Source organism: Haloferula sp., from assembly GCF_049672945.1.
GTDB lineage: Bacteria > Verrucomicrobiota > Verrucomicrobiia > Verrucomicrobiales > Akkermansiaceae > Haloferula.
Genome location: NZ_JBATWY010000177.1, coordinates 1 through 57671, shown reverse-complemented (window position 1 = coordinate 57671; position 57671 = coordinate 1). Strand labels below are relative to the sequence as shown.

Genomic DNA, 57671 nt, shown 5'->3' with positions numbered 1-57671 from the left:
GTGCAGACTTCCGTGGTGATCGTGAAGCCGGCGGGAACGGGTAGACCGATGAGGGTCATTTCGGCGAGGTTCGCGCCCTTGCCTCCCAGGAGTTCCTTCATTTTTCCGTGGCCGTCGGCTTTGCCGTTGCCCCAGGTGTAGACGTACTTCGGAGCCTTCGAGGAGGCCGCTTTTTTTGCCGCTTTCTTAGCGGTCTTCTTTCGGGTTGCCATCTGAATCAGTGGATATGGTTTGCTTTTCGAAAAGCGTCCGATTTCCGGGATTCAAATAGGGTGGCCCCGGCGCGGACGCGCGGAGACTAGGGGGAGGGAACGCAGTGTCAATGAACGAGTTCCGCGGGTCTCGGCAGGGCGGTCAGGCCAGGCAGGATCCGGATCAGGATGGAGAGGATGATTCGAATTACTTTTATGCAATTCGCCAGAGGTCAGGCCGGACGTCGTGACGGGGTAATGAACTCGACTTGGACTGAGGGCAGCGTTTCCAGGATCCCACCCATTCGCGCGATCATGGTCCCAAGTTGCCCTGAAGGAATCGATTCTTTCAGGTCCGATCGCTCCGTAGGCTGTTGGTGGTGGATCTCCGCTCTCCGCGGCTATTCCTTTCCGGGCGATGAGGGGAACCAACGGTCTTTCGGGATGACCATGGGCTGGGGAGGGTCCTTCTGGTAGTGTGGGGACATGATCTGGATGCCGGCCTCGTTGAAGGCGTCCTGGATGTGGCCGTTGAGCTCGGAGAGAATCGCACCCCGCCCCTGCGGCTCCGCAGCGTAGATGGTCAGGGTGTATTCGGCATACCAGTCGGAAAGGGCCTTCTGGAGCACCCTGGGTTCCGGGCTTGCGACGATGCCTTGAGTCTCGTTCGCGGCGGCAATCAGGAGTTCGTGGACCTGCCGCCAGGGGGCATCGTAGCCGATGGTGACGACCGAGCTGATTGGGACGCCGGTGTCCTTCTTGAGGCGGGAGTAGTTGGTGGTCGGGTTGGTGATCATCACCGCATTCGGGATGATCAGAAACTCTCCGGGCGGGGTGAGAACCTTGCAGGCGAGGATGCCCATTTCGGTGATGGTGCCCTCGATTTCGCCGACCTTGATGTATTCACCGGTGCGAACGGAGCCGGAGTAGAGCAGTACGAAGCCGCTCATCACCTGATTGATCATCCCGGAAGAGCCGAGTGAGACCATCAGGCCAAGGAGGACACTGATCCCTTTGAAGGCATCGCTTCCCGAACCGGGGAGGTAGGGATAGGCGAGGACGACGCCGATGATCCAGACGCAGGCAACGGAGATCCGGCGGGTGGCTTTCGCCGCATCGTTCGCGAGAACTCCAGAGTCACTGTCATCGCCCATGCTGCGGACGACGCGATCGATGAGGTTGGCCAGCCAGCGGGTGACGAAGAGGATCAGCGCAGCTGTCGCGAGTCCGGGAATGGCGGCCACCATGGTCTTCAAGATGCCTGTTGCAAAGGACTTCAGGTGTTCGGTAAAGGCGGCGCCGAGAGGTTCAGTGAGTGGGAACTGGTTGAAGGCGAAGGCGACCCAGATGCAGAAGAGGTAGAAGCCGAACAGGAAGAACAACACCCGGATGAACTGCTTGCCGAGAAGTCCGAAGTGAGGCCTGAGGTCAGTGCGGGCGAGTCTGAGACGCTTCCAGCTTCTGATCCGTCTTTCGACGAAAAGTGCGAGTCTGCCGCTGACCATTCGCAAGACGAACAGGGCTGCAATGAAGATGACGGTGGCGACAACCGCTTTGGTGACCCCTTTGGCGATGGCTTCCGCCGAACCCTGCTCGAGGCGAGCCTGGCGGATCTCCTCCATTCTGGAAGCGATCTGTTGGCTTTCCTCCTTTAGCGACTGACCGGCAAGTTCGTCGAGGTCGGATGCGAGTAGGGAGAAGAGGTATTCGTCGCCGACGAGAAAGCGGGTAGTCTCTTCACCATCGACCTCTGCAGTTTCGGTCGTGATCGGCGACTCGAGAAGCTGATCGGAGAACTGATCGAACTTTTCCTTGGCGTCCACCGTGCGTGCCTCGGGGCTGAGCTGGGCGGTGGTGGAGCGGAAGGTGGTGATCTCACGATTCCACCAGACGAGAGGGCTGGCCGGAGTCACTGCTGCGGGTGAAACCTCGGGCTCGGGAGGCGATGCGGCTTCGGGTGTGGCTCCCAGGGGCGCTGTCTTTTCGGGCGGAGCTGCAATCTGACTCTGTGCCATTGCCGGATGAGCCAAGGCAATGATCGCAACAAGCAGGAAGGGTAAGGCACTGGAGACTCGCATGGCAGAGGCAACCAAAAAAGAGGGGCTGGCATCAAGAATTCGCTCGATTTAGTAGCGGCCAAGCGGGCTGGAGTCGGAGCCGGCTTCAGGGCAAATCCCGATGATATTTCAACAATTCTTGCACCTCCCGTTCTCCTCTCTAGGCTTTGCCGATCATTTAACTCGTTTCCTTCCTCATCATGTTCCGCCGTCGTTTTCTCTCATCATTCGTTGCCCTCGGTTTGCTGCCTGCCTCTCTTGCCTCCGCCTATATTCCGGACAACTGGGAGGCAGAGTATGAATGGGATCCTGAAAAATCAACGAGCGGGCCGGTATTGATCGTGGTCGATTTGGATGATCAGCAAGCGCTCGTCTTCCGCAATGGCGTGGAGATCGGAAAAACGCCGGTCAGCACGGGCAAGCCGGGACATCGGACACCGACCGGGATTTTTCAAATCCTCAACAAGGATGCGGACCATCACTCGAGCACCTACAACAATGCATCCATGCCGTTTTCGGAACGTCTGACCTGGTCTGGAATTGCGCTTCATGCCGGTGGGCTTCCCGGTTATCCCTCGTCCCACGGGTGCGTGCACCTGCCCTATAGTTTTGCGAAGAAGCTCTTCGAGGTGACTCATAAGGGCACCACCGTAGTGATCACTCAGAAGGGCCATCCTCCCCATCAGGGAACCGAGCCGGCAGCCGCCCTTCTGGGCTTGGAAGAGAAGGCGATCGAGGATGGGGAGCTTGATGAGTTGGACGACTCGGTGATGTGGAAGCCCGAATTGAGTCGATTGGGGAGTGTCACGATGTTCATCAGTGGCAAACACGAAAAGGTGGAGATCTTCCGCGGTGGTGTGCTGATCGGAAGCGCGCCACTCAAGTTGAATGATCCTTCGATCGAACTTCCGACTGCTGTCATGCTTATGCTTGAGGACAAGGTGGAGAGCGCCCCCGAGAAGGACGGAAAGAAAACCGCTTCTTCGGCAGTCCTCGTCAATCCGGAACCGCCAGCCACCCACTGGGCGACACTCAGCACCTCGGGGAAGAAAGACGCCTCCAATCTAGCGGCGAAGATTAAAGCGAATCTGGTGATGCCGCTTGGTTTCGCCCAACGGATCCATCAACTCGCCGGGCCAGGGATGCTGGTCGTGACGACACCCGAAGAGATGACGGTCGACACCCGGATCGACGAGGATTTCCACGTGGTCAGTGCGGGTAAACCCAAAGCTCCGGATGCTTCGAAGCAGTAGGGAGCCAGGTCTTTCAAGGGCGACCACCGCCTGTTCGGATTGGATGGCGATCACTGACCCATGCCGGCGGCCCAGAGGGGCTGATCGTCGGTGATCTCATAGGCCATCACCTTGCCCTCCTGACGACCGGTCTTGCTGTCAAAGAGTTGGACGGTCGCCGGGCCGTGATTGCCGCGGGATTTCACCACGATCTGATCCTGTTCGTTGATGAATTTGGTTTCCTCCACGTTCGGTTGCATCCGCCGGTGAATCGATCCTGCTAGAGGATTCGAGTCACCACCCAGACGATCAGGAAGACAATGAACAGGATCTTGGCGATGCTGGCCGCCTGGCCGGCGATGCCGGAGAATCCGAGGACGGCGGCGATGATGGCAATTACGAGAAAGATTAGGGTCCAGTCGAGCATGGGATCTATAGGGTTGGGGATTGAGTCCCAATGGTTGGCGATCTCCATTCGGGCATTTGCGATTAAACAAAAACCCGGAATGAATTCAAGAACCATCCAAAGGGGTCGATGGGACGGGGGACTCTCCCGCTTTCGTGACCGCCTGAGCTACATCTACCCGGAGTCGGATCAATCCGGCTTCTTCAGGGGTAGTCAGGCCGCTTGCAATCGTGGGATCGAACCTCGAGTCATTCTGAAGGGTCTTCTCATGGGAGATGACGGGAGCTTGGAGGCAAGGCTTGGGTCGAAATCTGGATTGAGGCTTGTCGAACTGATCGATGATTCCCATCTAGAGGTCGTTTGAAGAAAAGATCCATCGCTTGGATGGCTGCCATCATGGTCCTCTTGCTGGTGGCGCTGCTGGTCTCGCGCCAGGCCGCAACCGACGATGACCGGCAGCTTGGAGTCACTGAAGGGATGCAGGATCGGGACGGAACAAAAGAGGTCGAGGGCTTGTTGAATGCGGCGCTGGTCGGGCTATCGGGAGCGGAGAATCCGGGAGAGTCAGCGGCGATCCTTTCCGAGTTGAAGGAAGCTTTGTTCTCGATGCCCAGAGAGGACGCGGTCGAGGTGATCGCGGACTTTCTTTCCGATTCGAGCGGGAACGCGGCGACCGGCATGTCGTTTGCGATTGGTGAAGGCGGGAAGCTCGACCAGCCGACGAGTCTGCGGGTTGCCTTGATCGATTGGTTGGGTCAACTCGACAAACAGCGTGCGGGCGAGGTGGCCGAGCAGATCCTGTCCGAGCCGACCCACCCGGACGAGTGGGCGCTGTGCCTGCGGAACTATGCGTGGGCCCATCCGGATCTGGAGGAATCGTCGGACTATCTGATCGGGAAATGGGAGCAGATGATTGGGGTGGAATCGTGGATGAAGGAGCCGAGCGTGGGATTTCTGGAAGCCTTCGATGTGGTCGTGCATGCGAGGGCGGTCGAATTGACTCCTCGCTTGGCGGAAATGCTGGCGGATCCTTCAGGCAATGCGGGGGCTGTCCGGCATGCCGCTTTTCTGACGATGGACCGCCTCGTCGTGGCGTCTCCCGCGGAGATGATCGCGGCCTTGGATGAGTCGGCCGAACTCCTTGATGGGAGCGATGCGATGCATGCCCAGATGGTGGCGCGAGCCGACTTGTCGGAACCGGAGCAACGGCAGCAGGTGGAGGAATTTTTGCTGGATCCGGAGCGCAGTGTCGAACAGCTGGATGTCTTCGCGCAGATCTTTCCCAATGCGAACTACATGGTCTCTAGTAATTTGCTCACCACGACGATCATTCCGGACGGAGCCGAACGAAGAAGACGGGATCAAGCCGCCTTGTCGCAGGTCGAGCGGTGGCTCGCGGACGATCGCTTCGTCACGCGGCTTGACTGGCTGCGCTTGATGCGTGACAGGCTGCAAGGCTTCGTGAGTCAGCCGGCGGTTCCTGAGTGATCTGCATTCAGGGGTTTAGTTCGTTGAAGACGCTCACCACGAAGATCAGAACCGTCAGGAGCATGCCGAAGAGGAAGATGTTGTAGCTCGTCCGCACCTGCTTGTATTTGACGCCGAGAGCCTTTCCCAGAAAGTAGAGGTCACGAACCATGTTGAGAGACAGGTGATCGTCGTCCTTGAATACCTGCTGGACCGACCACTGGAAGTCCTCGAGGGACATCTTGTGGAAATTGCCGAAGTAGAGGAGGTTTGCTTCACGATTCCGGACCATGTCCCGGCTGGTGAGGCCGGTCCCGATCTGGGGTCGGATGGCCAGCACGCTGTAGCTCAGCGATACGAAGCATGTGATCAGCATCAGCATGGCGGGGATCGTCAGCTCGGGATGCTCCGAAAGCCGCGGCAGGAGGATGGTTGTCAGGGCGCCGATGATCATCGAATTCACGTAGATCATCACGTAGGCCTTGTGGTCGGAGATGAAGGTGAAGTTGACGTGGGTGTGGACGACGCTGAGGAAAACCACGTCCGTCACCGATTCCGCTCGTGGGTTGATCTTGAATGCCTTGGGGTCTGCGGAGCTTTCTTCGGCTGGATCGGGGTGCTGGAGCATGGGAATTCTATGACTGGTCTGCTTTCTGCTGCGAATGCCTGCTTGGCGTGGCGCGGGTTCGGCGATGCATGCTAGCAGTCAAGATGCCTGACAATGAACGATTTGGATGAATTACGGCTCAAGATGGACACAATTTTTTGAAGGTCTTGTAGGGGAGCTTGGAAATGTTTGGGAATTCCGCAGGGCATGCGGGCGATGGCTGTTGTTCGGATTGCTTGGTATTTTCGTGGATGCCGGGCTTGCCCAGGGGGAGGAAGGGGGAAAGTTCGTGGTGGTCGAGAATCAGGTCGATCGGTCGCCGGCGAAGACGGCGTGGGTCTCCGCGAAAACCGGGGATCAACTGAAGTGGTCGGAGCAGATCCGGACCGGGGAGCTCAGCCAGGCGACGCTGGAATTGTCGACGGGCGGATTGCTCAGGGTCAGCGAGTACACCAGTTTGCGGCTTCAGCCACCGCCGAAGGATCGCCCTGAGGGAAAGAGCCGGATCGATTTCGCAAGTGGGGTCGCCTATTTTTTCAGTCGCAGCGAGCAGGAGGCGAACATCGAGACCCCGACTGCGAGTCTGAATATTCGCGGGACGGAATTCGTTGTCGAAGTCGGGCGTAACGGCGAAACGACGGTGTCGCTGTTTGATGGCGCGGTTGAACTCCGCAACGCGCTGGGTGCGATTGACCTGGTCAGCGGCGAGCAGGGGATCGTCTCGCCTGGCCGCGCACCACGCAAGACGGCGATGCTCGATGCGTCCGATCGGATCCAGTGGTTTCTTTATTACCCGGGCATCGTCGACGCCAGTCAGTTTTCAGGGCTTGGAGGGGCATGGAAGCGATCGGTGGCGGCCTACGCCCAAGGTGATCTTCTTGAAGCGCTTGAGTTGCTTCCCGGCAATCCCTCGGCGGCGGAGCAGTTCCGGTTTTCGGCAGTGGTCAAGCTTGCCAGTGGACGGATCGATGCGGTTGAGGCGGATCTTGCCCGGGGAGGTCAGGGTGAGATCTCGAAGGCTCTGCGGGGTTTGATTGATGTGGTGAAGACTCCTGCTGCAGAGCTTGGTGAAATGGATTTGCCTGCCACGCCTGCAGGGCTTCTCGCGAGGTCCTATGCCTTGCAATCGCAGACGGATCTGGAGGGAGCGCTTGAGGCGGCGCGCGAGGCAACCGCGATCGCGCCGGAGTTTGGATTCGCTTGGGCTCGGGTCGCGGATCTGGAATTCAGTTTCGGGCGGAATGAGCAGGCGATCGAGGCCATCAACCGGGCTTTGGAGCTGACCCCGAAGAATGCCCAGGCGATTTCCCTCAAGGGTTATCTCGAGATGTCGCTCAATCGGATTGCGGAGGCGCAGCAGTATTTTTCCGCGGCGATCGAGATCGATCCGGCATTGGCGAACGCCTGGCTGGGGCGGGGACTGGCATTCTATCAATCCGATGACCCCCGGCAGGCATTGCGAGCCATCACCATCGCCGCGGCGCTGGAACCCAATCGGAGTTTTCTCAGGAGCTATCTTGGCAAGGCGTTTGCCGAGGCTCATCTGAATGAGCGCGCCGCGAATGAGTTCCGGCTGGCGAGGAGTCTCGATCCCGGCGATCCGACCGCGCCCTTCTATCAGGCCCTCTTCGATCAGAGGACCTATCGTTACAATGCCGCCGTCGAGAATCTGGAGGAAGCTATCGAACTGAATGGCAACCGCGCGGTCTACCGGTCGGATTTCCTGCTCGATAAGGACCGCTCGGTTCGCGAGGCGAATCTGGCGTCGCTTTACGAGAACGTGGGCATGATTGAAACGAGTCTCGAAGAGGCGCGTCGTTCGGTGGTCAGCGACTATCTCAATCCCTCCGCGCACCTCTTCCTCTCCAACAGCATCAACAGCGTCCGCGATCCCCGACGTGTCTCGCTGCGCAACGAGACCCCATGGTTCAACGAGCTTCTCATTGCCAACCTGCTTTCTCCGGCAGGCACCGATCTGCTGCCGCAGAACATCTCGCAGCAGGAATACACCGCGCTCTTTCCGGTCAGACCCTATCGCATCACCAATCGCACGCTCTACCGCGGTGATGGCGAGTTGCTGACCTCGGGGACCCTTCAGGCCAGCTTCGGGCAGACAAGTGTCGCCCTCGATTACGATACCTTCAATGCCGACGGCTTCCGCCCCAATCAGGATGTCGAGCGCTACACCGGATACCTTCAGCTCAAGCATGCGCTCACGGAGCGCGACAGTCTCTATTTCAACTTCAAGTTCCAGAAGTCGAGCAGTGGCGACCTACGGCAACTCTACGACCAAACGACCTACGACCCTGATTTCCGCGTGGAGCAGAAGCAGGCGCCGGTTGCCATCGTCGGCTACCAACACGAATGGTCGCCCGGCAGCCGTACGCTGGCGCTCGGCGGGGTGTTGACAGACCGTCTGGAGATCAGCAATCGCGACGTCACTTCGATTGCGCGTTTCACGAACCCACTGGGTCCGCCCACGGCGTTTACCAATGACCTGAGTCAAGTGCGGGAAACCGAAGTCTACTTCGGTGAGCTTCAGCACATTTGGAATGATGAGAACGACACGCTGATTGTCGGTGCTCGTTTCGATGGAGGGCAATTCCCGACCACCAATATCTTCAGTAATCCGCAGTTTGGCTTCATCTATCCGGGCGATCCTTATGTTGTCACGGCATCGCCCGGCTACCAGCGATTTGTCGCCTACACCTACTACACCCGTGAAATCATTCCCCGGCTCTGGGTCACGGCGGGCCTCGCCTTCGATCATCAGGAGTTTCCGCTGAACACGAGCCTCGCGCCGGTCTCCGACATCAGCGAAAGCCAGACCGAAATCCTGCCAAAGTCGGGGATCGTCTGGAGCCCGGTCGATGCATTCACGATGCGGCTCGGCTACACCCGATCGCTGGGCGGCGTGACCTTTGACGAAAGTGTGCGCCTCGAGCCGACGCAGGTGGCTGGTTTCACGCAATCCTTCCGGACGCTGATCAATGAATCGGAGGTCGGAGGCTTGCCGGCGCCGCTCTTTGACACCGCCGGCATCAGTTTCGATTGGGAGCTTCCCTGCCGAACCTACCTCGGTCTGGAGGGCTTCCAGAGAACGGCGGAAGCAGAGCGGGCGATCGGTGTTTTTCCGATTCCGAATGCCGAGATCATCTCGATTCGGGAAAATCTGGACTACAGCGAATGGGGGATGACGGCGCATGTGAACCAGCTGATCGGCGATCAATGGGCCGTTGGTGCCCGCTACACCTTCACTCATGCCGAGTTGGAAAGCGATCTAGTTGGCTTCTCCCCGACGGGAGAAACCGACCTCCATGATCTCGAGGCCTATCTGATCTGGAATCACCCGAACGGTTGGTTCGGGCAGCTGAGCGGGCGAATGCTGTCGCAGGACAACGTCGGATACACCGTCGCCCAGCCCGGAGACTGCTGGACCCAGTTCGATGTCTCGCTTGGCCGCCGTTTCTTCAACAACCGGGGGTCACTTGAAGTGGGCATTCTGAATTTCACGGACCAAGACTACCAATTCAACCCATTGATCACACAGGCTGAGCAGCCACGGGAGCGGACGTTCTTTGTGGAAGCGAGGCTGGACTTTTAGTTTGCGGATGCAGAACAGGAGAAGCTTTTCCAGAATGAGTTGTTTCGGGTTGGGTTCCAGCCCATTACGCCCGATCCGTTCTTTTGCCATGTCCTCCGTGACGCCTTAGGCCATGATGTCCTCAACTTGTCATTCGAATTCTCCAATGAAAACCCCGGACAATATCCGTCATGGCAAGGATCATTTCCTAGAGCAGTTTTTCCTGATTGCCGGGTTGATCCTCGCTCTCATCGCGACCTCCAGCGCCCAGATTCTCCTGATCAGCGATCAGCAGGGCTTTCGCCAGCTGGCGGCCGAGCTTCGTGAGGAAGGCTATGATGTGACCCTTCGCGAGGAGGAATACGACAATGCCTATGCCAATCTGCTCGATGCGACCTTCCTCAGCAGCTTCGACGTCGTGGTTTACTCGGAAACGGGTTTTCAGTCCGCCGGCTCGGTTATTCCGGCGAATGTGGCCACGAGTCTCGAAAACTACGTCAATGGCGGCGGACACCTGCTGGTGACCGGCAATGATGTGACCGCTCACCCGGCCGATGGCGCGATGGCGTCGCTCGTTGGTTCGTCGTCGACGGCGGACTACTTTGTAAGCGTCGATACCTGGGTGATTCCCGAGGTGGATCATCCCATCATCAATGGTCCTTATGGCGATTTCCGGGGTCAGACCTTTACCGGGATCAACTTCCGTGACTTTTCCGGCGGCTACGATGTCGCTGAGCCAAACACTTCGGCAGGCACCGTCGAGCTGGCCTCACTGGGTGATCCCCGGGGCACCGGCAAGATCCTCTTCACCGACTTCGCCGCACCGGGAGGTTCCGTCGCTTTTTGGAACGGAGGCACGGCGGACCCCAACGTGGACCCGCAGGACGAATTGCTTGGGGGGACGGAAACCGGCAGCATCTTCCGCAACTATCTCGCCTCGACGGACGGGCTTCCCTCGACGCCAGGCGGGAAAGTCGTCATCACGGAGTTCATGATGGCTCCCGATGGATCGGGAAATTCCATCGGGCAATATATCGAGATTTTCAATGCCGGACCCGGAAGTGTGGATCTCAACGGCTGGAGCATCCGCAAGACCACCTCAACCCAAGCCCACACCATTGGGTCTTCAGTGGTCGTCGCGCCGGGAACCTACGCCCTCCTCGGTCAGACGGCGGATCTCGGAGGTACGCTCGTCTCCGGCACAAGCGCGGACTACGATTACGATGACTACGACTTTACTTTCGGAGGGAGCGGACTGCAGCTCGTTGATGAAAAGGGGGTTGAGGTGGATTTCGTTAATTTCGTCTTCAGCACCTTCTTCCCTGACTCCAGCTACAACGGGGTGGCGCTCGTGTTCAATGGCGGCATCGATGACGACAATTCCGAGTTCCCGGCGTGGTCAAAGGCCACTTCAACGGAACTCGGCTATGATCCAACCAACATCGATTTCGGTTCACCCGGGACGGAAGGTCCCGACCAGACGGCGATCACGGTGTCCCCGCCGCAGTACTACGTCTATTTCGATCTGGGTGAGCTCGGGACCCTGACGGGTGGCGACGTCATTCAGAGGGTCAACGCAGGGACTGCAGCGGTGGCTCCTACCTTTGATGTCGAACCGGCTTGGCTCTTCGCTGGCTGGAATCTCGATTTTTCGAATGTCTTCGGGCCGATGGCGGTGACGGCTCAGTATGTCGTCGAGACTTTCACCGTGACCTTCGACGAAGGTCTTCACGGAACCCGCACGGGAGGGGGAGGGTTGAGCCAGATTGTCAGCGCTCTCAATCCTGTCGTCGCTCCGGTCATCACCTCCGATCCCGGTTGGCGTTTTACGGGTTGGGATACCGATTTTTCGAACGTCTCCAGTGACCTCACGATCACGGCGCTCTACGAGCTTGGTCCTTCGGCCGTTGTCGGGACTGATATCGAAATCGCGGACAACGATGGCGACGAGGTGGTGCTGGTGCGCTTGGATGGCAGCGGTTCGCAGCCGGCCACGGGTGAAATCCTTTCGTGGGAGTGGACTTGGAACGGAGGAAGCGCCAGCGGGGAGATCGTCGACGTACTTTTCCCGGCGAACGACACGCCGGAAACAGTCCTCCTGACGGTTAGCGACGGGGCGAACGATATGGCGACCGATACGCTGAACGTGACGGTCCTCCGCAAGGAAACCGCACTCTTTGAAGACCTTGACGGAATTGCGGATACCGTTGAAGAAGCCTTACTGGCCGGTGATACGCTGCTGGTCACCAACTCGACACCGAGTGAGGAAAAGGTCTATCGCCTGTCCGGTGGAATTTGGAGCGACACCTCATTCGTTCCTGCCGGACCCGATTACGCGCTGGTCGATGCGGACACGATCGTCAGTGGAGATTTTACGAATTTAACCGGCTTCAAGATCCACCGTTGGAACGGCAGTCAATGGGTGGCGTCGAACGTGGTGATCTCCGGGAACTTGCCAACGGTGGACGGCCTGGCGAAGTCGATCGCGTTCACGCCGGACACGGTGGTCATGGGTGACGGCAATAGCGACGTGAACGGAACGGATGCGGGACAAGTGTACGTTTTTGACTGGAGTGGAGACACGTGGACAAATGCCGGTGAGTTGCAGCCGACGGGCGGGCTGGCGGCGAACAGCCGCTACGGCAGCCACCTTGCGATCGATGGCGACCTGATCGTCGTCAACCGGCGGATCGAATTGTTTGGTTCCGAACGAGGAGAGCTGGATGTCTTTCGTCGGAACGGAGGAATCTGGGGATTTGAGACGACGATCCTCATCGATCCCAACGCACCGACCTCTTTGTCCGGCTTCCAGTTCAAGCCGGTCGATGTGGAGAATGGAGTCGTTCTCGCCTTGTCCACGGCCCCGCTCGCTTATGTCCTCATTGAGGAGACCGTCTCGTCGTGGGATCAAACCGAGATTCCGTTCGTCTTTGCTGATTTCAGGTTCGGCATCGGATATCATCTCGACAGCGACGGTGACTCGATCGTTGCCTATGACGATGATGGAACCTTCGCGTTCTTCACCCGCGAACCGGCGAAGGCTTGGGCGGAATCGACGATTCTGAGAAGGCGCCCGCCAGTGGATGACTTGACCCTGAACCTGAACACCAAGGCGACCGATTATGATTCGAACCGGATCGCGATCATCGACAAGATTCAAGACAAGGTCCGTGTGGTGATGGAGCCCAACACCCGGTATCTGCGGGTCGCCATCGAAGCGGAAGCCGACGCCGGTCCGGATATCTCGACCACCAGTTTCAACGGCCTGCCGGTCAGGGTTTTCCTAAACGGAGGTGCGTCTGTGCATCCCGACGGCGCCGAGAATCTCAACGCCGTATGGACCTGGGAAGTCGGATCAGAAACCAGAGTGGCAACCGGGCTGCGAACTTTCGTGAATCTCGATCCATCGGTGACATCGGTCCAGCTTGTCCTGACCGACGGGCGAGGCGGGGTTTCAAAAGATAATATTACGGTGGACATCGTACAGCCACCGATCATCAGTGGTGGCGAGCCGGTGGTTGCGGTGGACAGCGACGATGATGGGCTGATCCGGTTGAGGGTGAACGGCTCGGTGATTTCGTCCGATGCGCCGGTCGTTTCGTGGACGTGGCGCTGGCCGGGCGGTGTCTTCAGCGGTCAGAACGGAATCATCACCCTTACCGAGGCCGCGCGCGGTCAGCCGATCACGCTGGAAGCGGTGGATCAGAACGGGCTTTCCCGGCAGATCGAGATTCCTTTTGAGATGCTGTTGGAGAATCCTGCTCCGGACATCGTCCCTCCGTCCGATGGCGCGAATGGCGATCTGTTCGGAGCCGCCGTCTCCATTGACGATCGCGTTGCTTTCATCGGAGCGCCCGGAAAGGAGATCAATGGTGAGGAGGCCGGGGCCGCCTATCTCGCGGAGAACGTCAACGATGTCTGGCAGCAGACGCGTCTTCCTCAGGAACTCCGGCAGGGCGCCTCGGTGATCGTTGATGGGGAATGGGCCTTTGTCGGCGCTCCCTCGACCACGAGCGATGTCACGCCCGGCAGCGGCAAGGTCGTGGTCTTCCGGCGGATTGGTGATAGCTGGTCGGCGGTTGACACCTTGATTCCAGTCGATCTCACCACGGGATTTCCACGGACGAGTCTCAACTCCGACGGGGATTTCGGTATCTCGATGGCGCTCGACGGCGACACGCTGCTGGTTGGTGCGCCTGAGCCATCAAACAGCAATCCGGGCCGTGCCTTCGTGTTTACCCTGACCAACGGCGAGTGGATCCAGACGGCGGAGATCGAAGTTCCGTCGAGCGACCCATCTTCAGTCGACGGCTTCGGGACGACGGTCGCGATCGCTGGGGATCACCTGGTGGTCACCAGCAATCGATATGAAGGCAGTTTGAACTCCGGAGTGGCCCACGTGTATCAGAAGACGGCCACAGGATGGGATTTCGTGGCGAAGCTGGAAGGCGACAACTCCGGGTCGCCTTCAAATACCGACCGCTACGGCTATTCCAGCGGGATGAACGACACGGAAATCATGATTGGTGCCTGGGGTGCGGACTTGGTGTATCACTATTCCCTGACGAGTGAACCCGGAGTCGTGCCGAGTGTGTGGCAGGAAACGTCGAGAATCGAGCCGACGATCTCTACCTTCGGGTCGAGCATTTCGGTCTTAGGAAACACGATGGCTGTGGGTGCTTGGGGTGATTTGACTTCCGGCTTTGAAGGCCGGAATGGAAGTGTTTCGACCTATCTCTTCGATGGTGCCGCTTGGCAGCCATCCGGCTATCTGGAGATGAACCGCTTGATTGATCCCGATCTCGGAAGCCGTCCGGAACTGGGTTACATCGATGGCTCTCTGGATCACGACGGGCAGGATTTGATCGTCGGCGGTCAGAAGGCATTCAACGCGGCTGGCCTGGAAAGCGGCAAGGTTTATATCTATCGTAATCTCGCAGGGCTCAACCCGAATGCCAACTTCGAGCCGCTGGCCGACGCGGGCGAGGATCAGGCGGTCGACGACACCCTTGTTCGCGACGGCGTCACCGACGAAGTCACCGAGCCTTTCGGTTCGCAACCGGTCACGCTTGATGCTGTTGGTTCGTCCGACCGGGAAGGCCCCATCGTGTCGTATGAATGGTCATGGCCGGGAGGCAGTGCCAACGGAAGCAATGTCACTGCGCGCTTCCCCGTCGGGTTGACGACCGTAACCCTGACCGTCACGGACAGTGCCGGGATTGTGAATTACGATACCGTGGACATCACCGTCACCTTGCCGCAGGTGGTGCCTGCCGCACTTCCGTCGACGGTTGGCAATACCTTTACCGTCAACCTTCCCGTGCCGAGTGCCAAATGGCGGCTTTCGTCGGAGTTCCTCTGGCACAGTAGCGGCGAAACGATCACGGGCATCGTCGCGGGTGAGACCTACCAGGTTGAAGTCATTGGCTATCCCGGTTCGACCGAGGTGATCACCACTCTGGCCGCTCCATTGGCGGGTGACAGTGTGGCGGACTTCAGCCTGATCCTGCCGATTCCCGCCAGCAAGACCGGCACGCTGACCTTTCCCGAAACCGAAGCCGGCTTCAGTTGGCGGCTCAGAGGGGAGAATGTCTGGCGGAATGTGGCGGACAACGGAGATGAGTTCGAGGATGTGATTCAAACCACCCTTCCGATTGGCGACCACCTTGTCGAGTTTCGTCCTCTTCCGGGCTATGTCACCCCGGCATCGAGGGTGATCACGATTCGTGAGAACGTCACTCTGGGACTCAACTGGTCCGACTACGGCTTGGTTAGTAATTACGACAGCAACAAGACCTTCGAGAAAGTGGTCGGACCTGATCTTGAGGACGATCCTTATCAGTATGTCGGCATGATCCGCACACCGCTTGGTCGCGGAACCGGCACGGTGGTGGCGGATGCGGTGGTGCTTTCCGCCGCGCACCTGTTCTTCGACCCGCAAGGCCTCAATTGGGCGAATGCGCAATGGTTCTCGAGGCAGCAGCAGGGCGAGAAGCAGGCGCCGCCGGTTTCCCCGCGTGGTATTCTTTATCGTACCAGTTACGCGAAGCTGATCGCGCCGGATTCGGTTCCCGGGACGGTCGAAAACCTTCCGGAGAACATTCAGGAATCGGATTTCGCGGTGCTCTACTTTGACGCGGCCACCTGGACCGGTGGTTCGGCGAACTTCCTGCAGAGCACCCCGGAGAAGAACTGGCTGACCGGAACCGAGAACAAGCACGCGGTCGGCTATCCACAACGCAGCCAGATCTACCCGGAAAGGGGCATGCTGTTTGAAAAGACTTTCAGCGCGCCGCTCCAGGCTTTGGATTCCACGGGTAGACTTTACGATACCACCGAGCTCTTCGGGGATGCCGGAGCGAGCGGCAGTGCCCTTTTCGTCGAGCCCGCCGGCACCGGCAAACGCTACCCGGCCGCGATCCTGCTCGCCGGTCAGCAGCGGGCCGTCTACCGGGCGATCGATCTGGACGTCACGCGCATGATCAAGGATGCCGCTGACACCGCCGCAGGCTTTGGCGATATCCTCGACAGCAGTTCGTCGCTGGTCACCTTCGAGGCGCTCGGTGGTTTCACCACGCTGTCGGTTTCGATCAGTCCCAGTGCGGTGCAGTCGGCGGCACGGTATTCGATCACGCCGAATTACGGCGCAGGCTTTGGCAACATCGCCTCCGACCAGGTGGTTCCCTTCAACCCGGCGTGGGATAGCTTCACCATCACCTTCAATGCGGTGTCCGGCTATGCCACACCGGAGCCCATCGAGGTTTCCAGTTCCCTGATCACTCCGGCTGGGAACAATGGTTTCTCGATCACTTATGAACCGCTGTCGGAATACGATTTCTGGAAGCAGGCCAACGGCATATCCAGCGACACCGACGACCGGGACTTCGATGGTTTGGTGGCCTTGGTCGAGTATGCCGTGGATGGTGATCTCGATGCCGGCGGGGACAACCCGCCGATTCGCCGGCCCGCGGTCTTCTCGCAGAATGTCTATCCGGAATTCGAAGTCTATGTGAGATCGGATGCCTCGGCAATTCGCTATGTGGTGAAGGGATCGGACAATCTTGTGCGATCGAGCGGGAGGACGATCATCGAGCTGACGAGTGCGGACGTCAGTTCGTCTGGCTACGTTCTAGTGACTGACACCGAGCCGTTTTCTGCGGATGGCAACCGCTTTGTCTGGCTTGAGCTCATCCACGATCGCGGCCTTTCCAGCGGGCCTTAGAGTATATTGTTAGAGAAAGAGCCTTTAGACACTCATGAAACCACCTATGCCTCCCATCCAGCGAATTGTCGAGTCGCTCCACGCAAAGTTGAAAGAGAACCACGACGGGGAAGTGGCGACCTACATCCCCGAATTGGGAAAGGCGGATCCGGCATGGTTCGGCATCTGTCTGGTTACGGCGGACGGCCAGATCTATCAGGTCGGCGATTGCGATCAGGACTTCACGATTCAGTCGATCTCGAAACCCTTCGTCTACGGAATCGCCCTCGAGGACAAAGGCAAGGACGCGGTTCTTGAGAAGATCTGGATGGAGCCTTCGGGTGAGGCGTTCAATGCGATCAGTCTTCGACCGGGAACCGGGAAGCCGGAGAATCCGATGATCAATGCGGGGGCCATCACTGCGACCTCGTTGGTGAACGGTGAGGATACCGAGCAGAAGATCGCCCGGATCGTCGAGGTGCTCGGGAAGCATGCCGGACGCGCTTTGGAAATCGAGGACTCGGTCTATCGCTCGGAGAGCAGCACCGGACATCGCAACCGCGCGATCGGATACATGCTGAGGAATTTCGAAATCCTCGAAGAGGATCCGCATGCCACGCTCGAAGCCTACTTCATGCAGTGCTCGATCTCCGTGACCTGCAGAGACCTCGGCATCATGGCGGCGACCCTGGCGAATGGCGGCGTGAATCCCTGCACGGGTGAGCAGGCGGTCAGTCGGAAATATGTCGAGAATGTCCTCAGTGTGATGGGTTCCTGCGGCATGTATGACGCTGCGGGTGAATGGATTTACAACGTCGGTATGCCCGCGAAGAGCGGCGTGTCCGGAGGGATTCTGGCGGTGCTGCCCGGGCAGCTCGGGATTGGCGTGTTCTCGCCGCGGCTCGATCCCTGTGGCAACAGTGTGCGTGGAATCGAGACCTGCCGCGAAATCACGCGGCAGTTCGGGCTGCACATGTTCCAGGTGCCGCGGCTGACCACTTCGGTCATCCGGCGTGTCGGCAGTCGTGCGCATAGTCGCTCGAGCCGTCTGCGGTCGCCGGAGGAAATGGACGCGCTGCGCGAGTCAGGGGAAGCCATCCGGGTGATGGAGTTGCAGGGCGATCTGCTTTTCGGGACCGCCGAGTTCGCCTCGCGCGAGTTCACCGTGACCGACGAGGACGTCAGGGAGATGGTCATGGATTTCTCGCGGGTCACCGGCATGAATGAAAGTGCCGCCAACGTTCTCGCCATGGCCTTTTCGACCTGGCTGGAGTCCGGGCGCCGGATCTCGATCTGTCGATGTGAACGCCTTCCCCTGCTCAAGGAAGTGCTTCATAAGTGTCTTCCCGAAGACTGGCAGAAGGTCTCATTCTACGACGATATGCCGGCGGCTCTCGAAGAGGCCGAGAACGTGTTGCTCGACGAGCTGAATCTGCGTCGACACAGTGCGGAAGCCGTCGGTCTTGGACAGTGTCAGCTGATGAAAGGTGTTGATGTTGAAAGTCTGAAGGTCATCGAGGAACTCTCCGAGCGGATGACCTTCTCGGATGGTGACTCCCTGATGAAGGTCGGTGATCCGCCGGATGGGATGCACTTTCTTCTCCGTGGTAAGGCGAGTGCCTGGATCGAGACGGAAACCGGAAACGAACGCCGGGTCGCAACCTTCTCACCCGGGATGACTTTTGGTGAGATGGGGTTGATCAATGACAGTCCACGTTCGGCTGAAATCAGGGCGGACAGCGATGTCGAGACCCTGATGCTTTCGATGAAGTCCTTCGATCATCTTCAGTTATCCGGTCCCGAGCTTCTCAACACGATCCTCGGCAATCTCTCCCAGATCCTCTCCGACCGGCTGCGCGAGGCAAACGATGAACTTGCCCTGATCAATGCTTAGACCACGGGAAACCGCCTGGCCTGCTTGTAAGCCTGAACCTTTCCTTCCATCCTGGTGGGCATGAAGCTGAAGAGGCGGGGCAAACGCCTGATCTCCACCCTTGTGGTGGCCGTTCTTGGCATCTGCTGGGGTGGATTGCTTCTCGAAACAGGAATCGGGACCAAGCTCCGCCATTTGAGCTATGACCTGCCGTTTCTCTTCACCGAGCATGCGGTCCCCGAGGACATCGTCATCGTTTACCTCGATGAGTATTCCCACGAGCAACTCGGCCAGCCCCTCGGCCGGGCGTGGGACCGACGACTGCATGCGAAGCTGGTGGGCCGGCTGCACGAAGAAAGGGCGCGGATGGTCGTCTTTGATATCCTGTTTCACGACGAGGATCCTCAAGCCGACGCGCTGTTCGCCGAGGCCATCGCAAATCACGGCGAGGTCATCCTGTGCGGTGAATGGCACCGCGAGATGACCGATCTGGGTCCGCGGGAAAGGCTGTTGCTGGCGACGCCCGAGTTGCGACGTGCGGCCGCCGGCTGGGGCTTGACCGATGCCAGCATCGATTCGGACGGAACGATCCGCCGCATCCGGCACGCGGTGCCGACAAGTGACTTCGGTCCGAAGCCCACCATGAGCGCCATGATCGACAAGCTGTCCGGTGGCTCGGGATGGAAGGAATTTGACGAAGGTCAAAGCACACTTCTCAACTACTACGGTCCCTCTGGTAGTTTCAGGTGGTTTAGTTACTCGACGGCGTTGAGCGGTGTCGGATTGCCCGAGGGTGCGTTTCAGGACAAGATCGTTCTTGTTGGTGCCCGTCAGAAGGCGGGCCTTGCCGATGCCGGCAAAGACACCTTTCCGACTCCCCACACGATCCGCGACCGGGTCCTGATGCCGGGTGTGGAGATCAATGCCACTGCCGCGGCAAACCTGATGGATGGATTGTGGCTGGAAGAAATGTCGCCAGTGACCAACTGGATGCTTCTGATCGGGAGCGCATGCGTCTTGTCCATGCTGGCCTGCCTACTGCCACCGATCCGCGGATTGTTTCTGTGTCTACTTGCAGCGCTCGGAATGACGGTTGCCGGAATCCTTTTCCACCACTCGCAGGCGACTTTGTTCGCGTGGACGATTCCCGCCTTCGGGCAGGCCCCGCTGATCGCCGGGCTGGCCCTGGGTGGCCACTACCTGATCGAATATTCGGCCCGCTGGAAGCTGCGACGGGCTTTCAAATCCTACATGTCCGACGAACAGGCGAGGCAGATCGATGAGGATGACGTGAGCCTCGAACTTGGAGGAAAGGAAGTGGAGGCAACGATTCTCTTCAGTGACCTCGCCGGCTTCACCTCGATGTCGGAAGGCCTGCCACCGCAGTCGGTCTCCAAGGCCCTCATCACTTACTTCGAATCGGCGACAGAAGGCATTCTCGACAACCAGGGAACCATCATCAAGTACGTCGGTGATGCGGTGATGGCGACCTGGGGAGCCCCCTTGAAAGTGGATCGGGAAGCGGACCGGGCGATCGATGCGGCAATCCAGATGCAGCTCGCCGGGAAAACACCGATCTCCCTCGAGACCGGGGACGGCATCATCGAGGAGATCCTTGAAACCCGGATCGGTATCAATACCGGACTCGGTCTTGCCGGTAATCTCGGCAGCCGCCGGCGATTCGACTATTCGGTGATCGGCGACACCACCAATACCGCGGCACGTTTGGAAGGACTGAACAAGATGCTTGGAACCTCGATTCTCGTCTCAAGCGCGGTCCTCGCCAAGTGCGTGGAACCGGAACGTTATCTGATCCGGAAAATGGGCACTTATGTTCTCAAAGGGAAAGCCAATGGAGTGGAGGTATTCGAAGTGTATGGAGAACACGCCGGACCAGAGAAAGTCATCCGTCTACGATGCCCGGAGTACCTCGCGGAATACCAAACGGGGCTGGATGCCTTTGCCGCAGGTCGTCTCGACGATGCCCGAAGCCACCTTGAGCGGTCTCTGAAGCTGCATGATCGTGCCGACGAGGACCCGGCATCGCGCCTCATTCTTGACACCATCGAAAACCTCGATCGGGAGGCCATCGACCCAGCCACGTGGCGTGGGGAGATCAAATTGCAATCAAAGTAGGCTCGGCGGAACCGGGCTACCCGTCCGCCCTTCAAGCAAGTTGGAAGCGTTTGAGGAGGTCGAGTTTGGGGGCCTTTACCAGATTGAGCGCAAGGTCGCGACGAATGCGTTTGCGGACCTTCGGGCTCAAAGCCTCGATGAGTTGACGCATCATGGTTTGTGGGGCTGCGAGGTAGATCGCCTGGTCCCCGTCTCCCGCGACACGTTCGATGTTGCCGATGATGGAATGGAGTTGCTGGTCCTCGGCTTCCCGTTCTTCGTGGTGACGCTCGCCAACGGCAATGCTGCCGGAGCCGTAGCTGAAGCGGCCCGCCTTGTCGGTGACGCGATCGGAGACCTTGCTGTGAAGGTTTTCGAGGTTGACGTCGGCAAGTTCATCAAAGGCCGGTGAGGTTCCCGGTTGGAGTTCATCCTGAGTGATGCGGTAAGCCGTCATCCGCCCGAGGTCTGCAACAATGATGATTGATTCCATAGCAGTCTATCGTCGCAGCAGGTCGGAGAGGATGCAAGGAATCGCTTTTAAATCCCTGGGGGCGGGTAGGTTGTGGGGGACCCGCCGTTCCCAAATGACCGGACCGTTCCTCGAAGGGTCGTGCCACCGTGGTCGCTCTGCGATCGAGTCAGGGCATCGCCTCACCTCAATTCGGGCGGCAAAAATGTGGACAACGACCAGCGGTTTGGTGGAGGGTTTGGGTATGAAATGGAAAGGGCGTCAGAAAAGTGAGAATGTTCAGGATGTCCGCGGTCAGCGGAGTTCTTCCGGAGGTGGTAGTGGCGGCGGGCTTTTTGGTTTGATTTCGGTCATCGGCAGGATGTTTGGATTCAAGGGCATCATCGTCATGGTCATCCTTGGCCTGATTGGATGGAAACTGGGCATCATTAGTCCGAACATGCTGGTCGGCGGTGAGGCGCCCGTGAGTTCGGGGCCCGTCCAGCAAAGCCCGGAGGAGCAGGAGCGCTTTGAGTTCGTGACGGTGGTGCTGAAAGACACCGAGGACGTCTGGACCAAGGAGTTTGCCAGAATCGGTATGCGTTATGAGAAACCCGTGATGAAGGTTTATCGCGGCCAGGTGCGGACCGCCTGTGGTCCGGGAAAAGCCGAGATGGGTCCCTTCTATTGTCCGGCGGATCAGGATGTCTACATCGATCTGAGCTTTTATGACGAGTTGGCGAAGACCTTCAATGCACCCGGTGATTTCGCCCAGGCGTATGTTATTGCTCATGAGGTCGGCCACCATGTGCAGAATCTGTTAGGCACCTCCGCCAAGGTGGCCGCGAAGCGTGGTCAACCGGACTACAATGAGTATTCGGTGCGCCTTGAGCTACAGGCCGACTTTCTCGCCGGTGTCTGGGCGAATCATTCACGCGAGTATTTGGAAGCGGGTGACATCGAGGAGGCGATGCGCGCCGCCAATGCGATCGGTGACGACGCGATTCAGAAGAAGATGCAGGGCCGGGTGATACCCCACTCCTTTACCCATGGCACTTCCGAGCAGCGGATGCGTTGGTTCATGAAAGGCTTGAGGAGTGGGCGCATCGAGGATGGCGATACCTTCTCGATGGCCTATAGCGATCTTTGAATAAGGGTTTTGCTTCCGAGAGGAAAAGGCAGTTTTTACAGAAGCTCGCGAAGGGAATGAAGGAGAGTAGGGAGAGCGGGCAATCCTGCCCGCGACTCCGAGGGACTGGTTTTCTGACGGAAAGGGTGACCCGCCCTCCTCAGACCCGCGACGGGATTTTGTAAGGTCCGTTTTGTGCCCCGGTTTTGTTTGCCTATGATGGCATTGTCAGAAGCAACGCTCTGCACCTGCGATGCCTTGGTTTACAGGACAAGGCTGGACAATCGCCCTCTCCGAGTGGGGCCGCAAAAAGGGGAAGCTCCCTTTCGGAAGCTTCCCCTTGGGGAAACATCGTTGCCTGATAGATGGTTGGACCTCAGCGCCTGCGCCGCCGGAAAAACAGCGGGGCACCCGCGGTGAGCAACAGAAGCGAGCCCGGCTCGGGAGCCGCCGTGGCACTTATCTCAAAAAGTGTCGGTGCTGGCGAGGCCCCTGGAGGAAGGACCAAGGGTGTCCAGGTTCCAGAGGGAAAACCGGCACGGGCCGTGTCACCGATCTGCCAACCGGACAGGCCGGTCTGGGACACGTCTTCGGTGAAATTCCACTGATACTCATCGTCAACGTCTGCCGAGGTTACCAACCAGTAGCTCGTGCCCTCAGCAAGGATCGTCGGGACGAGTGGACTCAGTGTCAGAGGCTCCTGCGGATTCGTTGGGGTAACCGGGTCGAAGGTTACCAGTGAAGCGCCGGGTACACCGCCATTGTCGGCGGCGAGATAGACGTCAATGGCGCCAGCCGCGGAACCACTGGCACCCTCGAAGCGTCCGAGGTTGAGAGTCACCGAGTCCAGATTCCAGCCGGGACCTGATCCGGTGGTGAAACGATTGGCGACAGGCGAATCCGTGAGGTCTGCATCCTGACTGCCGATGGTCCATGCTTCCAGATCACTTGCATTGCTTAGATTGGAAACCACCACGATGGCCGAAGATGGCAGCGTCGTCGACAGGATGGCGACGAGTGGTGCGAGTTTGGCGAATCTCATAATTGGAAGAGCGGATCTGGATTACTCCGCCATGGAGGCGGCCCAGGCGGGTTGGCCGTTCTTGATGTCGTAGGCCATGACGCGGCCCTTTTCAGCGCCGGTGCGGCTGTCGAAGAGCTGAACGGTCGCGGGGCCGTGATTGCCACGGGATTTCACGGCGATCTGCTCCTGCTCGCTGTACCAGCGGGTCTGTTCGACGTTCGGTGAGGCGGTGCTGAAGGTGCTCAAGACATTGCCACCCTCTCGGACGGTGACGGTGCCCTGTCCAGTGGAGGCGCTCAGTGGTTGAGAGAAGCCGGCCTGTCCTGCAGGGACTTGGGTGGCGGCGCCGGTTCCTTCGATGTTGCCGTTTTCGTCAACGACAATGCATTGGCTGAGGCAAAGGGTGATCGGAAGGATGAGGAGTGTGTTGGTGTAGTTCTTCATGTTCTGTTCTAAGTGGAGACTGGTTGAGAGTGTTAGAAGTCGGCTTGGCGATCCAAGGTCAGCTGTTTCATGGCTTCGCCGTCTTTGAGTTTGAACTGGAACTGGCGGGTCTTGGTTTCCTCTCCCGTCACAGGGAAACGGCGAATGAAGCTGCCTTCGACGAACTGGAATTCGTCACCGCCGCGGTAGCCATTGAGTCGTTTCTCGTCGGTGACATCGCGGAAATTCACCATCCCGAACGACTTGCGGTTGTAGCTGGAAAAAACCTGGGCGCTTCGACGCTTGTTTTCGCCCGCTTCGAAAATCACAGCGATTTCGGGCGAGTTGTCGCCATCGATGTCATCACACATGACGTCTATGAGCTTGCCGGTGACATCGAAGGTCTCGGGTTCGTTGACTTCGCTGAGTCCCGTGGGGGTGATGGTGAACTTGTTGCCCTCGGCACTCTGCGGAGAGGTCACGGTGAAGCTAATGCCGTCGTAGGAAACCGACTTGGTGAAGGCCGCAGCGGCGGGAGCTTCGGTTTCGGGGGCGTCGGCGGTGACTTTGAAGGTGATCTTGAAGTCCGCCGACTTTCCATCGCGGGCCGCGCCACGGTTGAGGAAAACAGCGATCCGGTGGTCGCCGGACTTGTAGAGCTGACCGAGGTAATTCCGCCCTCCGAGGTCGGAGGTAAAAAGTGCCTCGTCGCCGAAGCCACGACCCGGAATGTAGATGTTGAAGTTCGCGTAGGGGCTTTCGCTCTCCAGATTCACGGTCAGGAACTGGCTGTCGCGTGCGTTGAGTTGGAACATCACTGCATCGCGCCCGGAAACCTCACCTTCGAGCGTGGCACTGTCCGCTCCCTTCGCGAACTGGACTCGCTCAGTCCGGACCTCGTCGGCAATTCCGTGAACGGCGAGAGCGAGGAAAATGGGGAAAACCGCTGGGTTGGAGGTAGAAAAAATCATTGGAGACAAGGATTTCATTCATTGTTGGGGGTCGGGCGCGGTCAAGCGGAATTTTGAGCTCAACAGCACTTCTGAAACGGCGGGTTTGAGTCGGAAAGTGTCGAGGAAACCGTCGACAGGCTGTCAGGAAGGATGAGGTTCTCACTCCGGAGCGGGCGCGCCGTAGCGTTCGTGCAGGTGCTGACGAACTTCCAGAGGGAGTCGCAGGCCGTGGGCGAGTTCGGAGAGATAGGCGGACTCCCTTTTCGTATCGAGGTCAATCGCAGCGAGAGAGATGGCGTAGACCTTGTATTCCATTCCCATCGGAACGGACCACGCGAAGTCGCGCACGTTTGTCGGCTTGTTGAGCTCGTCCTGGAAGAAGCGGGTGGCTTCCGTCGATTGGCCACCGAGCTTCTTGAAGACGGCGCTTTGTTCCTCGCGGGAAAGGCGACCGTCGGCTTTGGCGGCATGGATCATGGCGCGGATCAGGACGATGGACTCGGTGTCGCGACGCTCTTCAGGGGCGGGTTTGTCTGGCTGCCTTCTCGGAAGGGGTGGCGGAGTGCTCGCTTCCACTTTGGGCTTCCATCGATCGGAACGAGGCGAGGGTCGCTGGGAGCCGCCGGTGATGCCGAAGTCCTCTTCGAGTTCGTGGATCTGACGTTGGTAGTCTTCGAGTGAGGTTGATGAGGACGATGGGCCTGAGGAAGGCGCGGAGCGCGGTTCCGGGCGGCCTTTTGAACCGCCTGTAAGGATGTCTTTCAGAATGCCACCGCTTCCCCCGCCCTTGAGGATCTCGCCAAGAATGTCGGCTGGGTTCATGAGCTAGGATTTCTGCTTTTTGATGAAGCGGTAGGCGAGCAGGACGACGATCGCTCCAGCGGTGGCGATGAAGATGCCACCGAGATCAAAGGACTCGACTTTGCCGAGGCCGATGAAGCTGCCAAGAAAGCCGCCGACGACGGCACCGATGATGCCGAGGATGATGGTGATGAAGAAACCGCCCGGATCCTTGCCGGGCATGATGAACTTGGCGAGTGCGCCAGCGACGAGGCCGAGGAAGATCCAGGAAATGATGCCCATGAGTTTGTTAGGTTAAGTTAACGGTCGACGAGTTTGTCGAACGAAGCATCTTCCAGCCTATTCGGTAGGGCTTTTGGATCAAGTTGAAAGGGGTATCTTTTGTGCCAGGGCAGAGACTCAGAAGCGGTTGTCCGCGATGTCGGCGAGGCGCAGGAGGGTGAGTTCGGCGGGGGAAAGGGCGGCGCGTTCGGTGATCACTTCACCGAGGAGCTTGGGGTCGTCGGTGATGATCTGATCGACGCCAAGGCCGATCATCTTGTTCATCTGCTGGACGCTGTTGACCGTCCAGACATGCACTTCGAGATCGGCAAGGCGGGCGCGGTCGATGAGGTCGCGGGTGACGGAGTTGGCACTGACGCTGATGAGTTCGCCGCCGAGCTTGGTGACATCGCCGATGGCGGAGGTGACGATAAGGCCGGTGCGGAGTTCGGGTCCTGCGTCGCGGGCACGTTGCAGGCCGGCGAAGTCGAGGGAGGTGAGGATGCAGTCATTTTCGAAGCCGTTTTCTCTAACAATCCGGACGACTTCCTTGGCGAGTTGCTTCTGGTGGCCGTTGAACTTGAGTTCGATGTTGAGCTTGGCCTTGCCCTTTGCCGCCTTGATTACCTGGTCGAGGGTCGCGAGCCTTTGGTCGCTGAAATTCGGCGAGAACCAGCCGCCACTATCGAGATCCTTGAGTTCGTCGAAGCTGACTTCCCAGATGCCTTTCTTAATGTTGAAGACGCGGAGAAGATCCTTGTCGTGAACGAGGACGACAGTGCCGTCACGCGTTTCCTGGACATCGATTTCGACATAGTCGGAGCCTTCCTCGACCGCGAGCATGATCGCGGCCATGGTGTTTTCCGGAGCGGTGATCGAGCTGCCGCGGTGGGCGGTGATGCCGACTTGTTCGTTGATCGGCTTGGCATTGACGATGCGGTAGGCGGCAAACGCGGAGAGGGCGGCGACAATGAGGGCGACGACCCAGCCGAGGCGCAACAGCTTGGTGATCGTATCAATGATCACGGCGCGGCCTTCGGAAAGATAAGCGGGGACTTGCATCGGTGGTCCCCACTGAGTGTAGCGGCGGGCGATCATGCAGGCGAGTGAGGCCGAGGCGATGATGCCGACGAGCCCGGCGGCGAGGAACTGCACCACGGCGAGAACGGCGGTCATGGAAAGGACGAGGCCGACGTGTTTGCTGGCAAGGCCGAGCAAAGCCCATTTTAGCAGCGCCATGATCAGTCCGAGGAAAAGAAACAGCACGGCAAGGATGACAAGCCAGCGAAGGATCATTTTCAGCAATTCCTTGCGGTGCTGTCTCGTGAGCCGGGAGCTTTCGGCGAGGGCTTCGGCAGGAGAGGCGGAGGTGAAGAGTACGAGGGGGATCGAGAAGATCCAATCGATGAAGCGTCGGCCGGCGAAGAAGAGGAAGACGAACCCGCAAAGACCGGCGATAGCGGCGGTGATCCAGAAAGCGGGCGGCTTGGCGATCAGGTAGTAGTTGATGTCGCTTTCCGTGAGGTGGAGCTTGTAGGCGATCCCAGTAATGGCGAGGCAGGGAATGGCGATGAGAAGGTAGGTCAGGAATTGCCGGATCGAGAGCCTCCAAAGGCGGGGGAGTGAGGCGGCGAGGAAGCGGAATAATTGGGGAAGATGAATGTCGATGCCACGGTGAATCGCGAGGGCGAGTGCGAGCAGTCCGCCGAACTCGAAGAATGTCAGGGTGAAGGCGAGGCTGACAACGACGGCGAGGAAGAGTTGGCCTTTGACGGACAGGAGGTAAGCCGCAATATCGTAGTTGCTGATCGCGCCGCTGCCGGAGAGTTCGATCAGTCGGGTGGTCAGCCAGGCGACCATCGGGGTGAAGAAAATCGCACCGACCAGACGGAATAGCAGTTCGAAGCCGATGAACTGCGGTAGCCCGGCGCGGAGGGTCTTTTGGGCCGAAAAATGATTGCTTGGAGGCCCGTCATTCATTGGGGGACTTTGGGAAGTTTTGAAGGAGGGGTAAACTCGGGAATCGTCTGGCGTCGCGTGGTCTGGCAACCAAGGAGGGGGATGACAGGTAATCACGCTTGCACGATAGGCGATCCGGGACGAGGGACATCTCATGAGTAAACCAACTTTGCTGGAGCCGCTTGAACTTCGTGATTTGAAACTGAGGAACCGAGTCGCGCTGGCACCGATGACCCGGGCGCGGGCGGGGGAGGATCGGATCCCGAATGCGTTGATGGCGGAATACTATGCCCAACGCTCATCCGCGGGTCTGGTGATCACCGAGGCGACGACCATTTCCGAGCAGGCCAATGGCTGGGTGAATTCACCGGGGATCTACACGGACGGGATGGTTGAGGGGTGGAAGAAGGTGGTCGAAGCGATCCACACAAAGGGCGGAACGGCTTTCCTTCAGCTCTGGCACACCGGTCGGGCCTCCCATTCCGATTTCCATGGGGGTGAGCCGATGGTGGCACCTTCGGCGATCAAGATCGAAGGGGGTGGGGTGCACACGCCGAAAGGGAAAAAGGATCACGAGGTGCCGCGTGCGCTGGAGACGGAGGAGATCCCCAAGATCGTGGAGGATTACCGGAAGGCGGCGGAGCGAGCGAAGGCGGCGGGTTTCGATGGCATCGAGGTGCATGCGGCCAATGGCTATCTGTTAGACACCTTCCTCCAATCGAAGACGAATCACCGGACGGACGAATACGGGGGAAGCATCGAGAAGCGCTACCGGATTCTTGATGAAGTGCTGAAAGCGGTGACCTCGGTTTTTCCTGCGAATCGTGTCGGGGTGCGTCTGGCGCCGAACGGAGCCTTCAACGACATGGGCTCGAAGGACTATCGTGAGCAGTTTACCTATGTGGCGAAGGAGTTGAACGGATTCGGTCTGGCCTACCTGCATGTGATGGACGGACTGGCCTTTGGTTTCCACGAGCTTGGTGAGCCGATGAAATTGCCGGAGTTCAAGGCGGTGTTCGATGGGCCACTGATCGGAAATTGCGGGTATGTTAGGGAGACGGCGGAAGCGGCGGTGGCGGAAGGCGCGGCGGACATGATCGCGATTGGACGTCCCTACATCAGCAATCCCGACTTGGTGGAACGCTGGGCCGCCAATGCCGAGCTGAATCCTGAAGCCGACCAGAGCGACTGGTATGCCGGGGGCGGTGCGAGGGGTTACACGGACTTTCCCACGATGGATGAGTCAGCGACCGTTTCCTAGTCGAGGGAAAGTTGCTTTTTGACATTCGCCAGCGTTGTCAAGGGTGGTGATTGCATTGGGCACGCTCGGTCCGCTAGCATTTGAAGCATGCGAATCCAGCGGACCAGCCAGATCATTACCGCTTCGGTGATCGTGCTTTCGGCCTTGACCATTGGCTGTGCTTTCTGGTCGCTGAAGCTCCGGCAGCTGGAAGAGGAGTCTTACGAGACACGACGCGAGTCACTTGAATTGCTCGATCAACTGGCGGCCGGAAGCGACCGCCTGACCGACGCCGTGCGCGGCTATGCGGCCACCGGTGACCGCCGCTACCTCGACGCCTTCCAGCAAGAGCTCACGGTCGATCGTTCCCGGGATAAGGCCCAGGAAGAACTTGGGAACATGCGCCTGACCGAAATTGAACGGGCTCTCGTCCTCCGTGCCAAGGATAGCTCCGACCAGCTGGTTGCACTGGAAAACCGCTCAATCGAAGCCGTTTCCCGAGGCGACAACGCGGAGGCGATCGCTCTGGTGTTCGGTGACGACTATAAGGAGGCAAAGAGCGCCATCATGCAGCCGATCACGGACTGCCGCCGTCTGGTCGTCGCCCGCATTTCCAAAGAGGCGAAGGAACTTGCAGACCGCGCGACCTCCACCGGGTATCTCGGGATTTTCCTGCTGGCCATCAATGCCACGGCAGTCGTGGTGGCCCTGTTGTTTTTCTATCGCAAGCGTGTGATCAACCCGATCTCGACGCTGAATCAAAATCTCCACGACCTCGCGGCGCGCAAGGAGGGTGCCGCCGTCGGCTATCAGAAAGACAGCTCGGAAGTCGGCGAATTGGCGCGGTCCATCGAAAACTATCACGCCACGGTGGAAGTGGCCGAGCGCCAGCGCTGGGTCAAAGCCAGCATCGCCACCATCGCCGACAGCCTGCAAGGCGCGGAGCAGGCGGATGAATTCGGCAGACGTCTGCTCTCGCAGCTGGTGCCGATGGTCGGCGGCGGATGCGGCGCGTTCCACCTGCTCGACGAGACCGACGGGCGATATTACTTTACCGTCGGCTACGGCTGTGAGGCGCAGGTGGAATCCCGTAGCTTCGCCACCGGTGAAGGGATCGCCGGCCAGGCGGCGGCGGAGCGGAAAAGCATCACCCTAACAGAACTTCCGAAGGACTTCCTGCGCATCGCATCCAGTCTGGGCGACGCACCGCCCCGCGTGCTCGCCGCGATTCCGATCCTTTCGCGTGAACAGGTCATTGCCGTGGTGGAAATCGCCTCGTTCACAGCGTTTTCCGATCAACAACAATCGCTGCTTGGCGAGGTGTCCGGAATGATCGCGCTCCAGCTTGAAATTCTTCAGAGGAACCAACGCACCCGTGAGCTGTTGGAGCAGGTCCGGAGCACTGAAACCCGCACCCGCCTCATTCTCGAATCCACCGCTGAGGGCATCTTCGGCGTGGATACCCACGGCTGCATCACCTTCGTCAATCCCACCGCCTGCCGCCTGCTCGGCTATAACGCAGAGGATCTTATCGGCAAGGCATCCCACGACGTCATTCATCACCACCGTCCCGACGGCAGCGAATACCCAAAAGAGGAGTGCCCGATGTTCGCCGCCTACACGCATGGCAAGGCCAGCAGGATTGACGACGAGTTCCTTTGGAAAAAGGACGGCTCCGGACTGCCAGTGGAATACGGAGCCACCCCGATGCTTAAGGACGGATCAGTCATCGGTGCGGTGGTGAGTTTTTCCGACATCAGCGAGCGCAAGGCGGCGGAAACCGCGCTTCGTCAGGCCAGCATGCTTTCCGACATGGCGCTGGAGCTGACGAATTGCGGCTACTGGCACGTCGATTACAGCGACCCGGACTATTATTACCAGTCCGAGCGCGCCGCACGGATTGCCGGCGAGGAGATCAAGCCGGACGGACGCTATCACCTTCAGGACGAGTGGTTCACCCGGCTTCTCGAGGCCGACCCGGAACTCGCGGAGATGACCGCGGAGAGATACCAGGGCGCGCTCGACGGGAAATACGAAAGTTACGATGCGACCTATCCCTACAAGCGCCCTTGCGACGGCGAGATCGTGTGGCTCCACGCCGCCGGTTCCATTGTCCGTGACGACGATGGCAACCCACGCTTCATGTATGGCGTCTATCAGGACATCACCGAACTCAAGCGCCTGGAAACCGACCTGATCGCCTCCAAGGAGAAGGCTGAAGAAGCCACTCAGATGAAGTCCTTGTTCCTCGCGAACATGAGCCACGAGATCCGCACGCCAATGAATGCCATCATCGGCCTTTCCCACCTCGCGCTCAAGACGAAGCTCGACGCGAAGCAACGCGACTACGTCGCCAAGGTCCACAACGCCGGCACCTCGCTGCTGGCGATCATCAATGACATCCTCGATTTCTCGAAGATCGAGGCCGGCAAGCTCGACATCGAGGAAACCAGTTTCACGATCGACGAGGTCCTCGATTCCGTCACCACCCTGACCGCCCAGAAGGCGCACGAGAAGGGCCTCGAGTTCCTGGCCGACATCTCCTCGGAAATTCCGCTCAATCTAACAGGTGATCCCCTGCGACTCGGCCAGATCCTTACCAATCTCGTCAACAACGCGGTCAAGTTCACCGAGCAGGGCGAGATCCGCCTCAGGGCCGAGCTACTCGAAAAAACCGGCGACAAGGTCCAACTCCAGTTTTCCGTCCGTGACACCGGCATCGGCATGACTCCGGAGCAATCGGGGAAACTGTTCCAAGCCTTCACCCAGGCCGACATGTCCACCACCCGCAAGCACGGCGGCACCGGGCTGGGTCTCACCATTTCGCTCAAGCTGGTGGAAATGATGGGTGGGCGGATCTGGATTGAAAGCGAGGCCGGTGTCGGCAGCACCTTCCTGTTCACCGTTTGGCTGGGCTTCGGCACCGGCGCGGGTCCTGCCAGAATTTTGCCTGCGCAGTTGCCGAAACTCCGTGCCCTGGTCGTGGATGATAACTCCGCGGCGCGCGAAATCCTCGCCGATCTGTTGGGCAGTGTCACCGCAAACGTGGACGTGGTGAGCTCTGGCGCGGAAGCGATCGCCGCGGTGAAAGAGCGTGATGCGGACAACCCCTACGATCTCGTTTTCATGGACTGGCGGATGCCCGGCATGGACGGACTGGAAGCAATCCGTAGAATCAAAAACGATGGCTCGCTGGCCAAGCAACCCATGAACGTCATGGTCACTGCTTTCGGTCGCGAGGAACTACGAGAGGAGTCGGAAAAAGTCGGAGTCGATGCCTTTCTGGTCAAGCCAGTCAATCGCTCGATGATCATCGACTCGCTGGTGACCTTGTTCGCTCCCGGTTCCGAGGAAATGTCCCACGCCTCTTCAGAAGACCGACACGCCGGCCGCTTGCAGGGCGCGCGCATCCTGCTGGCCGAGGACAACGAGATCAACCAGCAGATCGCCGTCGAGCTGCTCGAAGGCATCGGAGCGAAACTGACCGTCGCCAACAACGGCCGCGAAGCGCTTGATAGGCTGGCCGCGGATCCGACCGGCTACGACCTCGTCCTGATGGACCTGCAAATGCCGGTGATGGGCGGCTACGAAGCGACGCAGGTAATCCGCTCCAACACATCCCTCGCTGGACTGCCGGTCATCGCCATGACCGCGCACGCCACGCTTGAGGAAAAACAAAAGTGCCTGGATGCCGGCATGAATGATCACATCTCCAAGCCGATCGATCCCGGTGCGCTTTTCGAAACCGTCGGTCGCTTCTATCAACTACCTGCTAGCGCCACCGTGGAGGAAACGACAGCCTCGGCACCGAGTTCCGAGGATGAGGATTTCCCGGTGATCAACGGCCTCGACCGCGAGGATGGCCTGGCACGCGTCGCGGGAAATCGGAAACTCTATCAGAAACTCCTGCGCCAGTTTGTCGAACAGCAGGGACCGGCTGTCACGGAAATCAGAGACGCTCTTGCCGCTTCCAACACCGAACTCGCCGAGCGCCTCGCCCACACACTCAAGGGCGTTGCTGGAAACATCGGAGCCATGACCGTCCAGCGCGCCGCCGGAGCCCTTGAAAAACTCATCCGCGATGAGGCGAATACGACCGAGATCGAGACGGCGCTTCAAGATGTTGGTGGCGAACTCAACCCGTTGATCACCGCTTTACACGCTACCCTGCCAACTGCTGCCGAGACAACAGCAAGTGAGACCGACACGCCGCCGGCCGATGCCGCGATGACCCGCGAGGCTGCGGATCAATTGGCGCTACTGTTGGAGGATTTTGACCCGGGCGCGGTCGAATTTGTTGCGACGAACCGCCCGGCGTTGAGGCCGCTCTTTCCCGCGGACGCCTGGTCCGCTTTCGAAAAGCTTGTTGAGGGCTACGCTTTTGACGAAGCTCACGAGCGAATGAAACAAGCTCTGGAAACCCTTCCCACTCCATGAAAGACCTCTCCGAATGCCGCGTCCTGCTGGTGGACGATGCGAAGGCGAATCTCGACATCCTCGTCGAGGGACTGAAGGGCGACCACAAGCTCAGCCTCGCCCTCAATGGTGAGATGGCGCTGCAAGCCGCAGTGCGTACACCGCCCGATCTCGTCTTGCTCGACATCATGATGCCCGGCATCGACGGCTACGAAGTTTGTCGGCGGATGCGCCAAATGCCGGAGACTGCCGAAGTGCCGATCATGTTTCTGTCCTCGCTTGAGGAAGTACAGAACAAGACGCTCGGGTTCGAAGCTGGAGCGAACGATTACCTAACAAAGCCCTTCGAGATGCTCGAAGTGAAAGCCCGCGTTCGTTCGCTCCTCAAAGCGAAAGCCTACAGCGATGCGGTGAAGGAGCAGATCGCCAGCGAACTGCGTATCTCGCGCGACATCCAGATGGGGATGCTGCCCCACGATTTCAGTGAGGTGGAAAATACCTACGGCGTCGAGATCGGTGCCGTGCTTGATCCCGCGCGCGAAGTCGGAGGTGATCTCTACGGCGTTTGTGCCGCGACTCCGGAGCGCTTGGTCGTGTTCCTTGGCGATGTTTCCGGCAAGGGGATCCCCGCCTCGATGTTCATGGTGCGGGCAATCAGTCTGGCTCGCCTGTTGGCTCGCGACATCGCCGAGCCAGAGCGAATCCTCGCCCGTCTGAACGACGAACTCTCGGTCGACAACCCGTCATTCATGTTCGTGACCTTCATGTGCGCCGTGTTTGATCCCACGACCGGCAAGCTGGTCATGGCCAATGCCGGCCACTGCCGACCGGTGCTGCTGCGCAAGGGCGAAGCTCCGGCATGGGCAGTGAAAAACCTCGGCACCGCGCTGGGTTTCGAACCCGGGCTCGAATTCGAACGCACCGAGCTGACGATGAATTCGGGCGATGCGATTGTTTTCTATACCGATGGCGTGAGCGAAGCCTTCAACCTCGATGAAGAATGCTATGGTGACGACCAACTGCTCGCCGATTCGGCTGCCCTGGCTGATCGTTCGCCGGTCGATTTCACGGCAGGCCTGTTAGACAAGGTTCGCAAGCACGCTGGAACCGCGCCGCAGTCTGACGACATTGCGATCCTCACCATGAGTGTCGCCGACAGAAAGGAGGTCGCGCCATGACGCTCGAACTCCAGGCGACGCCCGAGGAAGTCATGCGCGGCGTGGAAGCGCTGCAGGCCTACGGTGAGGAACGTGAGATTGACATGAAGACTCTCTTCGGTCTCACCTTGGCGCTGGAGGAATGCGCCAGCAATATCGTCAACCACGCGCTCCAGCGCGATGCTTCGCGCTCGTTCCAAGTCAGCTTCAACGATGCCGATGGCGGCATGGTCATTGAGCTCCGCGACTCCGGGCCGGAATTCGATCCCACCGCAACACCCGATCGTGAACCCTCGCCGGAGGACGACGATGAGCCACCCGGCGGCTGGGGAATTCAATTGGTCCGCCGCTATATCGATGAAATTCTCTACTCGCGGAGCTTCGGCGAAAACGTGCTGCGTCTGATCAAAAATTCCGTAAGCTCGTAGTCATCCACTCCGTTTCCTTCAATCCAAAACACAAACACATCCCCATACCATGCCACTCGAAATCCACATTCAAAAGTCCCCCGGCAACAAGCAACCCGGAGTCGTCACCGTGAGCCTGACCGGCAGCCTCGACACCGCGACTGCCCCTGAACTGGAGCGCCAGCTCACACCCGTCCTCAACAGTGCCGTCAAAGACCTCGTCTTCGACCTCGCCGAACTCAAGTTCATCAGTAGTGCCGGACTGCGGATCTTTTCAATCGCCCGCAAGAAGCTCAAGGAGCACGGAGGCCAGGCCGCCTTCATCAACATGCAACCGCAGATCAACGAAGTCTTCGAAATCATGAAATCCCTTCCGGGCGTTTCCGTGTTTGAGAGTGTCGCCGAAATGGACGATTATTTGGCGGCGCGCCAACGGTCGTACGATGAGAACGCCTGACAACTTCGGGAACCGAACGCCTCGCCTCGAACGCAGCCCCCATGAGGCAGGCGCAGGGGTCAGTGAACTCAACGACGGACTGTCCGAATTTATTCCTCGCTGAGGCGTTTGGGGAGAACCGGTTCCTTGGGTTGGGCAACGAAGTTTGGCGACATGATCTGAACTCCGCTCTCGGCGAAAGCATCTTGAATTCGTTCGTGGAGGTCCGAAAGGACGGCTCCCTTGCGCGTGATGTCGGCGGGGACGAAACGCAGCTCGTAAGCGACGTAAAAGTCCGAAAGTGCCGTTTGGACAACGCGGGGTTCGGGCTTGTCACGGATGCCCGGGGTACGATCGACGGCAAGAAGCAGGAGTTCGTGGACCTGACGCCAGGGAGTGTCGTAGCCGATGGTCACTGAAGTCGAGAGCTCGGTACGATTCTCGGTCATGCGCGAGTAGTTGAGCGTTTCCTTTGCAATAAGCACCGCATTGGGAACCGTGACGTATTCGTTTTTCGGTGTGAGGACTTTGGTCGAAAGCAGGCCGATGTCGGCGATCGTGCCTTCGACGTCGCCGACACGGGCGTATTCGCCAGTGCGAATCGCCCCGGAATAGAGCACTACGAATCCACTCATCAGTTGATTAACGAGGCCGGTGGATCCAAGGGAGATCATCAGGCCGAGGAGCACGCCGACTCCCTTGAAGGCATCGGAATCGGAGCCGGGAATGTAGGGATAGGCGATGACCAGACCGAAAATCCAGATCAAGACCGAGGCGATCCTGCGGGTGGCGCGGGCGGTGTCTTTGGCAAACACATGTTCGCTTTCGTTTTCTCCTTCGAAGCTGCGCAGGATCTGATCAGTGATGCGCGAGGTTCCCCGGGTAAGGAAGAAGATGGCCACCACGATCAAGACGTTCGGGATGGAGGAGAGGGCGCTTCCCAGGAAGTGGTGGCCAAGCTTGGCGACGTGGTCTCCCAGGACCGTTGCCCATGGTGCCGTGTAGGGAAATTGCCCAAGGACGACGGTAAACCAAATGTAGATGACACCCAATCCGATGCTTGAGAAAAGCAGACCGGTCAGCCGCCGTGACAGTTGAAGGAAAGCCGGACGAAGATCCAGATCTCGTTGCTTCAACTTTGAGAGCTTTGAGGTGGTTCGGACGAAAAAGCGGCGAACGGTCCGACTCAGTTTTCGAAGGCCTCCAAGCAGGGCCGCAAGAATCAGCGTTGCGGCAAGGGAGACACCAATTCCTTTCAGATTAATGGACCAATTACGCTGATCGAGACGGGCAAGGCGGAGTTCCTCAAGGTTTTTTCGGACACTCTCTCCGAGGATTTCGAGCGTTTCACCAGATGCGGCGTCGACGTCGGCTTCGATCAGGGTGAAGAGGAGACGATCACCGCAAAGGAACGAGACGCCCTTCAGGTCACCGACTTCGATCATCTGGGACTTCACTTCATCATAAAGTGCGATATCGGGGAGTTCCTGAAGTCGGCGAAGCGCGGTATCGCGCCGAACCGTCGGGCTGAGCGTGGCAATGGGCCCTCGAAAGACCGCGATCTCGCGTTGCCAGAGGACGAGAGGGGCCGGCTCGATGCTGGAATTTTCCGCAGGCTTGTCCTCCGCCAGCAGGGAGTTACCGGAGAGGAATACCAGCAGGAGGAGTGCGATCCATCGATTCACAATCGATGGATGGTGCTTTGAGCCTTCGGAGAGTCAAGCGGATCAACGCTGCCAAATTTGGTCCGACCAGCAGGCTCAGCCTTTCGGGAAAAGGAGGGTGAAGCCGAAGCGGAGACCCCAGTCAGGTCCGCCATTTGGCTTTTCGAGGTAGTAGCGAACTCCACCGAAAATCTGAACGGGCTGGTCCTTGATCTTCAAGACCTGGGCGACCACGAAGTTGGTGGGGACGGTCCATTGGGAATTCTGCCAATCGTAGGTGGTCTCAAGGTTCAGCGTGAAGCTGGTGGCCTTTGGAGTCGCGTAGGAAACAAAGGGTTGAAAATAGGTCGCGTTCACACTCTGGTCGCCACTCCCCGCGAAGGACCAGAGATGGTTGGCCAACGCACCGAAAGTCCATTCCTTGTCCTGTTTCAGGATGACGGCCGTCGGCCCAGCGGCCCATTTGTTGAGACCCAGATCGGAGCTGGTGGCGGTGGGGATGAGGGCTGCCGGACCGATACCCCAGATGAAGGGTTCGGGATCCTTTGGCGAGAAGAAGAGACTCTGGGTGGTGTCGCCAAGACCGAAGGCATTGTTGGCACCTCCGAGGGCGATGCCCTGTTGGTCGATGACCGGCAGGATCGTGCGGGAGATGAGATTCCAATCTTCGTTCAGGCCAAAGGGGATGACAGGTTGGATATTGGTGGTCCATTTGGTGCCGTCGCCGGGCCCGACACCGAAGTCGAGATTGCTCTGGACCGGCACGCTGATGAGGTTGGCGACCGGATTGGAAAGGGCTTGGGCGAGTTCAGCGTTGTCGCCGAATCCGACGGAGGTGGTGGCGCAAAAAGCGAGCGCGAAGGTAGAGGCTTTCATGGGATCAGTTAATGGAATGAATGAAGGCGAGGATCTGACAAATCGGGAGGCTTCGGCAACTCGCAAATCACCGACCAGCGTTTGAGTTCGGTCATGTCCGGCGCGCGTTTTTCACGAAGCGTCGTGACTTTTTTCAAGTGAACGGAGCAGCGCCATATGGATTTCATCGGCGGCGTCCTCCGAAACCTCCGCCACCAAAGCGGCGACCGCCGCCACCGAACCCGCCGCCGCCGCTGTCGCGGAAACCGCCGAAGCGCTGGGAACCGAGGGACTGGCCGAAGCGCTGGCTGCCGAGGCTGTCAGAGCTGTTGCGGTTGAGGGGGCTGCTGAAACCGTCGTTTGACTGGCCGAAGCCGTTGCTACTCCGGTCGGAGAGGCTCCCGCTGCTTGACTGGTTCCAGCTGCGGTTGCCCCAGGATGATGCGGCGGTGGTATTGTTGTTCCAGCCACTACGGTCGTAGGAGTTGTAGTTTCCGTCCGCTGAGAGGCTGTGGATATTGCCTTGATGATCGGTCATGACATTGCCGTTGTTCCAAGCGACGGCGTTGCCGGTCTTGACGTTGCCGGCAACTCCTCGGTTCACTCCGGCGGCGTTGCCGGTGTAAGCATTGCCAACCACTCCCTGCTGGCCGGCGGCGAAGCGACCGGTGCTTGGATTGTAGCCTGCACCCTGACGACCGGCAGCGTAGTTGCCGGTGTAGGCATTGCTCACCGCACCACGTGAACCGGCAGCGCGTGCGCCGGTGTAGGGGTTGAAGGCGGTGGCGCGTTGGCCGGCAAAGGAATTACCGGTCCAGGCATTGTAGCCGGATACTCCGGTGGAGCGCACGGCGGTTCCCCAGTGGTTGTAAAAGCTCGTCGAGTTCACGTTGACATGACTGTAGCCGTAGCCCCAGCCGTGACCGTAGCCGCCCCAGTAAGGATGGGCCCAGCAACCGTAGTCGACCCCCGCGGCGAAACCGTAGGCGAAGGCGGTGTAAGCACCGACCGCCATACCCCAGCCGTAGCCGTAGGTGGGGGGGTAGCCGATCCAGTTGTCGTCGATGATGACCGGCGGATAAACGTAGCCCGTTCCATTCACGACCACGCCGTCAGTCGAGACCACGGCACCCGTGTAGCCGGGGGTGTAGCCGGTGTAGACATCCTCCGGCGTGAACCCGTAGACATAGCAGGAGGTGACGTAGAAGATCGGGCTGGAAGGGGGAATGGTGTAAATCTCATCCGGAACGTAGGTGGCCGCGGCCCATGGTCCCTCGGGTGAAGTGGAGTCAAACCACAGTCCGCCTTCGTTGGCGTAGTAGGCGTGCGCATTGAGCATGATCACCGGCGTGACGCTGTTTTTCGCATAGTCGAGCGAGGTGCCTTCGATCGGGACGAAGTCGGGCTCCCCGTTGTAGTTGACGGTCAGCGTGGCTTTGCTGCGATCGACGGTGGCGGTCTGCGGAATACTGCTGGCGATCACGGCCTCGCGGGACTGCGGGGTGCCGACGACCGAGGCGAGCACGTTGGATTTGGGGTGATCGACAGGAATGCGTTGGAAGTCGCTCGGAAGGTCGCTGCTGGAGACGAAGGTCCAAGGCCCGTAGAGGGATGAGGCGCTGAACCAGCGGCCTGAGATCAAGGCGTAATAGAGGTCATCCTGATCGTCCATGAAGAGCGCGTTGTTGGTGTTCGTCACATAGAGCAGGTCATTGGTGCCTTCGACGGGGACCACTTGCGCCATGCCGGTGGTTTGGACGAGTTCGGCAGCCTCGCTTGAAGTGTAGAGGTGGAGGGCGGGGGTCTCGTCGCCGGTCGCATCCATCGGGTCGACCTTCTTGGTGGCGAGGGCGAGCTTCAGGGCTTCCTCGATGTCGGCCGGCGGATTGGGGTCGCTGACGAAGGGGCCTTCAATCGATGGCGAATTATACCAAGTGCTGGAGGCGTAGGCGTAATACTTGGAGTTGATGGTGTTCAGCAGCAACAAAGCCGGGGTGTTGATGACACGCTGATAGACCTTGTCGAGTGGCTTGAGCACCGGTGGTCCATCGATCAGGACAAGGACGGATGGCTGGGTGGTGTAGATCATCCGCGGGGGAGTGTTCTTCACGTCGACAGCCACCTGCTTCTTGACCTCGCCGGAAACGACGAAGACGGATTCGAGGTGATCGAGCGGAATGGTTTTCGCCGCCTGTGGCAGGTGGGCACCCAGGATTTTCAAGTAGTCGCTGTTCTTGTCCGGCTGGGTCGGGAAGTTCGCGTCGCTGAGCATGAAGTCCTCCATCGTGACGAGCCGGTTGGGCTTGTCGATTTCGGTGCGGGCGGAGTAGGCGACCGTGCCGTAGGATTCTTCCTTGCTGCCGGTGGCGCGGACACCGACGGCGAAGCGGCCGGAGATTTGATTGCCGGTCCAGGTGCTGATCTGAGGTTGGAAGACGGCGAATTCCTCGGCTCCAACAGTGAAGGTGCGCGGCCAGGAAACCGTCGCGGGATCGAGCGCTGGCTGGGATGCTTCAGGAGTGGTTGCGTCCTGCGCCAACAGACTTGGAGAGGAGCAGAGTAGAGGGAGAACGGAGACCAGGATCAGGCTGCGGATGGGGTTCATGGGATGATGGGTGAGTTGTGCTCGAAGCTGGAAATTAATCGCTCGAAAGCATTCGGAAGTCGATACCGAAATCGGCTGGATTCCCGCCTTGGGGGATTTCCGCATTCATCATGCGAGCTTAGGGAAAACGCGTCTTCAGAGCTTCTTCAAGCCATGAACCTACCTTCTGGAATAGGGCTGAGAATGGATTCAATGACTGTTCGAGTCGTCTTCTTTACCCGCGACCTGCTGGGCCACCTGAATGCCCACCAGACGGGCCACGAGCACCACGATGATGATTTGGCCGAGGATCGCTTCGGTTTGACAAAGTACGGTCGCACCCATGGATCGCGGAGTGATGTCCCCGTAGCCGACGGTCGAGAGCGTCATGAAGCTGAAGTATTGGAAATATCGGGAATTTTGATGGAAGGTGTTCGACTCATTGATGAGCACTCCCGCGAAGGAGCCGGGTATCAATGAATCGATGATGGCATAGAGCGATCCCCACAGCAGGCCGACAAGAATGTAGAGGCACAAGGCGGAGCAGATGACATTCCCGGTGACCTTTCTGACCTTGAGCAGCCGGTGTCCGAACGAGAAGATCAGGATTAACAGGAATCCTGCGATCGCCACGGAGGCGAAGTTTCCCTTATCGGAGATGATTCCCAAGGTCTTCAGCCACAAAAGAATCAAGGCAATCCCGAGAACGATCGAGGCAAACTCGATTCTCTTTCTGGATTCCGCCATCGCTCCAATGGCTGAAATGAGGGTGAGCGAAAGCGCACTGGAAACGATGAAGTCGGCGTAGGGCGCCTGATCGAAGAAGGGTCCGACGACCAGATACAGGAACAGGCAAAACAGCAGATTTCGAAACCCGTTTTTCTCCCAATACGATCGGTTTCGCTGGTGGATTTTCGAGGTCATGGATGGGCTCCCTGCAGGAGAGATGGGAAATGAGGCGGCAATCAGAGTGATCGGCTAGATCAACTGAGCGGGGATGGACCACTCCAGGAGGGCTCCACCGCGGCGGAATTCAGAGACATTGAGCAGGATTAGCGAACCTTTACGAACCCGGATCGTTCCTTCTTCTGATCCAAGCAGGGCCTCGGCCAGAAGTCCGAAATCTGGCTGATGGCCGACAATCATGACCGAGGAGTTGTCGCTTCGTGCGGCGAGTTGCTTCAGCACCTCCTCGGTCTCGGTCTCATAGACGAGCCAGGGGACGGTCTCGAGCGGGACTTTCAAGGCGGCGGCGACGGGCTTTGCGGTCTGCTGGGCCCGAAGCAGCGGGCTTACGAGAATGACTTCGGGTTCTATTCCCTGAGAGCGACAGAACTTGGCGACCCGTTTGCATTGTTTGATGCCTTTCTTGGAGATGGCACGGTCATCATCATTCGCAGCCTGGGTGGCGGCATCGGCATGCCTCAAGAAGTAAAGTTTCATGTTCCTGTTGATCAAGATGTCTAAATGCCGGAGGCGGATCGAGCAAGTGGGATCCCTTCGGGTGGTCATCTTGAGGCCGGGATCGGGTTCGGGCGGTTTCGAGAAGCGGCAAGTTCGATCGTTTTGACACACTGGCTCTAACGACGATCTTGACTCTTTTAATGAGCAGGTAATCCTCGGCTGCTACCGAATACGCCATGTCAAAAGAATCCAAAGAAAGAGCGGCCATGGGAATCGATGGAAAACCGCTTCCCGTCCTGCCGCCTGATCGTGATGTCCGCGTGTGGGCGAAGTTGGTGAGGGTGATGTTCTACACCCCCGGCTTCCTTGCCCTGCTGATGTTGAAGGCAGGTGAGCCGACCGGTTTTGGGATTACCGTTGAACTGCTGATGCTCTCCAGTGCGGCGGCAGTGGTCGCGGGATTGTTTGTGGGAAGTCAGGCGGTTGGCGGGGGGATGGATCATCCCTCCAGGATTGGCGTCTGGAGTGCGTCACTGGTGATGGAGCTTCTTTGTGTGGTGCCGTTCTTGTGTGCGGTTCCACCCTTGTTTCATCAGCTTGCCAACAGTGAGCTCCTACATGTTAGGGCTCCTGGTGCGGAAGATATCAGCCTTGGGGTTTCCGAATTGCTCCCCGCCGTCGCGGTCTTGCCATTCATGCTCTACCAACTTGCGGGATTCGGAACACTTTCCTATGTCGTTTCGAAAACCGCAAATTGGATCATCAACCTGGCTGTCCTCGTGCTGATCATCGTCAGCTATGTGGCCAACCGCTTGAATAATTTCCATGCGGAGAAGATATTCGTCGGACTGCTGGTGCTTGGCATGGCGGTCGCCATGTTCCGCGGTGTGATGAAGCTCAAGCAGATGCAGATCGACTACATCGCTCGTTGCCCGGTGACACCGGAGAAGGAGAAGAAGGGCAAAAAAGAGAAGCTTCCTCCTGCCGACGAAGCTCCTGGTGAGGCCTGATTCGCACGGGCCTTCGGGCGTATCATTCAGGCGGATTCCGAATCGTCAGCCAACAGCATCTGAGGGACGGAGATAAAGCGGTAGCTGAGCTCTTCACCGGGCTCCCGCACCAGAATCCAGATCAGGTCGAAACGCTCGTCCGGCCAGCGGTGGGGGACGTCGTCATGATTGACCAAGGGGAAGTGGCGCACGATTTTCGCCATCGTTCCGTGATGCCAGACGATCAATACGGGCTCTGGTTGAGCGAGCACCACCTGGGGCAATTCCTTCTCATGTCCGTGGGTGTGCGAGTCCTCGATCTCGAGTTTCAAACGTTGGGCCGTCGGGGCTGCGGTGTGGATCTCCCGCTTGCTCTTGGCATCCTTCGTGGGTTTGGTGGCAAGGATGCGGCCCGGGCGCACCACATGGGGATGGGCCTTGGAGGGCGCGTGGGCAAACAGGCCAGCAAGGGCACCGGCTCTCGTCCAGCCCTGCACGGATAGCGAATGGCCGTCGTGTTCCCCGTGATGGTTAACGCCATGGGGTTTGGTGCCCTCTCCGGGTTTTTCGCCATGACGCACGAACATGATGATATCAGGGGCTTGTTGGTCTTGATGATTTGACATGGGAAATTGGGAATTGTGTGAACTTTCGTTTTCAAAGGCTGGAGCTTGCAATCTCAAATTGGGTGCGCTGAAGGATTCCTTATCCTCATGGCTTGGTTTCGGGACCGCCCTGCGGCTGGGAAAGTGAGCTTGACGGGTTCGCAGGAACCGAAGGGGATTCCTTGCCAAAGGCATGAAGTCCGGTGAGCGCGAACTGGACGCCCATCGCGAGGACGATCAGGCCCATGAAACGAGTGAGAGTGTCCCGCAGAAAACCGCCTCCGGACTTTGCTTTTCCGAAGCGTGCGATGAGTAGCATCAGCAACCAGGTGGCGGTGGTGGCGACCGCGATGGCGATAAGTGCCGTCAGCGGAAAATCCAAACGGGTATGGGCAGCCGAGAGGGTGATGACGCCAGTGATGGTGCCGGGGCTTGCGGCGAAGAGGATCAGAGGTGTTAGGGAATTCGCGGACCCTGAATTGCCTGAAGACGGCTTGCTGCTCAGCATCGAAAAGCCCATCCAGGCGAGCACGCCACCGCCGGCGACCATGAAGGCATCCAGCGAAATGCCAAAGGCATCAAGCAGACGTGTGCCAATGAGAGCGGCGATCGATAGGATGACGAGGATCGCAAGGGAGGCCCGCGTCGCATCGGCGAGTTTGTCCTTGAGCGCCTTTCCGGAAGTGGCCTGCATGAACATCGCCGCGCAGATGCCGGGATTGATCAGGGGGAGCATGGTGGCGATGGCTTGCGGTAGATCGTTCATGGCATGCTGTCAGGAAGCTGGGTTTTTTCTCGTTCGCTGCCGAGCAGGTGGAGATGTCGCCCTTGGAGTCTGCGATAGAGGATTTCGATGATGAAGGATCCGGCGATCATGCCGACGAGGATCCAGAGATGGTTACGAAACCAGCTCTGCCCATGAACTGTTGTGCGGTGGCGGAAAGGGCGTTGTCGCTCTGCAAGGCGACCTCGGCGAAGCTCAAGTGACCAACGACGACCATCGAGATGAGGATGTAAATCGCGATCACCATGATAACTCCGCCAAGGTAGGCGATGGATGGAGTCGACCAGGTTCCGAGTTTCGACTCCTGTTTCGATGGCATCGCAGACAATCAGGGAGCTTCTTCAGGCACGGGCTCTCCGCCACGACCAGGGACCTCCGATTCGTCCAGCGTGGCGACGTAGGCGACCATCGCGAGGATCATCAGAATGACGCCGACCCAAAGAAGCCACTTGTTCTTCTTGTTGAAAACGCCGCCGGGTTTGGATGGGTGTTGAGACATGAGTGCTAGGTGGTGAGAATTGGCCCTCTTTTCCAGCGAAAAGTCGCGTCAGGGACCTCGAGTATGGTTCGAATCACTCTGAATCCGCGGCTTCGGGAAACATCAGCAAGGATCCGATCAGGAAGCAGATCGCGCCTTGAAGAGTGAAGGCGGTGAAAATGGTCATCCATTCAGGGTGGGCGGGTCCGGGGAGCACGAAGCAGAAGAAGGCAGCAATCATGAAGCCGATGCAGCCAAGAAGGTTGATCACCGTGATCCACCACGAGAGGCTGGTAGGTTTCCAGGCACCGTGAGCGTGACAGGTTTCGATGAAACAGAGGTAGCCTGAGGCGAGAAAGAAGATGGATCCGAAGAAGTCCGGAACCCAGATCTGGAGGTCCTGCTGGAACCACGAGAGCGATGTCTTCATCGCATCGAAAGTATTCAGGTTGAAGAGCAGGGTTCCGGCAAACTGCAGCGCGCTTGCAAGCCAACCGATGTCGCGTGGATGCCAGCCGAAGAAGGAGCGTTGGGCGACGGTGCCGTCGAGACCCGGAGCGTTGGCCGATTGATAGAGCTGGAGATAGGCGGCGGTGGTGAAGGGGATCGAGCCGAGGAAAAAGATCAGGTTGATTCCGTTGTTGGTGATCGTTGTCCACGCCGCGAGACCGGGGGCCAGCAGCAGGATGCAGCCAAGCGCGAAGAGGCTGGAACCGATGGCGAAGATACCACCGATCCACTTGTTCAGCTTCCGGAGGTCGGATGGCGGGGAGATGCCGCCACCCGCCGTGGGCTGGTGCAGTCCCTTGCGATGGCGGCGGGATTCCCAGATCCGCTCGACGTTCTGCGCGTCTCTGTAGACCCTTCGGGTGACGAAGGGCCACGGGCCGCGTGCCTCGATGAACTCGAGGACTTCCTTGCCCGGCCGGGAAGCCATGGATCAGCAGTTTTTGTGGGTCTTGCCCTTGTGATGGGCATGAGGTGACTCGAAGCCCTTCATCTTATCAAAGTGTTCAACGGCGGCCTTGAGATCGGCGAGCAACATGTCGGCAAGGTCGCGGCTGAAACCCTCCCTCACACAGACCCGCAGCACGGCGAGATCCTGCACTTTCGGCGGCATGGTGTAGGCCGGAACCTGCCAGCCGTGCTCGCGCAATTTGTCGGAGAGGTCGAAGACGGTGTAGTGATCGGATTTTTTAAGGGAGAAAGCGAAGACCGGGATGGTGTCGCCGCGGCTGAGCAGTTCGAAGGGTCCGAGCTTCTCAATTTCGCCGGAAAGATAGACGGCCGTATCCCGCATCGCCGACATGATGTTGGTGTAACCTTCGCGTCCGAGGCGGAGGAAGTTGTAGTACTGGCCGACGATCTGGTTGCCGGGTCGTGAGAAGTTCAGGGTGAAGGTCGGCATGTCGCCGCCGAGGTAGTTGACGTGGAAGATGAGTTCTTCCGGCAACTCTTCATGCGAACGCCAGACGACCCAGCCGACGCCGGGGTAAACGAGGCCGTATTTGTGGCCGGAGACGTTGATCGATTTGACCAGTGGCAGGCGGAAGTCCCATTTGAGATCCGGATGGAGGAAGGGGGCGACGAATCCTCCGCTGGCGGCATCGACATGGATGGGGATCTCGTTGCCGGTGCGGGCGTTGTATTCGACCAGGGCCTCGTGGATGGCTTCGACCGGTTCGAAGGCACCGGTGTAGGTGACGCCGAGGATCGGGACGACCGCGATGGTGTTCTCGTCGATCACCTCGAGCACCTTCTCCGGAGAAATCTCATACTGGCCGGGCTCCATCTCGATGTAGCGCGGCTCGACCTCCCAGTAGCGGGCGAACTTTTCCCAAACCACCTGGACGTTGTTGCCCATGACGATGTTCGGTTTGTCGGCTGGTTTGCCCAGGGCTTCCATCCTCTTTCTCCACCGCCACTTGAGCGCCATCCCTGCAAGCATGACCGCCTCCGAGGAGCCGATCGCCGAGGCACCGACGCCGGTGTCCGGGGCGTTGAAAAGCCGGGAGACGATGTTGACGCAGCGTTCCTCGAGCGCGGCAGTGAAAGGGTATTCGTCCTTGTCGATAAGGTTCTTATCGAAGGTCTCGGTCATCAACTTCTCGGCCTGAGGCTCCATCCAGGTGGTGACAAAGGTGGCGAGATTGAGTCGGGCATTGCCGTCGAGCATCAGCTCATCGTGGATCAAGCCATAAGCAGTGTCCGCATCCATGCTGTCCTCAGGCAACTCGAATTTGGGGACGGATTTCTCCATGGCGTTTCTGCCGTATAGTGGGAGGAAATTGCTTTGGGACGATGGGTCGTCGTTCTTTTTGGAATGAAGCATGACGGTTGAATTATTCGCTTTTCATTCGGATGAGCAACGCTGGGTTTTTAAAGTGGATTGCCGGATCTTTGGTATAATTGTGGCGAGCCACAGATAAACGTGGAGGTGATGTGGTGGTGGCAAGGATCATCAACGAAAACAGGCCACCTCGTGAGAGGTGGCCCGTGTGGTTGAGAGTCGGATCAGGACCTTCAAGTCGTCACCTTGTCCGGTGGCCCATTAGTTGACGGTGGCACCCCAAGCATCCCAGGCGGCGGCGGAACCGGCACCCATGGTGTCATAGCCCGTGCCATATTGCCCGATGGCCTCCATGTTGGCGGCGTTGACCTGAGCATCGGCCTGCAGATCCTTGTAGCGCTGATATTGCGCAGGGCCGCCGATGTAGGCTTGAGTTTTATCGGCGTTCGGGACGACGTAGTACTGTTTGCCCTTGTGGGTCACGGAGCTCACCTGACCGGCTGGCAATTTGGCGAGCTCGGCTTTTTGGGCGGGTGTGGTGGCGGTGATGCTTTTGAAGCCGGCATCAAGGGCCATGCTGCCGGTCGTCGGGGCGCTGGTGGATCCGCAGTTGGTCATGAAGGTGGCGATCGCAATCGCGGCGAACATCTTAAGGGCGGTCTGGATGGATTTCATTGGTTCAGGTTGGATTGGTTGCGAGATGATAAGAACTTCTCAGCCAGACGGGTGCAAGAAACTAGTGATCATTTCAACACCAACTGGAGCGCGGGAATTCGCGGCTTTGTAATTGCGTGGCATTACCATTAGGGAGACGGGAAGGGGCTCGGTCGAAGACGGTCACCGCCTTGTCGAGCCGATGGCCGGGGAACTTCGTATCCGCCCTTCGGAGGTGAATGGAGGAGAATCGATCAGGACAAGCGCATCACGCATGAGGCGTCCTTTCAGGACGCGCAAAATTTGATCTTTGAAGGCATTGGCCTGAAGACGGAACAACGAACGTTGGTGTCGGTTCTTGGATGGCTTTCAGCTCGCCTAGAATCTAACCGCGATTGCGCTGCTCACCAAGGTGTCGTGGTGCTGACGGCCGGGGGCGGGAAGGTTTTCGTAGAGGTAACTCAGTCCGAGGCGCCAGATCAGGCGGCCGGTGAGTTTGGTGTCGAGTTCAGCGGAGCCGACCAGGGTGAAATTCTGAAAATCCGCGAGCTCGGAAGTGTAGACCAGCGACTGATTGAAGCTGAAGCGCTCGTTGAACTTGTGGCTGAAACGCTCGGCCGCGATCATTGAGATAAAGCTCGAGTTGATGCCTCCCGAATTTTCGAAGGTATAGGAGGGGCCGGCTTCGAAGGCGAGGGTGGTATCGTCCGATTTGATCAAGGAGTAACCGGCAATCACCGCTGGAGCGACGCGGAAGTCGATCGCCGCCGGTTGATCCCGCAGGTAGGCGATCGAGGGGCCTAGGTAGAAAGGACCATCGAAAAATTTGTTGTATTGAAGCCTCGAGGCGACGCGGTCCGCGGAGGTGGCACCACTGTCCTGGGAGTAGTTGTAGGCCAGGTCGAAGATCAGTTCATCGTCGCCATCGCGGTAGATGCTGTTCCAGGCGAGGTTGATTCCGTAGCGGTCGCCGTTTCCTTGATTGAGCGAGTAGCCGAGTGCCGCGATGGAACTCCAACCGTCCTTTTTTTCATCCTCGGGCTCTTCATCCGGCATCAGACTGCGGCGCTTGGAAGCGTTCTCATCAGGGTCGGCCAAACCGTTGAGATCATAGGCAAGGCCGAGCATCAAGGCGGTGTCATCGCGGCTTTTGCCTGGTGCCGGGGTGTCATCGAAACGATAGCGGAGAAAGGTTCGAAGGGACCACTGGCGGGTGATCCTTGTTTCCAACCCGGCCTCGAATTCAACAAGGGCGTCGGCGGGGTCGTCCGCGCGTGGGGTCCAGAGGAGTGATTGCCACACCTTCGAAGTGTTGGAGAACTTGTGCTCGAAACGTTGGGCGAGACGCACGGTCACGAATTCGCTGAGAATGCTGCCCTGTTCTTCCCACGCATATCCGGGGCCGATCTCGAAGCTGAGTTTGGTGTGCTCACGATTGATCGCGCGAAAGCCGAGAAGCACGCCGGTGTCGATGCGGTAGGCGATGTCGGCGATCTGGTCCTGATAGTAGGTGCCGTGGGCTCCGGTATACCAACGATCACTGAAATCATTGTTGAATTGACCGAAGAATTTCAAGTTGTCGGTGTTCTCAATTCCGTTGTCCTCGGCCTTGAAGTAGTCCAAACCGAAGTAGGCTTCATTCCCATCCTTCAGGTAAGAGCCGAGAAACTGTAGTGAGTAGGCCAATGAATCGGAATTCCCGTCGGAGAACGTTAGACCGGCTGCACCGGTGAGCTCCCATGGCGACTCTTCTGCCGTCGCGGAGAGGGCAGAGCCAAGGAATAAAGTAAGAATGGGGGCAGTGAGTGTTTTGATCATCTCGATTCCTGGTTGAACGAGTTCGACCAGTAGAGGAAAGGCAGTTTTGTTAGACGATGTGATGCTTGGTCTCTGACGACTGATGGGTTCAGGCTTTACCTGGCTCGGGAGCTGGTCCGCCGCCGAGAGATACTCCGGGATCGACGCTGCGAAGGTGGAGGTCCATCTGGGGAAAGGCGATTTCGATGCCTTCAGCGGCAAAACGTTCGTGAATCTGGTGGTGCAGTTCGTTGGTGACTCCGAGTCGATTCTCCATGGATGCGAGATAGGTTCGGATGGTGAAGTTCAGGGTACTGTCGCCGAAGGCATCAAAGATCACGCTGGTGGCCGGGTCCTTCATGACGTGGGGTTGGGCATTGCATATCTCAAGGAGGAGATCCCTGACTCGGCGGGTATCCGATCCGTAGGCCACACCCACCACAATTACGAGGCGGTTGAGTGTCGTCGAGAGCGTCCAGTTCAAGAGGCTCCCGGTGATGAACTCCTTGTTAGGAACGATGAACTCCTTCTGGTCCCGATCGATGATGGTGGTGGCACGAATCCGGATTCTTGAGACCACACCGGTCGTCCCCGATACGGTCACGACATCGCCCACCCGGATCGGGCGCTCGAAGAGGAGGATGATGCCGCAGACGAAGTTGGCCACGATTTCCTGGAGGCCGAAGCCGAGTCCGACGCTGAGCGCGGCGACGATCCAGCCGAAACTCGACCAGTCGACTCCGAGTACGCTGATCATGAGGGATAGCCCGAGGGCGACGACCAAGTACTGGCAGAGGGAGATGATGGTGTAGCGAAGCCCCGCATCGAGTGGGAGATGACTCAAGAGTCCGATCTCCAAAAGGCCTGGAAGATTTTTCGCCCCGATACTCGTCACGATCAAAATGAAGACGGCAGGAATCAGCGCTCCGAGACTGATGCCTCCCACGAGCTTGATGTCGTTCAGGCCCTGCAGGGCCGGCAAGATATCCGCCCAGCCGAACCAGATGGCGATGGCCACCACCGCACCCACCACGAAGCTGATCAAGCGGCGTGTTTGCTCTCCGACCTCTTCAAAATCGATGGCGTCCTCATCGAATTCCTGCAAGCCGCTCTCGTCCGTTGATTCGGAGGTAACTCCCTTGGAATCCTTGGATTCGGCCTCCACGCGTTCCTGTCGCTCGCGAATCCGCTGCTCGAGAACCAGCCGTCGCTCCCGCATGCTGAACCAGCGCATGATCAATGCGTAAGCCACCGCACCGATGCCAATAATTTCAATCGTGAGCCGGAACTGTCTCATCAAGGTCAGGCCTGTGAGGATGTATCCTGCCATTGCCAGAACCATCAAGATGAGCGGAAAGGAGACAAAGAGGAAGGTCCAGAACTTGTGCAGCCGGGCGATGAATCCTTCCGGATGATCCTGGACGACAAGGCAGATGACCCCTCTTTCCTTGTCGAGCATCCGGCGGAGAAAGAATGCGACCCACAGCATCACGGCGATGAAGGTGAGGCGCCCGATGCTTGCGAGGTGAGCGGCACTCTTCTCGTTGAGGCAGATGGCGGCGACGATACTTGCCGGGATATACAGGAATGAAATCCAGGTCACATTTTCCCGCAGGCTCGACAAAGCCTGGCTATTCCAGCGGAAGTGCTGCTCGGCGACTCCTCCTTTGCGGCAGAAGGCGCGGGTAAAGAGGACTACTGCGAGAAGATAACCCGAGAAGAAAAGCCCCTCTGCCAGCCCTTGCAACCAGTCGGAGGCATCAGGTGTCTGCAGCAATCTCCAACCTATAAAGGTCGGTATGATCGCATAGGGCACCACCAGAACCAGGGTGAGCAGGAAGGCCTGCAAGGTGTATCGATATCGATCCGTCGAAATTTTTCGGACCTTGTGTCCCAGATCTGTGATCTTCTTTTTGCAGCGCGAGCGTGTCAGGATCAGGAACAGAAAGAGTAATGCCGCCAGGGTGATGAGGACGGGGGAATGATCTCCAAGTCCGATCAATGCGGTCTTGAGTTCCTCGTAATGATTGGCTCCGAAAAGCCATGCAAGCCCACTGGGAAGCTCCGTGAATGTGGCCAGGCTGATGGGCTCTGAACTACGCACCCAGAGAAGTTTTTCATTGAGAAAGGCCTCGGCTTCGACCGTCAGCTCCGCCAGTTGCCTCAGAGCCAGATCATAGTCCCCCTCTTCGGTGAGAAGCCGGCGATACTGCCCGTTGAGCTCTTGGAGAAGTTCATTGCGCTTTTCGATGAGGGCGATGAGTTCCGAGAGCACCCGTTCGCGTGTCTCGCCGATCAACAAGGTCTCTGATTCCTCGAGCAAATTGGCGGCGACTGTTTCAGGTAAGGGACGCAGGTCCTTTTGATTCTGATAGAGATTCAGCCGTGTTTCTGCGACCGCCGCCCGTGATCGTTTCAAGTCGGAACGAATGGTGCGCAGATCCGGCATGAGTCGCCGCTGATCAATGAGAAGCTCGCCCTGAGCCCCGCCCACGCCTCCAATCCCAATCTCTGTTTTAAGTTCATCGTGTTGCTGCTGCAAGTCGGCCAGCCGGGTTTCAACAAAGTCCGCCCTCTTTGAAGCCGTCGCAATTCTCAGGCCGATTGCTTCGAACTTTTTCGCCAATTCCGAGATTTCCTCTGCCACGTCACGGACGATTTGAGGTTGGTCTTCGGCGTCGGTGCGGGCCTGCTCGGCGAGCATGGCCGCATCGTTTACCGAATCGGCGAGCCGTTTGTCGGCGAACTGCTGGATGGCCAGAGTCTCCGCCGCGGCATTCGCCGCGAGGCGGCTGGCAAGGTCACGTTCTGCCTGGGCGAGGGCCGTGCGCTCATCGTAGCTGAGTTGCTCCTGCTCGAGGGCTGCCAATTCGGTCTCAAAAGCTTCGATCTGCAGGAGTGCTTTTGCCAGGGACGCCTGCTCGATTTCCGTCGCGCTTCGTTTTCCTCTCAGTTCGGCCGCTTCTGCTTCAGCTGCCGAGGTCCCCTGTTGGATCGCGATGATTCGATCACGAATCGCAGCGGGCCTCGTCAGCTGCGTTGCGATCCTGTCTTCGAGATCTTCAAGTTTGCTTTTAGCCTCCAGCGCGGCCCCGCGCGCGGCGGTCAGTCGGCTGTTGATCTCATCGATGTCGGCATCGCTGGCAAGACCAGCGGGTGGAGGGCCATTCGGATCGGCTTTCGAGTCCAGCTCCGGGGTGGCTTCAAGAGTCGCCCGGATTTTATTCGTGGCCTCGGGCGCGGAGCGAATGGCGTCTTGATACGTTTCCAAGAGTGCCCGCTGTGTCTCGGTGCTTTCGATGATATCCAGTGCTTCCTGGTAACGATCCACGAGGGCCTCCGAGGCGGGATCATCGGCATTGGCGGCTTCCTTGGCAGCCTTCAGTCGGGCTTCGACCCAGTCCTTGTTGTAAATCCCAGGGCTCCCGTTTGCCTCGGCCTCCCGGGCACTTTCGGCTGAAGGGATCGCTGCTGCGGGTTCAGCAGCTGAGCTCGCTTGCTCGGGAGGGCCAGGCGACTCCGTCGGTGTGTCCTGTGCCTTGATCGACGAAACCGCTCCCAGAATCGCGCATCCAAGAACGCAGATTTTTGGTCCGATTTCCGGAAGTTGAAATATCGATTTTGTCATCAGTAGGAGGGTGTATGAGCAGGATAGCGGCCGAGAGCGGGGGAAAAGCGATCAACAAGCCAAAGGGGATTCCTTTGGAGATTTCAAATCAAGAATCTTGTCCCGCCTCCGCTTCCCAAGTCGGAGACCTGCTTCACTAGTTCGAGAGACCGGCAGGTGCGGGAGCACTGAGCTTGGTGAGTTCGAGGGCTCTTTTCACGAGCCATGGATGAAAGGGGTTCCATTTCTGCCGGAGCATGTCGGCAGGCGTGATCAGAAGGGTGCCGCGTTCGCCACGCAGAGCCCGATTGCCGAGTGTCGGAATTTTTCCGCCATCGCCACTGCCGTAGAAGGGGTCATCTCCGGGGAAAGGAAGGGCAATGTGGGCGAGCGAATAGATTTCCTTCGGCCAGGTCATGTCGGTGTTCTCGATACTGACCGTTGATTGTCCTGCGGCCCGCCGTCTGATGGTGACGGCTTCGGTGGCTTCTCCTTCTTCGCCTGAATTGCTGACGATGCTCAGCGTGAATTTTCGATTTGAATCGGATAGGATTTTTCCAAGGTCCTCGGAAGGGTCTTTTGCAAGCAGGTGGTCGATGATTTCCCGGTGATTGATGTCGAAGAGAACCAGTTCGTGGTCATTCTCGGGAAGACGATCAAAGAGCCGGGACACGACTGCGGGGGCGGAGACGGTGGCATCGACGACGGACTGGAAGGCGAGCATCCTGGGGAAGTCATCGAGTTCTCCTGCTTTCGACATGCGTTCGAGGCGACGGTCAATTTCAAGTGTGATGCGATAGGCGAGGTTCCCCGCATTGACGGCAAAGGAGTTGTATTTGTAGGGATTGTATTCGTAGAGAATGGACGTCCATGCGAGTTTTTCGAGGCCGAGCCAGTGACCGAGGCGTCCTTGCCATACGGCGAGCGCCGCGACCTTGGTGATCCCGATTTCCGGCGAAAGGAGGACCAGCCCATCGGGTCGGGGGAGCGATTCATCCTCAAGGCTTTCGAGGGTATAGACGACGGTCAGTGCGCCGCCGTTCGAATAGCCGACGACATAGAACGGCTTGTCACCGATACTCTTCTTCAGATGCACGGCGGCCAATCGAACAGCTGCGGCCATGTCTTGCCAAGTCATCTCGACCAAGCCACTCGGCGCGGTGCCGTGGCCGGGGATTCGGAGACCGATGACGGATGCACCCGCATTGTGAAACTCTTCAGCGAGGCTTCTCATGCTGTAGGGCGAGTCTGTCAGGCCATGGAGGAGCAGCACTCCGGCTTTCGGATCTTTCTGTTCAAGCTGGAAGGTGCGGTTCCAGTTGGTTGGCATGCTCGTCGGATCGGTGAGGCTTCCCTTTTGATAGCGGTTGACGCTGTGGGCATCACCGGGTGGCGTCTTCTGATAGACTTCCCGCTCTAGCTGATCGAAGAGGCGGTCCTCGAGTTCGAGATACCCGGCGAAGTCGGTGACTCCTGAGTTTTCCTCGAATTCCTCATCCAGATCGACCTCCTGCCAGAGACTGAGATTCGGGCGGCTTTGAAGCACATAGACGGCGATGGAAATCAGTGACACGAAGGTCACGAGAAGGCCATAGCCAAGAATTCGGCGGACGATGATCAGGGCGGAACGAGTGGTCTTTTTCATGCGAAGGGGGAACATTAAAAGTGCCAGGTGAATCCTGAGGAAACCTTCCATTCGAGGTCTTGCTCGGAGAGGGGAAGCTCAAGCCCGAAGGAAAGCACGTAGTGGCGATCGTGGCCAAAGGTATAACTGGAGCCGAGATCCATCGTATGCTCAAGATCGTCGGTAAGGAAATTCCACTCAGGCTTGTAGGTGATACCAGCCGCCCATTGACCCGAGAGTCTGACGGCGAATGGGAACTTGAGCTCGAGAGTGCGAACGTCGTAGATGCCTGCGTCGCTCGGGGTGAAGGTGTACTCGGCATCGATGCCGAGAGTGATCCGGTCCGTGGTGTCCCAGCGGAGGATGAAGATCGATTTCAATTGGAAGGCCTGATCACCCAATGCTGGATCTGACGCGCTGTCGAACTTCGCATTGACACCCGCTCCCCAGCGCAAGGTCGGTAAGAATCGGCCCACCAACCCAACCCGGGCTTCGAAGTCACCAAGGCCACTGACATGGCTGTTGCCATCGTCATTCTGCTTCAATGGCACTTGGAGTTGGTATCCGAGTCCAATCCCATTGTGCAGATGGAAGGCATCACGAAATGACGACTTGAATTCAATGGTTGAAGCTCCGCCACGATCCTCTTCATAACTGAGCTCTGCTGAAACCCAACGATCAATCAGAGTGGGATCGAAGGGGGTGAGCCACGCGTTTTCCATCGTATGGCGGAACCACTCGATCGGTTCCTCGCGTGCGATCAAAGTGGTGCTCGGAGTCTGGGCGGCGAGGACACCCGCAACGGCAGGTCGGATTGCCGGTTTCACCAGGCGCGTTCTTACAAGTGACCTCATGAGTTTGCTTCAGGGTCTTGGAGCTCTCGTGCCTGACCCCCGGGAGAGGTGCCAGGTCGCCGAGAGCTCCGGTTGAACCATCATCAAGATTTCAAGTTGGCCGGAGCGGGTCAGTCACTCCCCACGGTTTCGGCCATTTCTTAATGCCAGTGATTCACAAATCGAAGTTGAAACCAAGGAACACGCCGCCCATGGCGATATCATAAACGAAACCACCGTCTTCATAGTCGGTATCGTAGTAGCTGTAGCCGATTTCGGTGCTGAACCTGTCGGTGAATTGGTAGCCAACAGTCGCTTGGGCCGACCAGAGCAACTCCGAGCTCACGCCAAATCCACCGATGTCCGCTTTGCCAGCGAGGAACCACTTTTCGGTGAAATTCCACTGACCACGGAAGCCGATGACAGGATCCACCCATGTCTCGGTTTGGGAGTCATAGATCGCCGGCTCGAGGGGGAAATTGATGAGATCGGCCTGCGCCCTCAGGTCGAAGGACAGAGAGTTCACCCGGGCTCCCACGTAGAGATCGAGGAAGCTGTTGGGCTCGTCCGTAATCCGGTAGGTGACGAGCAGGTTGCCGAGTAGCTCCGTATAATCGAGGTTGGCAGAGAGGTGTCGTGGAGTTGGGCGACTGCCGGTGATATCCAAATCGACGTAGACGGCGTCTGCCAGAATGCCCCAACGGTCCTTGCGGGCTTCGAGTTGCATGGCGAACAGCATCTCGATATCGTATGTTTCGTTATTATTGCCACTGCTACTGAGGAGATCGCTGACATCGAAGTCAATTTCGGTGGTTCGACCGCGAATGCCAAGGGTGCCATCAACCCCGGGGACCCAGAGATAGGGCTCGATTCGGAATTCCCAATCGCACTCCGACGATGGGGGAGTCAAGGTGGGTGGGGCTGTGATATCGCTGGGCTCGGATCCTGCGATGGCGGTGCCCAAGGAGGTGCAACCAAGGGCAAGCAGGCGTAGCAGGGATGCAGGTACTGGTTTATTCATGGATTATGTGTTGAAATGATGGGTTATTGACTTGCTTTGGTTCAGCGCATCTCGTTCAGGAACTTCTTGTAATCGGAGTTCTCCCGAAGAATACCACGACCATTTTTGATCAGGGCATCCACTTGTTCGTTGGTGAGACTGAAGGAGGTCGGAATCTTGTTCAGAAACAACCTCATCTGGGCTTGCTGGACGTCTTCGAAGTCAATTTCGATGAAGTGGGGCGTGACCCTGCGGCCCGATTTCGACATCGTTGCAGCCCAGCTATAGAGCTCGTTCCTGGCCATTTCGATGCTGTCCGTGTTGTAGCGGCGCAATTGGACATTCGTCGCTGCGTTCATTGCGGTGAGGACGGACGGTTCCTTGTTGGATTCGTCCAGCTCGCTCGCTTTTTCAGTAGATGCATTGACTGCAAGGAAGACGACATGTCTCGGGGTCCTGATTCGGGTCTTGTTCTGCAGGGCGGCCGGGCCACCGGAAATAGCCACGATGTCGCTAATGGCACGTAGGCCTGTGTTGTCGGTGATTCCTCCATCCACGAAATGGATGTACTTACGGGTCTCCTTATCGTTGTAGGACTGCAAGCCGTTGTAGAGCAGGCGGAAATTGGAATCCTTCCTCATCTTTGCTGCGGTATTGGCGGGCCAACGAAAGTCACCACCAGGGGGGTTGGGATAATTCTCGATCACTACCGGATTCAATACGACCGGAACGGCAGAGGATGCGGCAACCGCCCGAGCGACCGGGAAACTCAAAAGATCGGAACCGAGGAAACTGAAATATTCCTGAATGAACGAGAAGCGTACTCCTTCCGCCAGGTCAGAGCTATTGATGACAATCATCGGGAGATCCGGCTTCTGCATGTCGGCAAAGGTTGCGTTGTGAAACAGGGATTTCTGGTAGTATTCGATCGCTCTCTGGGTCCGCCCTTTGGAGCCGAACCAGTGAATGGGATTCAACAGGCTCTTTGTCAGCTTCCCCTGAACGTTCGCCCGCAGGAATTCATCTTCGAAATCAGTGAACAACTTTTCACCATACAATCCATAGTAGGCCGCGGTGAAGCTTCCCCCGGATACCGATGAAATGAAGTCCACCT

Annotated in this window: 43 protein-coding genes (1 of these 43 running past the window's edge); 13 read left to right on the top strand and 30 right to left on the bottom strand. The window is 58.4% G+C overall.

Annotated elements, in window-relative coordinates:
- Positions 1 to 212, bottom strand: the beginning of a protein-coding gene (gene ppdK, locus WBG04_RS16085) for a pyruvate, phosphate dikinase (RefSeq protein WP_424315518.1). The gene continues 2629 nt to the left of window position 1, outside the view; 212 of the gene's 2841 nt are visible here — the first part of the coding sequence; its start codon is at positions 210 to 212; its stop codon lies off the left edge, out of view.
- A gap of 380 nt (positions 213 to 592) precedes the next feature.
- A complete protein-coding gene (locus WBG04_RS16080; RefSeq protein WP_424315516.1) occupies positions 593 to 2269 on the bottom strand; it encodes a mechanosensitive ion channel domain-containing protein in 1677 nt (558 codons plus the stop codon).
- A gap of 179 nt (positions 2270 to 2448) precedes the next feature.
- Here WBG04_RS16080 and WBG04_RS16075 point away from each other — a divergent pair, with 179 nt between their 5' ends.
- A complete protein-coding gene (locus WBG04_RS16075) occupies positions 2449 to 3501 on the top strand; it encodes a L,D-transpeptidase family protein (protein WP_424315514.1) in 1053 nt (350 codons plus the stop codon).
- Between the two features lie 50 nt (positions 3502 to 3551).
- On the opposite strand, the gene WBG04_RS16070 is transcribed toward WBG04_RS16075, so the two are convergent.
- Positions 3552 to 3740: a hypothetical protein gene (locus WBG04_RS16070; protein WP_424315513.1), complete on the bottom strand. Its 189-nt coding sequence runs from the start codon at positions 3738 to 3740 to the stop codon at positions 3552 to 3554.
- A gap of 20 nt (positions 3741 to 3760) precedes the next feature.
- On the bottom strand, positions 3761 to 3907 hold the full coding sequence (locus WBG04_RS16065; RefSeq protein ID WP_424315511.1) for a DUF1328 domain-containing protein: 147 nt from the start codon (positions 3905 to 3907) through the stop codon (positions 3761 to 3763).
- A 363-nt stretch (positions 3908 to 4270) separates the two neighbouring features.
- On the opposite strand from WBG04_RS16065, the gene WBG04_RS16060 reads away from it, so the two are divergent.
- Positions 4271 to 5374 carry a hypothetical protein gene (locus tag WBG04_RS16060; protein ID WP_424315509.1) on the top strand — a complete coding sequence of 368 codons (1104 nt, stop codon included), beginning with the start codon at positions 4271 to 4273 and terminating at the stop codon, positions 5372 to 5374.
- Positions 5375 to 5381: 7 nt separating this feature from the next.
- On the opposite strand, the gene WBG04_RS16055 is transcribed toward WBG04_RS16060, so the two are convergent.
- Positions 5382 to 5981: a Pycsar system effector family protein gene (locus WBG04_RS16055; protein ID WP_424315507.1), complete on the bottom strand. Its 600-nt coding sequence runs from the start codon at positions 5979 to 5981 to the stop codon at positions 5382 to 5384.
- 226 nt (positions 5982 to 6207) lie between these two features.
- Here WBG04_RS16055 and WBG04_RS16050 point away from each other — a divergent pair, with 226 nt between their 5' ends.
- From WBG04_RS16050 to WBG04_RS16035, 4 genes are all read left to right on the top strand, one after another.
- The gene (locus WBG04_RS16050; protein WP_424315505.1) at positions 6208 to 9564 is read left to right on the top strand and encodes a FecR domain-containing protein; all 3357 of its coding nucleotides are present in this window, start codon (positions 6208 to 6210) and stop codon (positions 9562 to 9564) included.
- A gap of 145 nt (positions 9565 to 9709) precedes the next feature.
- A complete protein-coding gene (locus WBG04_RS16045) occupies positions 9710 to 16765 on the top strand; it encodes a lamin tail domain-containing protein (protein WP_424315503.1) in 7056 nt (2351 codons plus the stop codon).
- Positions 16766 to 16799: 34 nt separating this feature from the next.
- Positions 16800 to 18638 carry a glutaminase A gene (glsA, locus tag WBG04_RS16040; protein WP_424315501.1) on the top strand — a complete coding sequence of 613 codons (1839 nt, stop codon included), beginning with the start codon at positions 16800 to 16802 and terminating at the stop codon, positions 18636 to 18638.
- Between the two features lie 60 nt (positions 18639 to 18698).
- Complete coding sequence (locus WBG04_RS16035; protein WP_424315499.1) at positions 18699 to 20753, top strand: CHASE2 domain-containing protein; 2055 nt, start codon at positions 18699 to 18701, stop codon at positions 20751 to 20753.
- A 31-nt stretch (positions 20754 to 20784) separates the two neighbouring features.
- Here the strand turns inward: WBG04_RS16035 and WBG04_RS16030 are convergent, their stop codons facing one another.
- Complete coding sequence (locus WBG04_RS16030) at positions 20785 to 21225, bottom strand: host attachment protein (protein ID WP_424315497.1); 441 nt, start codon at positions 21223 to 21225, stop codon at positions 20785 to 20787.
- A 223-nt stretch (positions 21226 to 21448) separates the two neighbouring features.
- Between WBG04_RS16030 and ypfJ the strand changes: the two genes are divergently transcribed.
- Positions 21449 to 22333 (top strand): KPN_02809 family neutral zinc metallopeptidase, encoded by an 885-nt coding sequence (ypfJ, locus tag WBG04_RS16025; RefSeq protein WP_424315542.1) that lies wholly within the window; start codon positions 21449 to 21451, stop codon positions 22331 to 22333.
- A gap of 355 nt (positions 22334 to 22688) precedes the next feature.
- On the opposite strand, the gene WBG04_RS16020 is transcribed toward ypfJ, so the two are convergent.
- The 6 genes from WBG04_RS16020 to WBG04_RS15995 all read right to left on the bottom strand — a co-directional run bounded on the left by WBG04_RS16020 (position 22689) and on the right by WBG04_RS15995 (position 27754).
- Positions 22689 to 23354, bottom strand: a complete 666-nt coding sequence (locus WBG04_RS16020) for a choice-of-anchor R domain-containing protein (RefSeq protein WP_424315495.1) — start codon at positions 23352 to 23354, stop codon at positions 22689 to 22691.
- A 21-nt stretch (positions 23355 to 23375) separates the two neighbouring features.
- Positions 23376 to 23780, bottom strand: coding sequence for a hypothetical protein (locus tag WBG04_RS16015; RefSeq protein ID WP_424315493.1), 405 nt, complete (start codon positions 23778 to 23780; stop codon positions 23376 to 23378).
- A gap of 32 nt (positions 23781 to 23812) precedes the next feature.
- Positions 23813 to 24730, bottom strand: coding sequence for a hypothetical protein (locus WBG04_RS16010; protein WP_424315491.1), 918 nt, complete (start codon positions 24728 to 24730; stop codon positions 23813 to 23815).
- A 141-nt stretch (positions 24731 to 24871) separates the two neighbouring features.
- A complete protein-coding gene (locus tag WBG04_RS16005; RefSeq protein ID WP_424315490.1) occupies positions 24872 to 25534 on the bottom strand; it encodes a tellurite resistance TerB family protein in 663 nt (220 codons plus the stop codon).
- A gap of 3 nt (positions 25535 to 25537) precedes the next feature.
- Positions 25538 to 25795 (bottom strand): GlsB/YeaQ/YmgE family stress response membrane protein, encoded by a 258-nt coding sequence (locus WBG04_RS16000; protein WP_424315488.1) that lies wholly within the window; start codon positions 25793 to 25795, stop codon positions 25538 to 25540.
- 117 nt (positions 25796 to 25912) lie between these two features.
- Positions 25913 to 27754, bottom strand: a complete 1842-nt coding sequence (locus tag WBG04_RS15995; RefSeq protein ID WP_424315486.1) for a glycerophosphodiester phosphodiesterase family protein — start codon at positions 27752 to 27754, stop codon at positions 25913 to 25915.
- Positions 27755 to 27887: 133 nt separating this feature from the next.
- Here WBG04_RS15995 and WBG04_RS15990 point away from each other — a divergent pair, with 133 nt between their 5' ends.
- From WBG04_RS15990 to WBG04_RS15970, 5 genes are all read left to right on the top strand, one after another.
- Positions 27888 to 28994: an alkene reductase gene (locus tag WBG04_RS15990; RefSeq protein WP_424315484.1), complete on the top strand. Its 1107-nt coding sequence runs from the start codon at positions 27888 to 27890 to the stop codon at positions 28992 to 28994.
- 87 nt (positions 28995 to 29081) lie between these two features.
- Positions 29082 to 33410 carry a response regulator gene (locus tag WBG04_RS15985; RefSeq protein ID WP_424315482.1) on the top strand — a complete coding sequence of 1443 codons (4329 nt, stop codon included), beginning with the start codon at positions 29082 to 29084 and terminating at the stop codon, positions 33408 to 33410.
- Positions 33407 to 34567, top strand: coding sequence for a PP2C family protein-serine/threonine phosphatase (locus WBG04_RS15980; RefSeq protein WP_424315480.1), 1161 nt, complete (start codon positions 33407 to 33409; stop codon positions 34565 to 34567). Before WBG04_RS15985 ends, WBG04_RS15980 begins: the two co-directional genes overlap by 4 nt.
- Positions 34564 to 34974 carry an ATP-binding protein gene (locus WBG04_RS15975; protein ID WP_424315478.1) on the top strand — a complete coding sequence of 137 codons (411 nt, stop codon included), beginning with the start codon at positions 34564 to 34566 and terminating at the stop codon, positions 34972 to 34974. Before WBG04_RS15980 ends, WBG04_RS15975 begins: the two co-directional genes overlap by 4 nt.
- A 49-nt stretch (positions 34975 to 35023) precedes the next feature.
- Positions 35024 to 35410, top strand: coding sequence for an STAS domain-containing protein (locus tag WBG04_RS15970; RefSeq protein WP_424315476.1), 387 nt, complete (start codon positions 35024 to 35026; stop codon positions 35408 to 35410).
- An 89-nt stretch (positions 35411 to 35499) separates the two neighbouring features.
- On the opposite strand, the gene WBG04_RS15965 is transcribed toward WBG04_RS15970, so the two are convergent.
- From WBG04_RS15965 to sixA, 5 genes are all read right to left on the bottom strand, one after another.
- The gene (locus WBG04_RS15965) at positions 35500 to 37074 is read right to left on the bottom strand and encodes a mechanosensitive ion channel family protein (protein ID WP_424315474.1); all 1575 of its coding nucleotides are present in this window, start codon (positions 37072 to 37074) and stop codon (positions 35500 to 35502) included.
- Between the two features lie 75 nt (positions 37075 to 37149).
- Positions 37150 to 37929: a transporter gene (locus WBG04_RS15960; protein WP_424315472.1), complete on the bottom strand. Its 780-nt coding sequence runs from the start codon at positions 37927 to 37929 to the stop codon at positions 37150 to 37152.
- A 163-nt stretch (positions 37930 to 38092) separates the two neighbouring features.
- A complete protein-coding gene (locus WBG04_RS15955) occupies positions 38093 to 40513 on the bottom strand; it encodes a carbohydrate-binding family V/XII (protein ID WP_424315470.1) in 2421 nt (806 codons plus the stop codon).
- Between the two features lie 189 nt (positions 40514 to 40702).
- Positions 40703 to 41416 carry a potassium channel family protein gene (locus WBG04_RS15950; RefSeq protein ID WP_424315468.1) on the bottom strand — a complete coding sequence of 238 codons (714 nt, stop codon included), beginning with the start codon at positions 41414 to 41416 and terminating at the stop codon, positions 40703 to 40705.
- A gap of 54 nt (positions 41417 to 41470) precedes the next feature.
- Complete coding sequence (gene sixA, locus WBG04_RS15945) at positions 41471 to 41935, bottom strand: phosphohistidine phosphatase SixA (protein ID WP_424315466.1); 465 nt, start codon at positions 41933 to 41935, stop codon at positions 41471 to 41473.
- A gap of 197 nt (positions 41936 to 42132) precedes the next feature.
- Here sixA and WBG04_RS15940 point away from each other — a divergent pair, with 197 nt between their 5' ends.
- Positions 42133 to 42906: a hypothetical protein gene (locus WBG04_RS15940; RefSeq protein ID WP_424315465.1), complete on the top strand. Its 774-nt coding sequence runs from the start codon at positions 42133 to 42135 to the stop codon at positions 42904 to 42906.
- A gap of 26 nt (positions 42907 to 42932) precedes the next feature.
- Here WBG04_RS15940 and WBG04_RS15935 read toward each other — a convergent pair whose 3' ends face one another.
- The 13 genes from WBG04_RS15935 to WBG04_RS15875 all read right to left on the bottom strand — a co-directional run.
- Positions 42933 to 43511, bottom strand: a complete 579-nt coding sequence (locus WBG04_RS15935) for a hypothetical protein (RefSeq protein ID WP_424315463.1) — start codon at positions 43509 to 43511, stop codon at positions 42933 to 42935.
- Between the two features lie 85 nt (positions 43512 to 43596).
- Positions 43597 to 44256 carry a MarC family protein gene (locus tag WBG04_RS15930; protein WP_424315461.1) on the bottom strand — a complete coding sequence of 220 codons (660 nt, stop codon included), beginning with the start codon at positions 44254 to 44256 and terminating at the stop codon, positions 43597 to 43599.
- A 106-nt stretch (positions 44257 to 44362) separates the two neighbouring features.
- Positions 44363 to 44593: a hypothetical protein gene (locus WBG04_RS15925; RefSeq protein WP_424315459.1), complete on the bottom strand. Its 231-nt coding sequence runs from the start codon at positions 44591 to 44593 to the stop codon at positions 44363 to 44365.
- A 9-nt stretch (positions 44594 to 44602) separates the two neighbouring features.
- The gene (locus WBG04_RS15920) at positions 44603 to 44773 is read right to left on the bottom strand and encodes a hypothetical protein (RefSeq protein ID WP_424315458.1); all 171 of its coding nucleotides are present in this window, start codon (positions 44771 to 44773) and stop codon (positions 44603 to 44605) included.
- Positions 44774 to 44846: 73 nt separating this feature from the next.
- Positions 44847 to 45689 carry a hypothetical protein gene (locus WBG04_RS15915; protein WP_424315456.1) on the bottom strand — a complete coding sequence of 281 codons (843 nt, stop codon included), beginning with the start codon at positions 45687 to 45689 and terminating at the stop codon, positions 44847 to 44849.
- 3 nt (positions 45690 to 45692) lie between these two features.
- Positions 45693 to 47084: a glutamate decarboxylase gene (locus WBG04_RS15910; protein ID WP_424315454.1), complete on the bottom strand. Its 1392-nt coding sequence runs from the start codon at positions 47082 to 47084 to the stop codon at positions 45693 to 45695.
- Between the two features lie 219 nt (positions 47085 to 47303).
- On the bottom strand, positions 47304 to 47717 hold the full coding sequence (locus WBG04_RS15905; protein WP_424315452.1) for a hypothetical protein: 414 nt from the start codon (positions 47715 to 47717) through the stop codon (positions 47304 to 47306).
- Between the two features lie 357 nt (positions 47718 to 48074).
- On the bottom strand, positions 48075 to 49514 hold the full coding sequence (locus WBG04_RS15900; RefSeq protein ID WP_424315450.1) for a DUF481 domain-containing protein: 1440 nt from the start codon (positions 49512 to 49514) through the stop codon (positions 48075 to 48077).
- A gap of 88 nt (positions 49515 to 49602) precedes the next feature.
- Positions 49603 to 53121: a mechanosensitive ion channel domain-containing protein gene (locus WBG04_RS15895; RefSeq protein WP_424315449.1), complete on the bottom strand. Its 3519-nt coding sequence runs from the start codon at positions 53119 to 53121 to the stop codon at positions 49603 to 49605.
- 136 nt (positions 53122 to 53257) lie between these two features.
- The gene (locus tag WBG04_RS15890; RefSeq protein WP_424315447.1) at positions 53258 to 54745 is read right to left on the bottom strand and encodes an alpha/beta hydrolase; all 1488 of its coding nucleotides are present in this window, start codon (positions 54743 to 54745) and stop codon (positions 53258 to 53260) included.
- A 14-nt stretch (positions 54746 to 54759) separates the two neighbouring features.
- Positions 54760 to 55551, bottom strand: a complete 792-nt coding sequence (locus WBG04_RS15885; protein WP_424315445.1) for a hypothetical protein — start codon at positions 55549 to 55551, stop codon at positions 54760 to 54762.
- 181 nt (positions 55552 to 55732) lie between these two features.
- Entirely contained in the window at positions 55733 to 56578 is an 846-nt protein-coding gene (locus tag WBG04_RS15880; RefSeq protein WP_424315444.1) for a hypothetical protein, read from the bottom strand.
- Between the two features lie 41 nt (positions 56579 to 56619).
- The coding region (locus WBG04_RS15875; RefSeq protein WP_424315442.1) for a patatin-like phospholipase family protein at positions 56620 to 57671 on the bottom strand (1052 nt) is incomplete at its 5' end.

Bases quoted from the DNA above. Each gene is read 5' to 3' on its own strand.
- WBG04_RS16030 (WP_424315497.1), bottom strand. From the start codon at position 21,225: ATGGAATCAATCATCATTGTTGCAGACCTCGGGCGGATGACGGCTTAC.
- WBG04_RS15985 (WP_424315482.1), top strand. From the start codon at position 29,082: ATGCGAATCCAGCGGACCAGCCAGATCATTACCGCTTCGGTGATCGTG.
- WBG04_RS15905 (WP_424315452.1), bottom strand. From the start codon at position 47,717: ATGAAATCCATCCAGACCGCCCTTAAGATGTTCGCCGCGATTGCGATC.
- WBG04_RS15935 (WP_424315463.1), bottom strand. From the start codon at position 43,511: ATGTCAAATCATCAAGACCAACAAGCCCCTGATATCATCATGTTCGTG.
- WBG04_RS16005 (WP_424315490.1), bottom strand. From the start codon at position 25,534: ATGAACCCAGCCGACATTCTTGGCGAGATCCTCAAGGGCGGGGGAAGC.
- WBG04_RS16045 (WP_424315503.1), top strand. From the start codon at position 9,710: ATGAAAACCCCGGACAATATCCGTCATGGCAAGGATCATTTCCTAGAG.
- WBG04_RS16060 (WP_424315509.1), top strand. From the start codon at position 4,271: ATGGCTGCCATCATGGTCCTCTTGCTGGTGGCGCTGCTGGTCTCGCGC.
- WBG04_RS15895 (WP_424315449.1), bottom strand. From the start codon at position 53,121: ATGACAAAATCGATATTTCAACTTCCGGAAATCGGACCAAAAATCTGC.
- WBG04_RS15990 (WP_424315484.1), top strand. From the start codon at position 27,888: ATGAGTAAACCAACTTTGCTGGAGCCGCTTGAACTTCGTGATTTGAAA.
- WBG04_RS15940 (WP_424315465.1), top strand. From the start codon at position 42,133: ATGTCAAAAGAATCCAAAGAAAGAGCGGCCATGGGAATCGATGGAAAA.
- WBG04_RS15915 (WP_424315456.1), bottom strand. From the start codon at position 45,689: ATGGCTTCCCGGCCGGGCAAGGAAGTCCTCGAGTTCATCGAGGCACGC.
- WBG04_RS15980 (WP_424315480.1), top strand. From the start codon at position 33,407: ATGAAAGACCTCTCCGAATGCCGCGTCCTGCTGGTGGACGATGCGAAG.
- WBG04_RS15890 (WP_424315447.1), bottom strand. From the start codon at position 54,745: ATGAAAAAGACCACTCGTTCCGCCCTGATCATCGTCCGCCGAATTCTT.
- WBG04_RS16080 (WP_424315516.1), bottom strand. From the start codon at position 2,269: ATGCGAGTCTCCAGTGCCTTACCCTTCCTGCTTGTTGCGATCATTGCC.
- WBG04_RS15955 (WP_424315470.1), bottom strand. From the start codon at position 40,513: ATGAACCCCATCCGCAGCCTGATCCTGGTCTCCGTTCTCCCTCTACTC.
- WBG04_RS15960 (WP_424315472.1), bottom strand. From the start codon at position 37,929: ATGAAAGCCTCTACCTTCGCGCTCGCTTTTTGCGCCACCACCTCCGTC.
- WBG04_RS15995 (WP_424315486.1), bottom strand. From the start codon at position 27,754: ATGAATGACGGGCCTCCAAGCAATCATTTTTCGGCCCAAAAGACCCTC.
- WBG04_RS15930 (WP_424315461.1), bottom strand. From the start codon at position 44,256: ATGAACGATCTACCGCAAGCCATCGCCACCATGCTCCCCCTGATCAAT.
- WBG04_RS16065 (WP_424315511.1), bottom strand. From the start codon at position 3,907: ATGCTCGACTGGACCCTAATCTTTCTCGTAATTGCCATCATCGCCGCC.
- WBG04_RS15880 (WP_424315444.1), bottom strand. From the start codon at position 56,578: ATGAATAAACCAGTACCTGCATCCCTGCTACGCCTGCTTGCCCTTGGT.
- ypfJ (WP_424315542.1), top strand. From the start codon at position 21,449: ATGAAATGGAAAGGGCGTCAGAAAAGTGAGAATGTTCAGGATGTCCGC.
- WBG04_RS16075 (WP_424315514.1), top strand. From the start codon at position 2,449: ATGTTCCGCCGTCGTTTTCTCTCATCATTCGTTGCCCTCGGTTTGCTG.
- WBG04_RS15925 (WP_424315459.1), bottom strand. From the start codon at position 44,593: ATGCCATCGAAACAGGAGTCGAAACTCGGAACCTGGTCGACTCCATCC.
- WBG04_RS16010 (WP_424315491.1), bottom strand. From the start codon at position 24,730: ATGATTTTTTCTACCTCCAACCCAGCGGTTTTCCCCATTTTCCTCGCT.
- WBG04_RS16055 (WP_424315507.1), bottom strand. From the start codon at position 5,981: ATGCTCCAGCACCCCGATCCAGCCGAAGAAAGCTCCGCAGACCCCAAG.
- WBG04_RS16015 (WP_424315493.1), bottom strand. From the start codon at position 23,780: ATGAAGAACTACACCAACACACTCCTCATCCTTCCGATCACCCTTTGC.
- WBG04_RS16070 (WP_424315513.1), bottom strand. From the start codon at position 3,740: ATGCAACCGAACGTGGAGGAAACCAAATTCATCAACGAACAGGATCAG.
- glsA (WP_424315501.1), top strand. From the start codon at position 16,800: ATGAAACCACCTATGCCTCCCATCCAGCGAATTGTCGAGTCGCTCCAC.
- WBG04_RS15950 (WP_424315468.1), bottom strand. From the start codon at position 41,416: ATGACCTCGAAAATCCACCAGCGAAACCGATCGTATTGGGAGAAAAAC.
- WBG04_RS15900 (WP_424315450.1), bottom strand. From the start codon at position 49,514: ATGATCAAAACACTCACTGCCCCCATTCTTACTTTATTCCTTGGCTCT.
- WBG04_RS15975 (WP_424315478.1), top strand. From the start codon at position 34,564: ATGACGCTCGAACTCCAGGCGACGCCCGAGGAAGTCATGCGCGGCGTG.
- sixA (WP_424315466.1), bottom strand. From the start codon at position 41,935: ATGAAACTTTACTTCTTGAGGCATGCCGATGCCGCCACCCAGGCTGCG.
- WBG04_RS16035 (WP_424315499.1), top strand. From the start codon at position 18,699: ATGAAGCTGAAGAGGCGGGGCAAACGCCTGATCTCCACCCTTGTGGTG.
- WBG04_RS15920 (WP_424315458.1), bottom strand. From the start codon at position 44,773: ATGTCTCAACACCCATCCAAACCCGGCGGCGTTTTCAACAAGAAGAAC.
- WBG04_RS16000 (WP_424315488.1), bottom strand. From the start codon at position 25,795: ATGGGCATCATTTCCTGGATCTTCCTCGGCCTCGTCGCTGGCGCACTC.
- WBG04_RS15910 (WP_424315454.1), bottom strand. From the start codon at position 47,084: ATGCTTCATTCCAAAAAGAACGACGACCCATCGTCCCAAAGCAATTTC.
- WBG04_RS16020 (WP_424315495.1), bottom strand. From the start codon at position 23,354: ATGAGATTCGCCAAACTCGCACCACTCGTCGCCATCCTGTCGACGACG.
- WBG04_RS15970 (WP_424315476.1), top strand. From the start codon at position 35,024: ATGCCACTCGAAATCCACATTCAAAAGTCCCCCGGCAACAAGCAACCC.